This is a genomic window from Microbacterium sp. T32, from assembly GCF_001619615.1.
Classification (GTDB): Bacteria; Actinomycetota; Actinomycetes; order Actinomycetales; family Microbacteriaceae; genus Microbacterium.
In genome coordinates, this window is the sequence record NZ_LQQP01000003.1 from 1 (window position 1) to 42,521 (window position 42,521).

Below are 42,521 nucleotides of genomic sequence, written 5' to 3' on the forward strand. Positions count from 1 at the left end.
TCTGACGCGGCTCAGCCTAGTTCGGGGGTGGGGCGAAAGGCCCGGGGCGGGGGTGGGTGGGTGGTGGCCCCGCGCGGGTTACCCTCCGCGGCGTCGGGCCGACGAGTGGGATGGATGCCGCGATGTCGGCCTTCGCGGTCGAGAGATTGTCCATGCGGAAGTAGGCGCCAGCCATGGCGACGAGAAACAGCGCAACCCAGATGAGGCCCGCGATGGGCAGGTTCAGGGTGGCGGCGGCGCCGAGGGTGATGACGATCGGCGCGAGGAACTGAGCGACCGAGGCGCCGAGGTTGCCTCCGGCGGCGTTGAGGCCGAGCGCGTAGCCCTTCTGCGCGGCCGGGTAGAAGAACGTGATGTTCGCCATCGAGCTGGCGAAGTTGCCGCCGCCGAGGCCCGCGAGAGCGGCGACGAGGAGGAGGACGCCGAAGGGCGTCTGCGGGTTGCTGACGGCGATGGCCAGCCCGATCGTGGGGATGAGCAGGAGACCGGCCGACACGATCGTCCAGTTACGGCCGCCGAAGCGCGGAACCATGAACGTGTAGGGGATACGCAGGGTCCCCCCCGACGAGGCTCGGCATCGAGATGAGCCAGAAGATCTTACCCGTCGACAGCTGGAAGCCTGCCGCGGGCAGCGACACGACGACGACCGACCACAGCTGCCGGACGACGAACCCGAGGAACTCGGCGAAGATCGACCACCGCAGGTTGCGTGCGGCGATGGCCTTGCCCTCTGCGGCCCACTGGGCGGCGTTCTCGGGGTTCCAGTTGTCGATCCAGCGGCCGGGGCGGTGTTGTAGCTCTTGCGCTGGCGTTGCGGCCGCGGGCGGCGTTGCGGTTTCGGGGCGCGGGTCGGTGACGGTCACGGGGATCCTCCGGCCAGCGATGGGGGAGGTGCAGCGCCCCGCATTGACGAGGCGTGTCGTCAGCGTAGGAAGGAGGCGTTACCCCGGACCGCGTCGGGTGGGGCGGCGGGGTAACGATGTGCTCACCGCGGGAGGGGGCGGGGGAGAGGGGGAGTTTACGCGAGCGTTACACGGCCAAAATCGAAGAGCAACAGATCCACCTGGCGTGTGGAGATTGGGTCAAAAATTCTATTGACCGACCAAACAGCATCTGCCAGATTTAGCCCGATGGTCAGCCTCTACCGCAGCTACCGCCGCCGTATTCGCGACCTGAAGACCTGGAAGTGGGGGCCAGTCCATGATGTCCGAGCCTGTCGCAAGTGCCGACGATGCCGAGGCGCATCTCAAGAAGCTGGTTGCCGAGGCGGCGGCCCTTTACGCGGAGGCTGAGCTGACTTCTGAGTGGGTGACAGAGGAGCGTCCGGTTACGGAGATGCTCGCCGAAATAATCGGGTCTCTTCGTGAGCAGTACACGGTGATGAAGATCATCGGTCTGGGTGGAGCCGGACTCATTGCTCTTGTCCAAGATGATCGACTTAGTAGCGCACTTGACACGGACGTCCTCGCTGTTCTCAAAATGCCCCGTCCCGTCGCCAATCAGGTTGAACGACTCAACAAGATTCTGTTCGGCGAAACAAAGAAGCTCATTCCGTTGAAGCACCCTCACCTCATCAGGGTCTTGACTGCGGACATCACGCAAGCCGGAACTCGATTTTTCGTGATGGAGCGTCTTGATGATCCAGCCGACGCGGACAAATACCTCAAAGAAAACGCAAGTATGAACGCTGCTCTTCGAATAATTCGAGGAGCAGTCTCGGGTCTTCGACATCTACACGAGCGCGGTATCGCGCATTTGGATGTTAAGCCGCCCAACATATTCGTGTCGAAAGACGAGACTGTTGTTCTGGCGGATCTCGGGTTCGCGAAGAGCGTGACCAAACCGGGTGTCACTACGGAGGTGGGTGGAACGGCAGGCTATCAGCATCCCGACTACATTCGACTCATCCTCGACGTCGCCAGAGAATCAGAGGTCGATAACAGCGACAACAACCGGATGCTGCGAACAAGCGCTGTCGCGAATTCTGACCTTAAGCTGGCGTGGGACCTGTACTCGCTTGGCATAACTGTGTTGGTCTTGTTGAAGACCGTTGAGTTGGCGGCCCCCCGAGAGACAGCAACGTATCCTTTCAGGTACCTGAAGCTCATGGCCTACAGAATGCTCGGTGCTGAGCATCACTATGCGGAAAGCGGTTCCGTCGAGCTGGATCGGAGAATATTCGGCGGTCGAGGAAAGCCTCTAGTCGCGCAGTCATACCTCGGGTTGGGCGCCGCGGCATATTCGAAGCTCGCGTACGAGACTGTGGAGCAAATCGATCACGATCTAGATAAACTTGATGGGGTCGCCGATTTGCTTCAAATCGTGCCTGAACTTGCGGAGCATCAAGAGAGTGTTATACAGGCCTCGTCTCTTGGTTTCGTCCCTTTCACTTCACGCATCCAGCGGCTCGTCGCCACTCGCACGGTCTCGCGACTGCGGAACGTTGATCAATTAGGCCTTGTTCGACTGATCTATCCTACGGCGTCGCACTCGCGACTTGAGCATTCGCTCGGAGTCTTGGGTGCCTCTCTGCGCTTTGCGCGCGCTCTTTACTCGGACCCGCTTAGCCCACTATTCCGGCAGATCATGTCAGCGCACGATATTGAGCTGATAATGCTGAGTGCGCTGCTACATGACGTGGGTCACTATCCATTGGCTCATGACCTGGAAGAAGTGGATTCGACCGTCTTCGCACATGAGCGCCGCACCCTCAGCATTCTGGAAGCGCCGTCCGGGGGCAGAGAACCCGGCGATGTTCTGAAGCTACTTCAGTCTGACGATTGGAGCGTGGACGTAGCTTCGTTGCGGAGAGTGCTTGGGCGCGAGAATGCTCGCGATCTGTCTCTGCAAGAGCAGATCGCACGATCGATCATTAGTGGTCCAATCGACGCGGATAAACTCGACTACCTTATTCGCGATTCCGAGAACCTCAGGCTGCCCTACGGTCAGGGTATAGATGTGCCGAAACTGTTGCATTCCCTGACGATTGCCGTCACGAGCGCAACAAACACGCCGATCGCCCGGCTTGGAATACATGACAAGGGTCGGATACCCGCTGAGAGTGTCCTCTTCGCGCGATACAGCATGTTTGGCTCCGTATACTGGCATCGCGCGCATCGCACGATCAAGGCAATGCTGGGTCGTCTTGCCCTGGAGGTTCTGAGTGAATTGCCAAAGTCGCCGTCTGTAGAGGCGCTGAACAAGTTTCGGGCAGACCTCTACGGGTTCTTGGACGCTCAGGCCCAGAAAGCGGCGGTTCTGCCTCTGGAGGAATGGCTTTCTTCGGGTTCGGTAGAGTCTGCGCCTCTCCTCGACTGGCCTACGCAGGAGTTGGTCTGGTGGCTTGCCCGGCGGCTAGAAGATCGTCAAGAGTACGCAGATCTTGCCCGCATGATAGTCGCTCGCCAGTTGTACCAACGGGCATTAGTGGTGACGAGAGCCCGTCAGGGCGGGGGCGCCGATAGCGGGAACCCTGGCAACTGGGACGACGTTGATGCCGTGTTTGGAAAGACGGGTCGTAACTGGACGCGGCGGTACCGCCTCACCACCGATCTACAGAGGCGAGTCAATATTTTGATTCAGGCGTGGGACGGACAGGCGGTCGTGCCCCTGACCACATTCGAGCCGGGCGGTTTGGTCTCGAAATTCGATTTGATGACGGCTGTGAATGCGCCGCTGATTTTGGTCGATTTTCCCCCAACGAAGGTTGGCTCGGACGAGACTCTTAGTTACCTACGTGAGGCCGAATGGTCAGCGGAGGCCCGCGGCGAGTTGAGCGTGGACAACATCGAGCCTTCGTCTGTGTGGCGCGCCCTCCAGAACTCCTACCCGACCAGTCTGGGCAAGCTCCGCGTTTATGTGCATCCGGAGTACGCGGCGCTGATTCAGGCGGCTGTTCCACGAGACACGTTAGAGGGGCTGCTCTGGGATGTCCTTCGTGACGCTGCGAACGCGTGATGTTGCGTATCGTCCGCCGCCCCTTCCCACGGGGTGCTGGACCCGGACTTGGGCTGATCTGCGTAGCCGAGAAACCGCAAGGAGAGTGAGGTCGGGGGTCGGGCGCTGACAGACTCCCGCGGGAATGGTCGACGCTGCTCTCAGGCGAGTCAATCGTCTGGGGAGCTGGCCAGCTCGCCTCGAAAAGGCGTCGCTGAGACATGCCGGTCGGTCTGGGTTGCTCAGGGCGAGCGTCCGACGATTCGTTGCCCGCCCAGATCACACAACCCGCCGCAGCCGCGGTCCCGAAGACCCTCCCGCTCCATGCTGCCCAGGAACGTCTCCACCGGTCGCGCCCACTACGAGTCACTGTCGTAGACATCGCAGTGAAGGGCGGGCAGATGGTCGGCGTCCGCGGGCGCGCGGTCGACATCGTGAACCACGGCCGCCTCGGCCCGAAGGGCACTTCGACAGCTGGGAGGGGATGGACAACCCCGACCGGCTCATCCGCCCGCTCATTCGTGAGAACGGCGAGGTCGTCGAAATCAACTAGCGTATCGCGATGTCGCATCGTCGAGCCCAGAAGGCAGCTCCTGTCCGAGAAAGGCCCGTATCCCCTCAACCTTCCCCCAGTCGCGGCATCACGATAGCTCGATCGTGATGTCAACTAGCGAGAGTCTTCGCCGCGTCCACCAAGAGGTCACCGCGGGCAATCAGGAATGCTTCGTAGTCGTCATCGAATACCGACAGCGGGCACAATGCCGATGCGAGGATCTTGTCCAGACTCTTCGCGGGCATCTTGCTCTTGTAGCCGCTGGGCGCCGTACCTCCGAGAGTCTTGTTGTCCGACGCTGAAATGATCGCAAAGTTGGCAAGACGGTTGACGTCAGCTATGTCTCGCCCCTGCCCTTTCAAGAACTTTTGCGGGTTGATGTGATGGAACTCCTTTCGGTTGTAGTGGCGGAGAACGTCCCCCAGCGCGACAGGAGACCCAGAAACGAAGCTCAATGGGTCGTATTGCGCAAGCATCAGAATGAATGTCTTGGTAGCGACGGAGCCGGCAGTGAATCGCGATTCGGTGAAAAGCTCGCGGTCGACGGACCAGGGGATATTGGCGATCCCCGGCGTGCCACTCTTCCGCAGAGCGAGCACCTCGGCGACATCTCGACTGAGATTCCGAAGGACACCCGCACTGAAGCGCCTAGAGAAGCATGCGCGCCAGAACCAACGAACAAGCTCATCTCTTTGGTCGTTAGTCACTTTCACGCTCTTTGCATTCGGAGCCGCGAAGTAGACGGCTAGCGGCACGATCAACGTGGGGTAGGGCAGGTTGTCCAGCTTCTCCACTTTGAGATTTGACCGCAGAAAGTCAACCGCTCCCTTGATCCCGTTCGTGATCTCGTCGAACCGGTCGCGAACCTCCGCACCGTTGAGCCCGAGCAAACCGGAAGAGGTTGCGTCGCCACCGATGACAGCGGAGCAGCAACGCAAAAGAAGGTTCGAGTCCTCGCCGACCGCCGCGAAGCCGAACGGCTTGAGGTCCTCCGCGAGATCAGCAAACTTGTCTTGAAGGTCGAATTCCTCACTCCAGGTCCATGCTGACAGCAATTGGAAGATGTCGAGTTCGACCCCCATGCGGTTGACTCTCTCGAAAACGATGGCAACCTTTGCTCGATCGTCGGTCTCGATCATCTGTACCGGGATGTCAGCCTCCTTGAACACGGCCTGGACTCGGTCAATCTCTTCGAGTTGCGGCGCCGACAGCCCTTCTGTCGCCGCCCGAAAGCCGCTGACGTCGAAGAATGAGCCAATTGGAAAGTGGCGCGCCGGGTCGACCTGATCGTCCGGCAAGACGAGGAACTGCGACTCTTGGACGTCCTTCTCGGCTTGAAAGTCGTAATAGACTTTGGTCCATGCATCATCCTCGTGGAGTTCGGTCTCAATTTCAGTTTGAAAGACTCCAAAAATCGACGTAAGCCTTTGCTGTCCGTCGAGGACGTAGTCAACGGGGAAGTCTGCCTCGCGATCCGGAATCTTGAACGGCCCCAACTGGCGTTCGATTTTCAACTGTTCCTTCGTTCGCCACAGGATCAGCGCACCGAATGGATAGCCCTTGTGAATCGAATCCATGAGGTATGCGACCCGGTCGGCGTCCCACACAAAGCCCCGCTGGAACGCAGGGATACGAAGCTGTCCATTCTGGACCTGCTCCAGCACCTTTCGAATCGACAAGTCAGCCATGACTTCAGAGTAGGGCAACATGCGCGGATGGAGAGGTTCGCCCGCGGTGACGTGTCGAGGCGCCGTACCCCGTCTCAGCACGCACCGATCTGCGCCCCTTTCTCGCAAAGTGTCGTTTGCGTTGATCACGCCGGTGTAGCTGCGCCTCGTCGGACCGACGCTCGACATCGCGGTGGTCGAGCGGGCGGCGCGCCATCCGCCGCCGAACGGCTGAGCCGCATCCGCGTCCTTGTGACCGCGCGCCTCGCATAGCTGCGCGGCCGTCGACGAGACGTATGCGGCCGCGCCAAGAGGAGAACTCCGGCGGTCGTCGGGTCGTCGTAGCAGCAATCTCGACCATGATGAAGCGCATCACGCAGCGCGTGGCCACCTCGGCGCTGTGCATCATCTCGCTGCTCGCGCAGATCGCGGCGGCCATGGTGCCGGGCACTTGCGCTTCGCATGTCCCTGCATGGCGGGAATGTCCGACCGCGTAGGCAGCGGGTTGTCGCGTAGGGGTCATCCGGTCGGGCAAAGCTGCTTGTGCAACGCGTGCTCTCGCGCTCAGAAAAGCGAACTGCCAGGCATCGTGCACAGCGCGAGGATCACTCGACCCGCCGAAACCGCGGCCCCACATACCCGTCCCGCTCGACATCCCCCAGGAACATCTCGACCGGACGCACCCAGTACGAGTAGTCGTCGTACAGCTTGCGATACGAGACGAAGACCTCCTCAGTCTCCGAGTGCCGTGCGATGCCGAACACCTCGTACCGCTGGCCCTTGAAGTGCTTGTAGATGCCGGGCTCGATCTCCATGCAGGCGTCTCCCATTCGTGGCGGTGAACCACGAAGAGTCTGTCAGCCGGGCGAACCTTGGCACTGCTCCGACCCCCTGTCGAGGCTCTCGGTGATCGCGATCCTCCGCCGTACGTTCTCGCGCGGACCGCAGGGAGGGAACCATCATGGTCGATCGCATCGAGCACATCTGGGGCACCCGCACACCGTTCGCGCGAGGGGAGCGGTGGCCCGTCCGCATCGACACCAAACTCGCCGACGGCCTCACCGAGCTCGACGTCGACCGCTGGGTGCAGTCCGCGTGCGTCCTGTGCAGCAACGGATGCGCCACTGACATCGCGGTCAAAGACGGGCACATGGTGGGCGTCCGCGGCCGCGCGGTCGACATCGTCAACCACGGGCGCCTCGGCCCGAAGGGGCTGTTCGGCAGTTGGCAGGGAATGGCGAACCCCGACCGGCTCACACGCCCGCTGATCCGCGAGAACGGCGAGCTGGTCGAAACCGATTGGGACACCGCGATGTCGCGCATCGTCGCGCGAAGCCAGCAGCTCCTCGAAGAGAAAGGTCCGCTCACCCACGGCTTCTACAGCTCGGGCCAGCTGTTCCTCGAGGAGTACTACGCCCTCGGCATCATCGGCAAAGCCGGCCTCGGAACCCCGCACATGGACGGCAACACCCGGCTGTGTACGGCGACGGCCGCGGCATCCATGAAGGAAAGCTTCGGGTCGGACGGACAGCCGGGCAGCTACGCCGACATCGACGAGTGCGACGCCATCTTTCTCTTCGGTCACAACATGGCCGAGACGCAGACCGTGCTGTGGACGCGGGTGCTCGACCGGCTCGCCGGAGCCAATCCGCCGCGCGTGGTGTGCGTCGATCCGCGTCTGACCGAGGTCGCGCGCCGCGCCGATGTCCACCTCGCGGTGCGCCCGGGAACGAACCTCGCGCTGATGAACGGGCTCATCCGCGAGCTGCTCGTCAACGGCTGGATCGACCACGACTACATCGCCGCGCACACGATCGGCTTCGACGAGCTGAAGTCCACGGTCGAGCCGTGGACGCCCGAGGCCGTCGCCGAGACGTGCGGAGTGGATGCCGCCGACGTCCGCGCCGCCGCCCGGATCTTCGCCGAGTCGCCCCGCGTCCTCTCGACGGTGCTGCAGGGGTTCTATCAAGCGTCGGATGCCACGGCATCCGCGTGCCAGGTCAACAACCTGCACCTGCTCACCGGACGGATCGGGCGGCCGGGGTGCGGCATCCTGCAGATGAACGGCCAGCCCACGGCGCAGAACGCGCGCGAAGCCGGCGCGGACGGCGACCTCCCGGGCTTCCGCAATTGGGAGAACCCCGAGCACGTCCGCCAGCTCGCCGAGCAGTGGGGCGTGCACGTCGACAAGATTCCGCACTGGTCGCCGCCCACGCACGCGATGCAGATCTTCCGCTACGTCGAGCAGGGGAGCATCGAGTTCCTGTGGGTGCAGGCGACGAACCCCGCGGTGTCGATGCCGCAGTCCGAGCGGATCCGCGGGATCCTCGCGAAGCCCGAGCTCTTCCTCGTCGTGCAGGACCTCTATCTCACCGAAACCGCGATGCTCGCCGACGTCGTGCTGCCGGCCGCGGGCTGGGGCGAGAAGCAGGGCACGTTCACGAACGTCAACCGCACCGTGCACCTGTCGGAGAAGGCCGTCGAGCCGCCGGGCGAGGCGCGCAGCGACCTCGACATCTTCCTCGACTACGCCCGGCGCATGGACTTCCGCCGCGACGACGGCTCGCCGCTCCTCGACTGGACCGGCCCCGAGGACGGCTTCCGCGCCTGGCAGGACTGCACCCGCGGCCGACTCTGCGACTACACCGGCCTGAGCTACGACAAGATGCGCGGGGGAAGTGGCATCCCGTGGCCCTGTAATGACGAGCACCCCGACGGGACCGTCCGCCTGTACGGCGACGGCATCTTCCCCACCGACGTCGACCGCGCCGAGACCTTCGGCCACGACCTGCTCACCGGCGCGACGATCGGCCCCACGAACTACAAAGCCATGGGCGTCGAGGGCCGCGCGATCCTCAAGGCCGCCGCATACAACCCTCCGCACGAGACGCCGAGCGAGGAGTACCCCCTGCAGTACTCCACCGGCCGCACCGTCTACCAGTTCCACACCCGCACCAAGACCGGCCGCACGCGGCAGCTGCAGAAGGCGGCTCGGTCGGCGTGGGTGGAGGTTTCGAGAATGGATGCCGAGGCGCGTGGCATCCACGAAGGCGACCTCGTGCGGGTGTGGTCGGCGCGCGGCGAGATCGTCGTTCCGGCGCGGATCGGCCAGGTGCGCGAGGGCTGCGTCTTCGCCCCGTTCCACTACGGGTACTGGGAGGACGGGCGCACCGGACCCGACGGACACCCCACCGCGGCCAACGAGCTGACGATGACCGAGTGGGATCCGGTGTCGAAGCAGCCCATCTTCAAGGTGGCCGCGGTGCAGATCGAGAAGATTGCGGATGCCACCGCCCCCGCGCCCGCGCCGACCACCACGGCATCCCGTCCGGTCGATCCCTCGCGCGTTCCGGCCACGGTCGGTGGACCGGACGGTGAGGCGGAGGAATCCCTGCGACCGGTCGACCCGCCGCGCATCGCCACCCGGGAGGAAGCATGAACCTCGCGTCGTACATCGGCCTGCTGCACGCGGGGGAGGACGTGCTCGCCCGGTCGTTCCGCCAACTCGCCGAGGGGCACGGCGACGAGCCCGACGTCTACCACCTCTGTCACACGCTCGCGAAGCAGTGCGATGAGCACGGGCGGAGGCTGGGTCCGGTCGTCGAGCGGTACGGGGAGACTCCGGATGCCGAGCCCGAACGCTTCCACGCCGAGGCGATGAGCGAGAGCCGGGGTGGGCCGCTCGGACTGCTGCGCGACCTGCAGGACCTCCACGCGCTCGTCGGGTTCGTCGACACGACGTGGACCGTGGTGAAGCAGGCCGCGCTCGCGCTGCGCGACGAGGAGCTGCTCGCGATCATCGACGACTGCGAACCGCAGACGAAGCTGCAGCAGGACTGGCTCTCGACGCGGCTGAAGCAGGCGGCGCCGCAAGCGCTGCTGGTGGCGTCGTGAGGCTCGGCGCGCGGGTACGGCAGGGGCGTGCGGGCGCGGCGGCGTACGCCGGCGGCCTGTCGCTCGTCGTGCTCGCGCTCACCGGCGCGGTCGGTCTGGCGCTGCATCAACCGTGGCTGTTCCCCAGCCTCGGCCCGACGGTGATGCTGTTCTTCGAGTCGCCCGAGCAGCCCGCGTCGCGGCCGCGCAACGCGCTGGTCGGGCACGCTGTGGGGCTGGTGGTCGGCGTGGCGTGCTTCTACGCGCTCGGATTGAGCGGTCAGCCGCCCGCGCCGGTCGGGGGACTCACCCCCGGGTACCTCGTGGCGGGGGCGCTGTCGGTGGCCGTGACGACGGTCGTGCTGACGCTGCTGAAGGCCCCGCATCCTCCGGCCGGTGCGACGACGCTGATCGTGAGTCTCGGCATCCTGACGCAGCCGGTTCAACTCGTCGCGATGGCCGGGGCGATCGTGCTGGTGACGCTCGCCGGGTGGGCGCTGAACGCGGGATTGCTCGGGGGTGAGGCGCGGCGGCTCTGACGGGGTGGGAAGGATGGCGGAACGATTCGTGCCCAGATAGAGCTATCTGCCTACGTTTTGTTTCTTGAGCGCCTCAGCTCTCGTGCACGACCGCGGTCAGCTCCGGCAGCAGGTCCCGCGCGAGGAAGCCGATGCCGACCTGCTCGGTGAGTCGGTCGCCGGCGCGGGCGTGCGTCCATCCGCCCCAGACCGCGGCGCGCTCGGGCTCCATGCCGAGCGCCGCGAAGCCGGTGATCGCGCCCGACAGCACGTCGCCGCTGCCGGCGGTCCCGAGGCCCGAGCTGCCGGGTTCCGCCTGCCAGACACGGCCGTCCGGGTGCGCCACGGTGCCGAAGCAGTGCACCACGGCCTCGTAGCTTTCGGCGATCTCCCGGATGTCGGCAGCGCGGTCCTCGGTGAGGTCGCGGTCGAGCAGCAGCGCGGCCTCCTCCTCGTTGGCGTTGAGGATCAGCTCCGCGGGCAGGATGCCCCGATCGACCGACCCCAGGATGCCGAGCGCGAAGGCATCCAGCACGAGCCGGTCGATGTCGGCGGCGGCGACGGCTTGGAGGGCCGCGCGGGTGGCATCCGGATCGTCGAATCCGGGACCCAGGAGCACGGCATCCGCGGATTCCAGGGTGGCGCGCAGAGCGTCGTCGACGGCCGCGGAGACGGTGGGGAGGGAGTGGATGCCGGCCTCGGGCATCGCGGGCCCCAGGTGCGGCGCGATCTCGGCGGGGACGGCGAGGGCGGTCCGCCCGGCGCCCACGCGCAGCGTCGCCTCGGCGGAGAGCAGCACGGCGCCGGGGGAGCGCGGCGATCCGCCGACGACGACCACCTGCCCGCGGGACTTCTTCGACCCGGCCGGGTCGGGGCGACCCCACTCGCGCAGCAGCGCCAGCGTGACCTCTTCAGGCGTGGTGAGCATCGTCACCTCCCGAGTGCACGGTGATGTTGGCGCCCTCGGCCGCGAGGTGGTCGACGGACGAGAACGTCACGAGCTTCCAGCCGTCGTCGGTGCGCACGAGCTCGGTGACCGAGGCGTTGCGGACCGTGTGGCTGGCGCTGAACGCGAGCAGTTCGGCCTCGGTCATCCGCAGCAGCACGTACAGCACGAGCATGATGACGGCGTCGTGCGCGACGACCAGCACGGTGGCGGGCGATGCGTCGAGCCGCTCTCCGAGGAACGACCGGAGCCGCAGCGTGACATCGGCCCACGATTCCCCGCCCGGTGGGCGGTGGGAGAACTTGCCCAGGTGGCGTCGGCGGGCCGCCTCTTCCGGATGCAGTTCCCGCACTCCGCGGGTGGTGAGGAGATCCAGGATGCCGAGTTCCCGGTCGCGCAGCCTCCCGTCGATGAGCGTGGGAACCGACGCCGGTCGATCACCGAGCGCGAGCGCGAGCGTCTGCCGCGCCCGCCAGTAGGGCGACACCCAGTATTCGTCGACAGGGACGTCGAGGGAGTCGACCCACGCCCGCAGCGCCGTCGCCTGCTCCACGCCGACGGGGGAGAGCTCCACGTCGCTGTCGCGAGTGTCGAGCGCGATCACCGGGGACCCCTCGTGTTCGGCTTTCGACGCCGCCACGTTCCCCTCGCTCTCGCCGTGCCGGATGAGCCAGAGTCGTTCCACTGCCATGGCGGCACGGTAGGTCGGCGAGCGCGATGTGCGCGCGGGCGCTGACAGCCGACCGGCGATCAGCGACGCGCGTTCAGGGGATGTCGGCCTCGGGGGCCGGCATCCGGTCCGCTGATCCGAGCAGCGGGCGCAACGTCTGGACGAGGGATGCCGTCGCGGCGTCGTCGTCGCCGAACCACCGCTCGCTGCCGGTGACGAGCGGCCATGCCTCCGCGAGAAGACGTTCGCCGCTGCCGGTGAGCGTGAAGCGTGAGACGCGCCCGCGACCCGGGAGCGTGTGCCGCTGCAGCAGGTTCCTCCCCGCCAGGCCGTCGATGAGCGTCGTCATGCTCTGCGGCCGCACTCCGACCGCGCGAGCGAGATCGGCTTGACTCATGCCGTCGGACGCGGCGAGCTGCGCGAGCACCCCGAACTCGACGGGGGTGAGGTCGACGGGCGCGAGCTCCGCGGTGAGTCGGCGAGCCAGTTCCCGTGCCGCCCGGATGACGGCCCACGCCGGAATGTCCTCGATGTCGCGCCGGGAAGGAAGGGGGGCACGCATGGCCCGATCGTACTCTGAGCGTCGTAGTATCAGATAACTGATACTGACGAGATGATGGTGAGGATGCGATGAGCAACGTGGTGGCGGTCACGGGCGTGACCGGTGATGTCGGCGGCAAGACCCTCGAGCTCCTGCACGCGGCGGGCGTTCCCGTTCGCGCTCTCGTGCGCAAGCCCGAGCAGGCCGCTGACCTGCGAGCGCGTGGCATCGATGCGCGCATCGCCGACCTCGGGGACGTCGCGGCCGTCACCCGCGCGCTGGACGGCGTCGACCAGCTCTTCCTCGTCACGGCTGCCACCGAGCAGCAGCTGGCGCACGGAACGAACGGCGTCGCTGCCGCGCGCGCGGCGGGGGTCCGCGCCATCGTGCATCTGTCGGGAGCGGATGCCGCCGAACACTCGCCCCTGCCCTGGGGGCGGGCGATCTGGCGTATCAACGCCCTCGTCCGCTCCAGCGGCCTGTCCTGGACGCTGCTGCACGCGTCGGGCTTCCTGACGAACCTCATGCCCTCCGCTCCGGCGATCCGTCGTGGCATCCTCCCGCAGACGATCGGTCGCGGGCGCATCCCGTGGATCGACACGACGGACATCGCCCGGGTCGCCGCCCGGGTGCTCGAGCGGGGTATCCACGACGGTGCGGAACACGTCCTCACCGGACCGGAACTGCTCGACGGCCGCGGACTCGCGCGGGCTCTCTCGATCGGGGTGGGCCGACGCGTTCGGTATCTCCACCTGCCGAGTCGCCTGTTCTCCGGCGTGCTCCGGCTCACGGGGATGCCGGCCTGGCAGGCGGAGGGACTGCGGCAACAGTTCGGACGCGTCGCGCGGCGCGAACTCGACGGCATTGCGGTGCAGACCAGCGACGTCGAGCGTCTGACCGGTCTCCCCGCCCGCCCGGTCTCCGAGTGGGCGCGCGCGCATCGCGCGGAACTGCTGCAGGCCTGAGGCGGGTCCCGCGACCTGCCATCATCGACGCATGGCTGACGACCTCGCCCCGACCGACCTCGCCCCCCTCCGCCGCGCGATCGAGCTCTCGATCAGGGCGCGGGAGCACGGCAATCACCCGTTCGGCGCGGTGCTCGTCACCGCCGACGGCCGCGTGCTCGAGGCCGAGAACACGGTGCTCACCGACCGCGACGTGACGGCGCACGCGGAGACGAACCTCGTCCGCCTCGCCTGGAGAGAACTGGATGCCACCGAGCTGGCGGCATCCACTCTCTATACGTCGTGCGAACCCTGCGCGATGTGCGCGGGGGCGATGTTCTGGGCGGGCATCGGGCGCATGGTCTACGCCCTCTCGGGACGCGGACTCATCGCGCTCGCCGCGTCGGAGGACGGCGGCCGCGAGCTCGACCTGCCCTCGCGCGAGGTGTTCGCGCACGGGGAGCCGGTCGTCGCGGTGTCGGGCCCGCACCTGGAGGACGAGGCCGCCGAGCCGCACCGGGGGTTCTGGGGATGATCGTCCGGGTGTCCGAGGCGCACGTCCGTGAGGGCATGGAGGACGAGTTCCTCACGGCGCTGCGCGAGCTCGTCGCGACGTTCCCCGGCCGATATCGCGGGCTGCTCCGCCATGACGTGCTCGTCGACCTGGCCGACCCGGGCCGGGTGCAGTACGTCAGCGAATGGGAGGACGAGTCCGCGCTCGTGGCTTACGCGGGCGACGACTGGCGGACGCAGCCGGTGACGTTCCCCGACGAGGAGCGGTTCTTGCGGAGGCCGCTGATGCTGCGGCACCTGGCCAGGGACACGCCGCCGCCTGTACGGCAAGAGTCGTGAGTCACCCGGCGCTGAGGTAGCGGTGCACCAGCGTCACGGCCATCGCCCCCTCTCCGACGGCCGAGGCCACGCGCTTGATCGAGTTCGAGCGGACGTCACCGGCGGCGAAGATCCCCGGGACGGACGTCTCCAAGAAGAAGGGGTCTCGCGCGAGCGGCCATGCGGCCCGCTGCTCCGGGGTGAGGTCCGGTCCGGTCGCGACGAAGCCGCGGGCGTCGAGCTCGACATCCGTCTGCGCCGCCCACCGCGTGTTGGGATCCCCGCCGATGCAGACGAATAGGTGCCGGGCGGGGAGCGTCCGGAGAGCTCCGTGCTCGTCGAGGGTGATCTGGCGCAGCCGTGTGTCGCCGTCCAGACCCACGACGCGGGCGTCGGTCAGTACGCGGATGCGCGGATGGGTGAGCACCCGGGTCGACAGGTAGCTCGACATCGTCGAGGAGAGCGAGGGCCCGCGCACGATCAGGGTCACGCACCGCGCGTACGCGGCGAGGTTCATCGCGGCTTGCCCGGCGGAGTTCGCCCCTCCCACGACGTAGACGTCCTGATCGGCGCAGGCCGGCGCCTCGCTGGTGCCGGCCCCGTAGTAGACGCCCGCCCGGAAGTACTCGGCTTCGCGCGCCAGACCCAGACGGCGCCACTGGATGCCGGTGGCGCAGACGGCAGCGTCGGCATCCAGCCGCGATCCATCGGCGAGGACGGCGCGCACATCGTGATCGCGGAACGTCCGGTCGACACCCTCTCGCATGAGAACGAACTCGGCCCCGAACCGCACGGCCTGCTGCCGCGCATGGTCGGCCAGCTCTGCCCCCGAGATACCGTTCGGGAAACCGAGGTAGTTCTCGATGAGGCTGCTGGATCCGGCTTGACCGCCGACGGCGTCACGCTCGATGACGGCGACGTCCAGGCCCTCTGAGGCGGCGTATACCGCCGCCGAGAGACCGGCGGGGCCGGCGCCGAAGATCAGGACGTCGTATCGGCGACGTCGGGGCGGCAGCACCCAACCGAGGTGCATCGCCACCTCGGCCGGGGACGGGTCCTCCAGCACCACCGCCCCGTCGATGAGCAGGACGGGGAGTCGCCGGTTCGTCAGATCGACGCCGTGGACCTCTCCCGCGAACGGGGGAGTCGCCGTGTCCGACGTGAACGGGATGGCGCTGCGGGTCAGGTAATCGCGGAGAGTGAAGCCGTCGCGGCTGTCGGCGACGTCGATCAGGTGGAGTCGGGGCGCGATTCTGTCGCTCATGACGCTGCCGTTCTCTGGCGGGGCGGGCGGGGTGTGCGTGAATCTAACGGTCGATCGCACGCGACCCCTCCGACCGGCGTCGAATCGTCGAGCGACGGCCGTCGCCCTGGACCGGCGAAAGGCCGGAGACCCCAGCCGTTCTCGACCCACTCCGCGCCCGTGCAAAGCTCGCCCTCGCCTCGGCGCGCAGCTCGGCGCTGGTTGATGTCGATCGTGCGGTTCTCGAGGCCGAGCGTCTTGGCGAGTTCGCGCACCTTCACGTCGTACGCGAGCACGAACGAGGGCACCCCGAGCAGGCGCGCACGGGCATTCTGAACGTATTGAACGTTTTGGACGAATTGGATGATAATGGATGCCATGACGCGCACGCCGATCTCGTCTCGCCAGGCACAGGTGGTGGAGCCTCCTCACGATCTCGAAGAGATGCTGAAGCTGGCGAACTTCCTCGAACAGAACTCCGCACCCGCGATGCTCCTGGGGCCGGACGGGGAGCAGATTGCGCTGCCGCTTCCCGCCTACGAGGCGTTGCGGCGAGTGGTCTCGGCCATGCAACGAGGAGAGTCCGTCAGTCTCGAGCCCATCGATCGGCAGCTGACGACACAGCAGGCGGCAACTCTGCTGGGCATCAGCCGAAACACTTTGGTGCGGCTGCTCGATGAGCACGAATTGCCTTTCGAACGACTGGGGGAGTCGCGTCATCGGCGTCTTCGGCTCCATGACGTCCTCGCGTACCGTGACCGAAAGCGCGACGAACGGCGTAGTCGTTTGGACGAGATGACCCGACAGGCGAACGACGATGGTCTCTACGACGTGGACGCATCGACGTATTCCGATGCCCTGGCGCGTGCTCGCAAGGCCTGAGCGTGAGCCTGTTCGCGGCCTTTCTCGACGCCTGCGTCCTCGTTCCAATAGCCCCGTGTGACACCCTGCTGCGTTTCGCGGACTCGGGCGCCTTCCGGCCGTTGTGGTCCGACGCCGTGGAGCAGGAGGCGATTGCCGCTCTTTGCGAGATACATCCCGACATCGACCCGAGCCGCTTTCACAGTCGCTTTCGCAACATGAACGAGGCATTCGAAGACGCCAGTGTTTCGGGATGGGAGCCGCTGGTCGAGGGCTTGGAGCTCCCGGACCCGAACGACCGCCACGTCCTGGCGGCAGCGCTACGGGGCCGCGCCGATGTCATCGTCACGGAGAACGTGAGGGATTTTCCTCCGGCATTGCTCGAGCCATTCGGAATTGAAGCCGTACGTCTCGATGAGTTTCTAATGACTCAGTTTCATCTGAATCGAGCGGCGGCGGCCCGGATAATCGGCGAGCAGATGTCTGCAATGGGGAGGCCCCCTGTGACGATCTATCAGCTCCTGAACCGGTTGGCTGCAAGCGGCGCGCCGCGCTTCGCGCAAGCAGTCTCGCGTGAGGTGGCGACTTCGCGCGAGTGAGGCCAACGGACTCGCACGCGACCGCTTTTCCGTTCGGCCCGCTCCTTTCGTGAGCCCGACGGCAGTCGAACTTAGCGGTCGAGGACGGCGGCGACCGCCTCGATCTCGACGAGCTGGTTCTCGTAACCGAGGACGGTCACGCCGAGCAAGGTGCTCGGAGCGTCGTGCTCCCCGAAGGCATCTCGAACCACTCGCCACGCCGCCACGAGATCTTCGCGTTGCGACGACGCGACGAGCACCCGGGTGCTGAGGACATCCGTCAGCTCCGCCCCGGCCTCCGCGAGCGCGATCGCAAGGTTCTCCACGCACTTCGCCGCTTGCGTCGCGATGTCGCCCACGCCCACCACGAATCCATCGAGACCGAGCGGGCACGACCCCGCGAGGAACACGAGTCGCGCGTCGGCGGGCGCCGTGGCGGCGTAAGCGTACTCGGCCCGATCGGTGAGTGACGTGGAGCGGATGAGGGTCACGGCTCGGGGAATCGACGCGGTCACGCGCCCTCCACCCAACCCCGGGCCCGGGCGAAGCTCGCGCGGGCCTCGGCGCGCAGCTCGGCGCTCCGGGCGTCGACCGCCGCCCCCACGGCATCCCGTCGCTCGATCAGATCGACGAGACCGTCGGCCAGCGCTGGGGCCTCGAAGGGTCGGTTGATGTCGATCGTGCGGTCCTCGAGCCCGAGCGTCTTCGCGAGTTCGCGCACCTTCACGTCGTAGGCGAGCACGAACGAGGGCACGCCCAGGATGGATGCCATCACGATCGCGTGCAATCGCTCGCTGACCAGCACGTCGCTGTCGCGGATGAGGCGGGCGGCATCCACGTGCGTCCGGGGTTCATGGCGCACGAAGGGGACGGATGCCAAGCGCCCGGCGAGGGCGTCGAGCACCTCCACGTCGTCGTGGTCCTTGAAGCCGATCTGCATCGGGAGCGAATGCACTTCGATCGGATGCCGGGAGTGGACGGACTCGAGGGCGGCGGCGAGCCGATCGAGGAACGGCTCCCACGCGTCCGGGTTCTCGATGTCGAAGTTGAGGTTGAGGGCCACCCGGAGCGGCCCGCCCGGCCGGGGAGCGGGGGAGTCGTCAGTCGGCCGGAGCAGGAACTCCTCGTCGGTGGAGAACACGGCATCCGGGACGAGGGTCGCGTCGATCCCGATCTGGCGGCAGGTGTCGAACGACTTCTGGTCCCGCACGGTGATCAGGTCGACCTGCGACAGGATCCGGCGCGCCAGCCACAGCCCGGTCCGCGTGCGAAGGGGACCGACGCCGATGTTGAGCATCGCGACGGGCTTACGGGCGATGCGCCGCGCGAACGTCACGACCCCAAGGATCATCGCGAGCGTCGAGTACGGGTTCCGCCCCGTGGACGCGTACAGCTCCTTGATGATCGAGCCGCCGCCGAACACGAGGAGGTCGGCACCCCGCAGTGCCCGCAGCAGCCGCAGGCGGTCCGCACCGGTGTCGATCACCTCGACATCGAACCGCGGGCGCAGCTGGGTGCGCGTGAAGTCCGGGTCGTAGCTGTTGACGAGGTAGCGGTGTTCGGCGCCGAGCTGCGTCAGGAACGTCTCCAGAAGCAACTCGTCGCCGATGTTGTACTGCCCGTGGGTGCCGAGGAAGACGATGCGGCGGGACGGTGCGGTCATGATCTTGGCTCCTGGGGTGGCGGGTCGGTCGGGTCGTCGTCGGGGTCGTCTTCGTCGCGATCCTCGTCCTCGTCGTCGTCGTGATGCAAGCGCGCGCGCCAGCGCACGAGGACGAGGCTTCCCGCGATGAGGAGGAGCGTCAGCGCCACGCCGACCCAGCTCGACCCGACGACACCTCCGGCGGGCGGTTCGAGGTCGGTGACATCGGCCGCAGCGAGGTTCAGCAGCTCGTCCTGCGTGAGGTTCGCGTGCTCGGGGTTTGCGGCCGGATCGACGTAGCCGTCCTTGCCGCCGGCGCTCTCGGTGCGCTCCGAGCACTCCAGGGCGTTCGGGTCGGTGATCTTCTCGACGTTCGCGGGGAGGGCGAGCGACTGGTACGTCTCCTCGGGGACGAGCATGACCCCCTCGAAGAGCATCGGATTCGTGTCGGTCTTGTCGATCGCGAACGTGTGCTTTCCCGCCGCGGCATCCACGACCCCGAGGTCTTGAAAACTGAACCCCGAGTTGACCGGCACGAGCGCGTCGGGGATCTGCTGTTCGAGATCGGCGACGGACATCCCGGAGGTGTCGGCAGCCACACGGCCGGGCTTGTAGACGTCGTCGACGGGGAAGAGCTTGACGTTCTCCGGCGGTGACCTCAGCTCGAACGATTGGTCGTACGACAGCGACGGCGAGGTGATGTGCAGCGTGTTCGCGGTGTTCGCTGTGCGCATGAGCACGCGGTACTTGCCGGGTTCCTTCACCGTCACGGGCACGCTGATCTCGGTCGCGCGGGGGAGCCCGATGAACGAGCCCCGGAGCGTCCCGAAAACCCCCGGCGTGATCATCCCGGTGCGATTCCACTTCGTATTCGAGAAGAGCAGGAACGACCGGAACATCGGAGACAGGTAGTAGTTGGATGCCACGACATCGGGGTTGAAGGCGAACATCCGCGTGTCCGGACCGGCGATGGCATCCGGATGGTCGAGCAACCACAGGTCGAGAGCCGACGTGGACTCGTCGTCGGTGAGCAGATGGATCGGCGCTCCCGGCGGGAGAGCCGTGGGGTCGTAGTACGGCGTGTACTCGAACGTGTAGCAGCGGCTGAGGTTGCGTCGATTGAAGACGAGGTTGAGGTACGTCTGCCAGCTCGAGTCCACCAAGATCGTCTCGCGGTCCGCTCGCGGCTGGTCGGTGATCTCGTACAGCGCGTAGCTGTCGTTCTGGAACCGGAGCTCGACGTCGCCCTGGAGCCGCGCGAGGCCAGGCTCGACGTAGCTCTCCACGTTCGGCAGGTACTCCGCGCCGACGCCGTTGTTCGAGTGGATCTTGCGATTCACGACGATGTACTTGATCTGGATGTCGCGGGCGACGTCGATCCACCAGTCCTGCTGGTAGTAGAGCCCCCGCAGGATCAGGAAGAAGTCGAACTTGTTCTTCACGTCCCCGGTGAGGCCGTAGTAGTAGCTCGGTTTGTCGAGGTAGTAGATGAAGAACTTGTCGATGAATTTGTGGTCGACGCCGTTGGCATCCTGAACGAGCTTCGCGGTCTCGGTCGGCGGGAGGACCACGGTCTTGCCCTCGGGCAGGGAGTTGAGCTCCTGCTTCAACTCCTTCAGGTCGTGGAGCGGGAACGGCGAGAGGAAGCCGGCCATGTTGCCGGATCCGAAAACCGTCCGGTAGGGGTTGTTCGACCAGAAGGGGGTGAAGAACACCGCCCCGATGCACGCGGTCGCGAGGAGCGCGATGAGCACTTCGCTGCGGGCGCGCGTCCGCGCGGGATCCTTCGGCCGCGACGACGGGGGAGCCGTGGGCTTGCGCGGTCCCCGGCGCCGGCGGGGCGAGAGCCACCGCCCGCTCACGACGTCGATGAACAGCGCCAGCGTGAGCGACATGACCAGCGGCGCGAGCATGAACAGGATCAGCTGGAACCGGTGCGGGAAACGGAGGATCTGGACGACGGTTCCGGCGGCCGTCACCACGAGGTTGCCGATTGCGGAGTGGCTCTCGTTCGCCGTGATCGCGATGGCCGCGAGCGTGCGGTGGAAGGTGGGGAACCACAGCGGCTCGCCGTAACCGATCGTCGCCCAGAGGGCGAAGACGATCGCGACGATGAGCACGCCGAGCAACTGCCGGTGCGGGCGGGAGCGGAAGAGCCTCCGGCGCACCCAGGGGACCGCGAGCGGCACGAACAGCAGCAGCGTGTACACGGCGTCGGGATAGCGGGGCACCTTCGCGAGGTAGTCGCCGAAGAGGATCTTGTCGGTGATCCCGGCGAGGTCCCACGAGAGTTCGTGCAGCCACGAGACCGAGGCATCCTGAATGAAGTAGAAGTCGCCCGGCACGGTGTCGGACAGATTCGACACGCCCGCGAGCGCCACGTACTTCACGAACAGCGCGTAGGGGATCAGGGTGATCAGGCCGTAGATGACGACGGCCCAGACGATGCGCCCGGTCGTCGTGAGCGACCACCGGCCGAACCAGGCGCGCAGGCGTCTCCACCGTCCCCCGTGGAGGACCAGGGTACGAACACGGCCGGGCAGCCGGTGCAGCCGGCGGGGGCCGCCCGTGCGGATCCACTTGCCGATCTCGCCCACGAGGAGCGTCACGATGGTGATCGCGAAGAACAGGCTGAACAGCACCAGGTAGTGGATGGCCGGGTTGAACAGCGTCGCGAGCGCCGCGATCACCATCCACCGCCTCCATTTCCGGCCGGCGAACAGCAGCGCGTACAGCATCCACAGCGACGAGATCGTCATGAGGACGAGGCCGAGCACCAGAGTGTAGAAGTGCGTGATCTTGGCGTAGACCATGATCAGGTAGATCAGCGAGACCGGGAAGAACGTCGCGAGGTAGATGGCCTGCGACGACAGCGAGGTGAAGACCTTGTCCATGAACCGTGCGACGGTCAGGTACGCAGACCAGAACAGGGCCGGGATGACGATGAGGATCGCGAACGGCAGGACCGCGTAGTACCGCAGCCACGTGGTGAGGAACGCGTAGCGGACCCGGAACTCGTACCCGTTCACGAGCTCGTTGAACTGCCCGGCGGCCTGGTCGAGCAACTGGCTGTGCCAGTTGAAGAACGGGACGAGCTCGTCGCCCGCGATGACCGCGTCGCCGCGGAGCACCGAGGGGATGGCGAACAGCACGTCGCGGAAGATCACGAGGGAGCCGACGAAGTACACCGCCCCGACGACGAGGGCGATGGTCCGCGTCGACAGGCTCCGCGCGCGTTCGGGGCGCGGGTGCTCCGCGCGCGCGTCGGGGAGCGGGTGATCCGTTTCGGGGGGAGAAACGGATGCCGCATGCTCAGCGCGCCGAAAGGGCACGAAGCTCCCTCTCGGCGTCGTCGACCACCAGCGCCGCGGCGTCCCGGACCGCGGCAAGGCGCCGCGGATCGATCGCCTGCTCGTCGGAGCCCCTCTCGATCCGGGCGCACGCCTCGGCGAGCGTCGTCGCGCCCAGCGCGAGGCTCGACCCGCGCAGGCGGTGGGCGAGCGCCCGCGCCTCGTCGGCCGCGCCGCGATGCACCGCGTCGGCGATCGCCGCGATGTCGTCGGTGTTGCGCAGGACGAACGTGCGCAGGACGTCGGCTTTGACCTCCGGACCCAGGTCATTGAGCAGCGTGAAGCGGTGCGGGGCCGCGGCGGCCGGTTCGACATCCTGGGCGGGGGTGTTCAACTCCGCCGTCTCGAACGCGAAGCGGAGGTCCTTCATCGTGAAGGGTTTGGTGACGTAGCCGTTCATGCCCGCCCGGAGACAGTCGTCGCGGTCCTGTTCGGTCGCTCCCGCCGTGAGCGCGATGATGTACGGCTGCGTGATCGAGTCACCGGCGGCGCGGATCGCCCGGGTGGCCTCCAACCCGTCCATCACGGGCATGTGGATGTCCATGAGGACGATGTCGTAGGCCTCCCGCGCCACCGCGTCGACGGCATCCGCGCCCGTGCCGACGACGGCCGAGCGGTGCCCGAGTCGGCTCAGGATCTGCGTCGACAGCAGCTGCAGGGTCGGGTTGTCCTCCGCGACCAGCACGTTCAGCGAGCCGGTACCCGGAAGACCGACGGATGCCGTGACGACCGGCGCGGAGTCGTTCCGGGGCGGGCGAGACTCGACGGGAGTGCGAGGCGCGGAGGGGTCGCGGCCGATCCGGACCACGGCACGCGGGGAAATCGCCGGTGGTGCCGTGGCCGCCAGGGCGATCTCGAACGAGAACGTGCTGCCCTGCCCGATCTCGCTCTCGACTCGCATGCGGCCGCCCATCATGCGCACGAGCGCGTCGCAGATCGACAGCCCCAACCCCGTTCCGCCGTGCGTGCGGGTCGTGGACTCGTCCGCTTGGGTGAAGGGCTCGAAGATGCGCTGCAGAGCCTCGGGTGGGATGCCGATCCCGGTATCGGTCACCGCGAAGTGCACGGCATCCGGCCCGGTGCCGCGCGTGACATGGACCCGGACCTCGCCCGCGGCGGTGAACTTCACGGCGTTGCCGAGCAGGTTGACGAGCACCTGCCGCAGCCGCGTCGCGTCGCCCATCACGTACGTCGGCACGGCCGGATCGTACTCGGCGCTGACGGTGAGGCCTTTGCTCTCGGCGGCGAACGACAGCACGGTCACCGTGGAGGTCACGAGGCGTCGGAGGTCGAACGGCGCCTTGACCAGATCGATCGCGCCGGCCTCGATCTTCGAGAAGTCGAGGATGTCGGTGACGACGTCCAAGAGCAGGGAGCCGCTCGCGGCCGCGCGGTCCGCGTAGTCGCGCTGCACCGGGTCGAGGTCGGTGCTCGCGAGGAGTTCGTTCATGCCGAGGATCGCGTTCAGGGGCGTCCGCATCTCGTGACTCATCGTCGCGAGGAACGTGCTCTTCGCCGACGTCGCGGCCAGCGCGGCATCCCGGGCGCGTTCGAGACTCACGCTGAGTTCTCGCTCGCGGCGCCCGCAGACGCTCGGCCTCGACGACGGAGGCCAAGAGCCGCACGATCCCCGCGGCGAGGGTGGCGAACGCCAGGAACTCGATGACGCCGCCGCCGGTGTCCAACTCGTTGAACACCAGGATGATCAGGGCGCCGGTCGTGAAGATCGCCGGCACGTAGACGACGATGCGCAACGGGCCGCTTCGGCTGGGGCGACTGGCCGGGACGCACCACGCGGTGAACGCGAGCAGCAGCGCCGCAGCTGGCCAGAGCGCGTCGACGGGCGAGATCTCGCGCAGAAGTCCGACACCCACGGTGGGTCCGACGATGAGTGCCGCGACGAACAGCAGCACGGCCGCGGCGAGGGTGAGCCACCACGCCGCCGAGGGACGGCGGTTCAACGCCGACAGGAGGGCGACGAGCATGCTGACGTAGAGCAAAGAGGGAACGAGGTAGGCCAGGCCGAGAAGGGTCGCCTGCTCGGCCACGCCCGCCTGGGCCGTGAGGAAGAACGCGACGCAGAGCAGGCCCAGCGTGCTGATCACGGCATCGAGCCAGGTCGAGAGCGGGAGTCTGGTGAATCGATCGCGGACGAGAGTGCCGAGGGACCCGATCAGGGCGAGGAACATCAGCAGGTTCAGCGCCGGCATCAGCCACCGCAGCGCGTCGCCGGAGAGCCCGCCGATCGAAGCGATGGCGTCCGCGAGGAGGAGGATGCCGAGAGCGACCGCGAGGAGGCTCCAGGCCGCCTTCTCCCTCGGCAGGCGGACGACGCGGATGACCACGAGGGTGAGCGCGGTCGCCTCGAGGACGAGGCGCGCGACGATCAACCAGCCGAGAGCCGGTCCCCGGGCCGGGATCGCCCACAGCGTGACCGCGTAGACCACGGTGACCGCGAGCGCGAGACCGAACGTCGCCCACAGCGCGGAACTCTGACCCGGCTCCACGCCGAGGAGGTTTCGTCGCGCCATCGTGGCATCCCGCCTGCCGCGCCGAACTCCGCCACGGGCGCGTTGGGTCCACGTTGCAGGAGCGCTCTCAAGATGTCAACAAGATCGCCTCAAGAGGTGAGAAATCGTGTGACAACGGTGTGCACGGTGCGAGTACTGTCGTCCTCACACGGCGGGGGGAGCCACGGTGCAGGAACACGGAGCAGGGCAGCTCATCGGCGCCCCGCGTCTGCGCATCGGCGTCGTCACGGCGTTCCCGCCCGGCCGGAACAGCCTCAACGAATACGGCTATCACCTGGTCCGTCACCTCAGCCGACTCGAGGAGGTCAGCGGCGTCGTCGTCTATACGGACGAGACGGATGCCGGAGAGCCCGCGCCTCTCGACCGCGTGGCGTTCGAACCGAGCTGGACGTTCAACGACGTGCGGACGGTTCTGCGCGTCGCCCGGGCCGTCGCCCGCACCCGACCGGACGCCGTGATCCTCAACCTGCAGTTCGCGACGTTCGGTGACAAGCGGGTGCCCGGCGCGCTCGGGCTGCTCCTCCCCGCGCTGCTGCGGGCCCGGGGCGTGCCGACGCTGGTGATCCTCCACAACCTGGCCGACAACGTCGACATGCAGGACGCGGGCTTCGCCGGGTCGGCCTTCACCGCGCGGCTCATGACCCTCGCGGGCCGGATCCTCACCCGTGCGCTGCTGCGTGCCGACATCGTCGCGCTCACGATCCCGCGATACGTCGAGTTCCTGCGCGACAGCTACGGCGCGACGAACGCGCTGCTCGCCCCGCACGGCAGCTTCGAGGAGATCGCCAAGCCCTCCTTCGGCGTTCCGCCGGGGCGCCGGACCATCATGGCGTTCGGCAAATGGGGCACGTACAAGACGGTCGATCTGCTCGTCGAGGCCTACCGCATCCTGCTCGCCCGCGGATACGACGACCTTCGGCTCGTGCTCGCCGGCACCGACAGCCCCAACTCGCCGGGATACATGGCCGAGGCCGCTGAGCGGTACGCCGAAGTCCCGCACCTCGAGATGCCGGGCTACATCGCCGAGGAGGAGGTCGCGCCCCTCTTCCTCTCGGCATCCGTCGTCGCCTTCCCCTATACGTCCACGACGGGAAGCTCGGGCGTGCTGCACCAGGCGGGGGAGTACGGGCGCGCCGCCGTCCTGCCGCGCATCGGCGACCTCGTCGACGTCATCGAGGAGGAGGGGTTCCAGGGCGTGTACTTCGAGCCCGGCGACGCGGGAAGCCTCGCCGACGCGCTCGCCCTGGTCCTCGACGACCCCGAGCGCCGAGAGGAGCTCGGTCGCCGCAACTTCGCCGCCGCGAGCGGCGTGCCGATGTCGGAGGTCGTCCAGTGGCACATCGCCCACATCGACCGGTTGCGGACGCGGAGGCGGACGTGACCGAGGAACGGCGCGCGCCGGCGGCGGGGGCCGGCCGACTCGTCGCCGGCGGGTCGATGCTCGCGGGCGCGATGCTCGTGGCCAACGCCGGCAACTACGCCCTCAACCTCTTCCTCGGCCGGGTCCTGACTCCGGCGGAGTTCTCCGATGCCAACCTCATGGTGACGCTGCTGTTCACCCTGACCTCCGTCGCCCTGTGCCTCCAGATGGTCGCCGCCCGCTTCGTGGCGCGCGCGGACGCGTCCGGATTCCCCGGCGACTCCGACGCCCTCGTGCGCCGGCTGCGGCGCCTGGCGCTGTGGTCGGGGGTGGTCGCGGGGGTGGCGCTCGCCGCCGGCTCCCCGCTGTGGTCGGAGCTGTTCCGCACGGCGTCGCCGTGGCCGTTCGTCGTGCTCGCCGTCGGCGTGCCGTTCTGGCTCGTGCAGGCCGTCGGCCGCGGCACGCTGCAGGCGCGGCTCGCTTTCCCCGCCCTGGCGCTGTCGTTCCTCATCGAGATGGTCACGCGCGTGGGGCTCGGGATCGCCCTGGTGTGGGCCGGGTTCGGCGTCATCGGCGCGACGGTCGCTCTGAGCGTGTCGTTCATCGTGACGTGCGCGGTCGTGAGCGCCGTGGCGCGCGCGAGCAACGGCCCGGTGAGCGGTGCCATCGACCCGCGCGAGGTGCGGGCCTACGCGGGAATGGTGTCGATCCTGCTGGTCGGGCAGATCATCGCGAACAACAGCGACATCCTCGTGTCGAAGGCGGTCTTCGCGCCGGCCGACGCCGGTGTCTACGCGGCGGTGGCCCTCGTCGGTCGTGCCGTGTTCTTCCTCGCCTGGTCGGTCGCGACGGTGGTCTTCCCCGTCGCCGTCCGTCGCCACGCCGCGGGTCAGGATGCCTCGAACGTGCTGCGGAACGGCATCGTCATCGTCACGGCCATCGGTCTCGTCTGCGCGGTCGGCGGCTTCTTCTGGGGCGGCCCCGTGCTCGGCGTGGTCCTGGGACCGGCGTACGCGGAACTGTCGGTGCCGATCGCGGCCTACGCGCTGACCACGACGCTCTTCGCGATCGGCAACCTCGTGGCCAGCTATCACCTGTCCCGGTCGCGGACCCGGCCCTCGTGGATCCTCCTCGGCGCGTCGGTGCTGCAGCTGATCCTCCTCCTCGTGTGGCACGGGGACATGGCATCCCTCATCGCCGCCCAGGGAGTCGCGATGAGCGTGCTGCTGATCGTGCTGGCCGGGAACGCGCTGGTGTCGGCAGCGAGCGGGCGGCGGATCGCCGCGGAAGGGGGAAGCGCGTGAGCGAACCGACATCGGCCTACCGGGCCTACAAGACCTGGGTCCTGGAGCCGTTGACCGAGGACCCCGCGGTGAGCGTCGTGATCCCCGCCTACAACGAGGAGTGGCGGATCCTCCCGACGATCGGCGCGATCGCGACCCACATGAGCGCGCGCGGCGAGCCGTGGGAACTCATCGTCTCGGACGACGGATCGACGGATGCCACGGCCAGCCTCGTACGCGACCTCCGCTTCGCGAACCTGCGCCTGCTGACGGCCCCGCGGAATGCGGGGAAGGGGGACGCCGTCCGCCGGGGCATGCTGGCCGCGCGCGGACGCCTCGTGCTGTTCGCCGACGCCGACCAGTCCACGCCGATCGAGCAGTTCGACCGCCTGGCCGCGCGGGTCGCCGACGGGTTCGACGTCGTCGTCGGCTCTCGCGCCGTCGCGGGGGCGGCGGTGAGCAACAAGAGCCTCGCGCGCCGGGTGCTGAGCGGCGGTCTCCACATCCTGGTGTCGCGGGTGTTCGGCATCGACGTCGCCGACACCCAGTGCGGGTTCAAGCTGTTCACGGCGCCCGCGGCCGAGCGCCTCTTCTCGACCCAGGTCGTCGACGGTTTCTCGTTCGACCTCGAGGTCCTCTACCTCGCGCACAAGCTCGGCTACCGTGTGACCGAAGAGCCGGTCGACTGGTACGACGCCCCCGGATCGACGGTGGATGCCATGAAGGTGACGCTGCAGTTCCTCCGGGACCTCGTCCGCATCCGGTATCTGGACCTGCGCGGGGCCTACCGCGCCGAGCGACACCGCCCGATGCCGCTCACCCCTTCGGACGTCGGAAGGACCCCGCGATGATCGTCAGGACCGAGATCGAACCCTCGCGCCGCACCGTGCACCTGGCGGGGCGCTTCGACGCCCACGAGGCTCCGGGATTCCGGGCCGCGGTGCACCCGCTCGTCACCGCCGAGCACCCCGTCGTGCTGATGGACCTGTCGCAGGTGGCGTTCTTGGACTCCACGGCGCTCGCCGAGCTCGTGCGACTTCAGAAGCAGGCCCGGGCGTTCGGGGGCGAGGTCGTGCTCGTCGACCCCGCCGACGCCGTGCGCGTCATCCTGGAGATCACCGACCTCGCCGAGCTGTTCACGATCCGCTCCTCCGGCGACGATCCGTCATGAAGACCGACGAGACGGGCGCCCGCGCGGGTGTCGGCGCGCCGGACTCGCTCGCGAGCGCGCTGGACGTGCTCGCGTCTGCGGCCGCCGCGAACTCGGGGGCGGAGGAGAGCGATCGCGTCGCCCTCGCGGAGCGGGTCGTCCGCGAGGCCGTCGCCGAACTGCAGGCGACGCAGCTCGCCCTCACCGAGGCGCTGATCGCGAGCCAGGACCGGCAGCTCGCGGTCGAAGCCCTCGCCCGCATCAACCTGCGCGGCACGGCGAGCGACGACACCCTCGCGCTGCTGCTCGACCGCGCGCTCTCGATCACCGACTCCCGGCAGGTCGTCCTGTTCGAGCGGGGCGAGGTCGCGCTGGTCCGGGGCGACCACGCCGACCTGGACGTCCACGTCCGCCTGGTCGAGGACGTCCTCCGGTCCGCCGCGGACGACGCCGTCCGTGCCGTCGCGGCCGACACCGCGGTCGTCGCCGTGCTCGACCCCGAGGGGGAGGACGACCAGCACATCGCCTTCTTCCGGTCGAGCGACCGCCCGTTCTCGACGAGCGACGTGCCGCTCATCGAGGCGATCGTGTCGGCGATCGGCATCATGCTCGCGTTCCGCGAACTGCACCGGCACGAGTTCGAGCGGGCGGTCGTGGAGCGCGAGCACCAGTTGGCATCCGTCCTCGCCCAGTCCGTCATCTCGACCGAACCGCCGCCGTCGACCGGGGTCGATGTCGCCGCCCGCACGGTGCCGGCGGCGCTTACGGGCGGGGACTTCTACGTCTTCGGGCGCTCGACCGGTTCGCTGTGGTTCGCGGTGGGAGATGTCGCAGGCAAGGGCCTCCCCGCCGCGATGCTCATGACCCGCGCCGTCGCCGCGTGCCGCATCGCCTTCCTCACGCGCCCCGACGACTCCGTCGTCGACGTGTTCCAGCGCATCGAGGACGAACTCTTCGACCATCTCGACGACGTGGGCGTCTTCATCACCCTGGCGGTCGGCGTGCTGCAGGAGGACACGGGAGAGGTGTCACTCGTGAACGCCGGGCATTCCCCCGTCCTCCGGATCGGTGCGGATGCCGAGACGGTGAAGGCCTCCGTCCCTCCGCTCGGCATCGTCCGTGGGCGCGTGCCGCGGGTCTGGTCCACCGTGCTCGGTCCGGACGACGTGCTCGTCATCGGGTCCGACGGACTGGTCGAGCAGACCGACCCGGACGGCGAGCAGTTCGGCTACGCACGCTTTGCGGACCTGTGCGCGTCGGCGGACCGGGGTGATTCGGCGGGTTTCGTTTCCACCGTGTTCGACGCCGTGCAGGACTTCGCCCGGGGGGCGGCGCCGTCCGACGACGCGACGCTCATGGTCGTGCGGCGGGAGAGGACGTCGGCATGACCGAGATCGTCCGCTCGCGTCTGGAGCTCGAGCCCACGGCCCTCGCGACCCGGCGCATCGGCGACTGGCTCGCGGCCTCCCTCGCGCACCTCGACACCGCCACGGCGTCCGCGCTCGCCGCGCGCGCCGAGCTCGCCGTCCACGAGGCGTGCATGAACGTCATCGAGCACGGCGCCTTGCCCGCCGGGTCGACGATCGACCTCGCGCTCGAGGCGACGCCGGGCGAGCTCGTCGTCCGGCTCGTCGACCGGGGTGCGCCGTTCGACCCGTCGGGGGTCGCCGCGCTTCCCGCCGATCCGGAACGCGAGCGCGGCTACGGGCTGACCATCATCCGCTCGCTCACGACCGCCGTGACGTACCGGCGGGTGGGCGATGAGAACGAACTGGAATTGCGCATGGAGATCGGGGGCGACGATGCACAGCGCTGACTCGACGGGCGGCAGCGCCCTGAGGATCGATGTGGTCTACGTGGATGCCGTATACGCGCTGGTGGCGCTCGCCGGCCGACTGGATGCCGTGGAGGCTCCGCGTGCGCGGCAGGTGTTCGACGGGCCGCAGGTGTCGGCGGCCGCCCGCCTCACGATCGACCTGACCGACGTCGAGTTCGTCGACAGCGCCGGGCTGGCCGTGCTCGCCCGGGCGCGCCGGGATCGCGGACTGACGGGCGGATCGGTGACGCTCATCCGGCCGCGCTCCGACGACGCGATGCGCGTGTTCCGCTTGACGCAGTTCGACCAGATCTTCGTCATGCGGGACTCCGCCGAGGAGGAGGATCAGTGAGCGACGCCCTCGTCGTGGACGACGACCCCGTCACCCGCCTCGTCCTCACGCACATGCTCCGGGCGCAGGGCTGGACGACGGATGCCGCGACCGACGTCCCCGAAGCCGCCGTGCTCCTCCGCGAACGCGCGTACGCGCTCGTCATCTCGGACTTCCAGCTCCCCTCGGGGACCGGCACCGAACTGCTCGACGTCCTCGGGGAGTCGGCATCCACGAGGTTCGTCCTGCTCACGGGGATCATCGAGTACTCCGCCGTCCCGGTCGAGGCCTCGCAGCGGCTCTCGGCGCGGCTGACCAAGCCCGTCAGCTCCGAAGCGCTGCGGGAGGTCCTCGGCCGCATCTTCGCCGAAGGGCCCGCGTGAGCCGTCGCGCCCGCCCTGCGCCCGCGCGCATCGGGTGGGCGGTGATCGCCGCGTGCGCGGCGGTGACGAGTGCGCGGGTGTGGCCGCTGCGGCTGCTCCCTCTCGCGATCGGGGCGCGGGCCGTTGAGCGTCGTGTGCTGGTGGCGGCGTACCTGGTGGTCGCGCTCGCGCTGGCGACTCGGCGCCGCGGGCTTGCGGCGCTCGCGGCCGTCTTCGCCGTCGTGCACCTGGTCTCGCGGGTGCGCAGCCGCGGGTCGCGGTCGCCGCGGCCGATCCGCGAGGACTCGCTGCGGGTGCGGCTCGTCACGGCGAACGTCCTGTGCACCAACCCCGACGTCGCCCGCCTCGCGGACGACCTCGTCGCGGAGGATGCCGACATCGTGATGGTGCAGGAGGTCACGCCCGAAGTGCTCGCGGTGCTGCGGACGTCGCGCCTGTGGTCGGCGTACCGCCATCATCGGGTCGCGGAGCGCCCCGGCTATCACGGTGCGGCGACGTTCTCGCGGTTCCCGGTCGTCGCGCACGAGGTGCTCGACGTCGCGGGGTCGCCGATGCTCCGCACCGACCTCGCGACCCCGCACGGTCCGCTCCTCGCGGTCAACGTGCACACCGTGGCGCCGCTCACCCTCGGGCAGGCACGACGGTGGCAGCGGCAGATGGACGGGCTCGCCGCGCTCGCTCGGTGCGCCGACGGCGCGATCGTGATGGCCGGGGACTTCAACGCCACCGGCGACCACCGCCCCTTCCGCCGCATGCTGCGGGGACGCCTGCGGGATGCCTTCGACGCGGTCGGTCGCGGATCGGGGGCGACGTGGCCGATCGGGCACCGTCTCCTCCCGCCCCTGCTGCGGCTCGACCACGTCGTGGTGAGCGACGACGTCGAGGTGGGAGCGCTCTCCACCGCGACCAGCGTCGGCAGCGATCACGCCCGGCTCGTCGCCGAGCTCGGCATCCGGAATCGCCTCCGTTCGAAGGGGCAACCGTCCGGGCCGTTCAGCGCCGTCTAGTAGGGTTGTCGCTGGGCAAGATCTCTTGATATCGAGAGATCTGAGCCTCCTCCCACCACCGATCGCCCAGCGAAGGATCATCCGTGGATCTCTACGAGTACCAGGCCCGAGACCTGTTCGAAAAGTACGAGGTGCCGGTGCTCGCCGGCATCATCGCCGACACCCCTGAGGAGGCGAAGGCAGCCGCAGAGAAGCTCGGCGGTGTCGTCGTCGTCAAGGCTCAGGTCAAGACCGGAGGCCGCGGCAAAGCCGGCGGTGTGAAGGTCGCGAAGAACCCCGACGAGGCCTTCGAGGCGGCGCAGGCCATCCTCGGCCTCGACATCAAGGGCCACGTCGTCAAGCGCGTCATGGTCGCCGCGGGTGCCCGCATCGCCAAGGAGTTCTACTTCTCGGTGCTGCTCGACCGCGCCAACCGCTCCTACCTGTCGCTGTCCAGCGTCGAGGGCGGCATGGAGATCGAAGAGCTCGCCGTCGAGCGTCCCGAGGCTCTCGCCCGCGTCGAGGTCGACCCGCTCGAGGGCATCTCGCCCGAGAAGGCGCTCGAGATCGCCAAGGCCGCGAAGTTCGACGACGAGCTGGCCCCCAAGGTCGCCGACGTGTTCGTCAAGCTCTACAACGTCTACAAGGGCGAGGACGCCACGCTCGTCGAGGTGAACCCCCTCATCCAGTCCGAGGACGGCGACATCATCGCCCTCGACGGCAAGGTCTCGCTCGACGAGAACGCCGGCTTCCGTCACCCCGAGCACGAAGAGCTCGAAGACAAGGATGCCGCCGACCCCCTCGAGGCCAAGGCCAAGCAGCACGACCTCAACTACGTCAAGCTCGACGGCCAGGTCGGCATCATCGGCAACGGCGCGGGTCTGGTCATGTCGACCCTCGACGTCGTCGCGTACGCCGGTGAGAACCACGGCGGCGTGAAGCCCGCCAACTTCCTCGACATCGGCGGCGGCGCCTCGGCCACGGTCATGGCCGCCGGCCTCGACGTCATCCTCGGTGACGAGCAGGTCAAGAGCGTGTTCGTCAACGTCTTCGGTGGCATCACCTCGTGCGTCGCCGTCGCGGAGGGCATCGTGAAGGCGCTCGAGATCCTCGGCGACGCCGCCACCAAGCCGCTCGTGGTCCGTCTCGACGGCAACCAGGTCGAAGAGGGTCGCGCGATCCTCGCCGCCGCCAACCACCCGCTCGTGACCCTCGCCGCCGGTATGGACGAGGGCGCCGACAAGGCCGCCGAACTGGCCAACGCGTAAGGGACAGAACAGATGTCGATCTACCTCAACAAGGACTCCAAGGTCATCGTCCAGGGCATCACCGGCGGCGAGGGCACCAAGCACACCGCCCTCATGCTCAAGGCCGGGACGCAGGTCGTCGGTGGCGTCAACGCCCGCAAGGCCGGCACGACCGTCACCCACAAGGACGCCGCCGGCAACGACGTCGAGCTCCCCGTCTTCGCCTCGGTCGAAGAGGCCATCCGCGAGACCGGCGCTGACGTGTCGATCGCGTTCGTGCCCCCCGCCTTCACGAAGGACGCGATGGTCGAGGCCATCGACGCCGAGATCCCGCTGCTCGTCGTGATCACCGAGGGCGTGCCCGTCGGCGACACCGCCGAGGCGTGGGCGTACGCGAAGTCGAAGGGCGAGAAGACCCGCATCATCGGCCCGAACTGCCCCGGCATCATCACGCCCGGTGAGGCGCTCGTCGGCATCACGCCCGCGAACATCACCGGCAAGGGCCCGATCGGCCTCGTGTCGAAGTCCGGCACCCTGACGTACCAGATGATGTTCGAGCTGCGCGACCTCGGCTTCTCGACCGCCATCGGCATCGGCGGCGACCCGATCATCGGCACCACGCACATCGATGCGCTCGCCGCGTTCGAGGCCGACCCCGAGACCAAGGCGATCGTCATGATCGGCGAGATCGGCGGCGACGCGGAAGAGTGCGCGGCCGCGTTCATCCAGGCCAACGTCACGAAGCCGGTTGTCGGCTACGTCGCGGGCTTCACCGCCCCCGAGGGCAAGACCATGGGCCACGCCGGTGCCATCGTCTCCGGCTCCGCCGGTACCGCCCAGGCGAAGAAGGAGGCCCTCGAGGCCGCCGGCGTGAAGGTCGGCAAGACGCCGTCCGAGACCGCCGCCCTGATGCGCGAGATCATCGAAGCGCTCTGACGCTTTCGCTTTCGGGCCCGGATGCCATGGCATCCGGGCCCTTTTGCGTCGGTTGCGGGCGGCGCGGGGCCGAGGTGGATGCCGGGCCGTGGGTTGCGGGCGGGGTGGGCTCGGGGTGGATGCCCGGCGCGGCGCCTCGCTCCTCGGTTCGGTGTCCAAGACACGCGGACGGCATCGCGCTGCGTCCGCGTGTCTTGGACACTGGATCCGGGGTGCGGCTGGGCGGGTCGTGGGCGGTCGGCGCGCTCGGGATGGGGCCCGGATGCCGTGGCATCCAGGCCCCTCCGTGCGCACGGGGTCAGCCGAGCAGCGACTCGACGGGGCCGCGCGCGAAGAAGACGACGAAGCCGGCGGCGACGATCCAGAGCAGCGGGCTCACGCGGCGGGCGCGGCCGGACATTGCCTGGATGACGACCCAGCTGACGAAGCCGGCGCCGATGCCGTTGGCGATCGAGTAGGTCAGCGGCATGACCGTCACCGTGAGGAACACAGGGATCAGCACGGACAGGTCGCCGAGGTCGAGGTGTCGGATCTGCCCCATCATCAGGGCACCGACGATCACCAGCGCGGCGGCGGCGATCTCACTGGGCACGATGCTCGTCAGCGGCGTGAAGAACATCGCGAGGAGGAACAGGCCTCCGGTGACGACGTTCGCGAGGCCCGTGCGGGCGCCCTCGCCGATGCCGGAGCCCGACTCGATGAACACCGTGTTGGACGACGCGGAGGTCGTGCCACCGGCGACCGCGCCGATGCCCTCGATGATCAGGGCCGAGCGCAGGCGCGGGAACGTGCCGTCCGGGGCGGCGAGGCCCGCCTCGCGGGAGAGGCCAGTCATGGTGCCCATAGCGTCGAAGAAGTTCGTGAAGACCAGCGTGAACACGAGCATGAGCGCCGCGAGCACGCCGATGCGCCCGAACGAGCCGAACAGGTCGACCTGGCCGACGAGAGACAGGTCGGGGAGACCGACCCACTGCGTCGGGAGGGTCGGGACGCTGAGGCTCCAGCCGCCGGGGTTGTCGGTCGAACGCGCGCCGAGCTTGGCGATCGCCTCGACGATCACCGCGATCACGGTGCCGGTGAGCAGGCCGATCAGCAGCGCTGCCTTGACCTTCCGCACCATCAGCACGGCGGTGATGAGGAGGGTGAGGACGAACAGGGCGGTGGGGATGGTGGCGATCGAGCCCTGCACGCCGAGGCCGACCGGCGGTGACGACAGGCCCGTCGAGGTCACCAGGCCGCTGTCGACGAAGCCGATGAACGCGATGAACAGGCCGATGCCGACCGTGATCGCGGTCTTCAGCGCGAGCGGCACCGCCTCGAAGATCATGCGGCGCAGGCCCGTGACGGCGAGCAGCACGATGATGAGGCCGTTGATGACGACGAGGCCCATGGCCTCGGGCCACGTGACGCCGCCGACGATGCCGACGGCGAGGAACGAGTTGATGCCCAGGCCCGCGGCGAACGCGAACGGCAGGCGGGTGACGAGGCCGAACAGCATCGTCATCACACCGGCGGTGAGTGCGGTGACCGCCGCGACCTGCGGGAAGCCGAGGGCGTTGCCGGCCACGTCGGGCGTGCCCGACAGGATGATCGGGTTCAGGATGACGATGTAGGCCATCGTCACGAACGTGACGACGCCACCGCGCACCTCGGCGCCGACGGAGGATCCGCGAGCGGTGATCTCGAAGAAGCGGTCGAGCGCGTTCTTCGGGGCGGGGGCAGCAGCGGTCTCGGGAGCGGAGGTGCTCATGGGGCTCCAGGAATGGGGGAGGGGACGGGGCCGGAGGCGGAGGAACGGGCATATCGTGGGGTCATGCCGCTCTCAGGACAGTATCTGCCCAGCACCAGCGAATGGGCCCGTTCGCAGGCCGAGACCTTCGAAGCCACGGGGGGTCGGGAAGGCGCGGAACTGCGGGGCGTTCCCATCATCGTCCTCACCACGGTCGGCGCCAAAACCGGCGGTCTGCGCAAGACGGCCCTCATGCGCGTCGAGCACGACGGTCGGTACTTGGTCGTGGCATCCAAGGGTGGCGCTCCCGAGCACCCCGCATGGTTCTACAACATCGTGAAGAACCCGCGGGTCGAGCTGCAGGACGGCGACGTCAAGCGCGAATACGACGCGCACCAGGCCGAGGGCACCGAGCGCGACGAGTGGTGGGCCCGCGCCGTCGCGGTCTGGCCCGACTACGCCGAGTACCAGAAGAAGACCGAGCGCCGCATCGAGATCTTCGTCCTGGAGCCGGTGGCGTAACTGCTCGCGTGAGGGGTCAGTTTCTGTCGCCACCAAGCGTCCGAAGCGACAGAAATTGACCCCTCACGCGGCGACGGGGCGGGGATGGGGCACCCCCGCCGCGCCTGAGCGGGCGGAGAGGGTTGCGCGGGTAGGGTCGCAGACGCTCATGCATCGTCTCCTCGTCGCCCTTCTCGCCGCCCTCGACGCGCTCCTGGCCGCCGCGGTCGGCATCGCCGTCGTGCTCGCCCCGCTCACCCTCATGTGGGTGGTCGCCCTCGGGAACGCCGATTGGTCCGCGCTCTGGCCGTCCGCCGCGGCCGTGTGGCATCTCGGCCACCTCGTCCCGATCACCGTGACGCTGCCGGACGCCTACCTCGCGGCCACGGGCGTCGACCCGTCGCTCGCAACGTTCACGCTGTCGCTCGCTCCGCTCGCATTCGCCGGATTCACCGGGTTGTTCGCCGCCCGCTCCGGCATCCGCGCCGCCGAGGCCGGCGCCGCGCTCACCGGATGGCTGTCCGGTTCGCTCGTCTTCGCCGCGATCGCGGCCGCGGTCGCCTTCACGGCCGAGGCTCCGCTGGTGTCGTTCCAGACGTGGCAGGCGATCCTCTTCCCGGCGCTGATCTTCGCGGTCCCGTCGCTGATCGGCGCCTTCGTGGGCGCCTGGGGCGTCGGCGACGAGGGGCTCGTCGACCGCCTCCGCGCCGCGCGGGATCGGATGCCGGCGGCCTGGGCGCCCGTCCCCTCCCTCGTGCTGCGCGGCGTCGCGCTCACGACCCTCGGCCTCCTCGCCGTGGGCGGTCTCGTCGTGGTCGCGGGCCTCCTCGCGCGCGGGACGCAGATCATCACGCTCTTCCAAGCCAGCAACGTCGACGCGATCGGCGCCACGGTCCTCGCCCTCGGGCAGCTCGTCTACCTCCCGACGCTCGTGCTGTGGGCCGTGGCGTTCGCGGCGGGCCCCGGCTTCGCGCTCGGCACCGACGCCGCGGTCACGCCCGCCGCCACGCAGGTCGGTGCGGTTCCCGGCATCCCGATCCTGGGCATCATCCCCGACACGTCCTCGTCGTGGCTCCTGCTGCTCGCCCTGCTGCCCGTCGCCGTTGGCGCGCTGACCGGGTGGATCCTCCGATCCTGGATGCCAGACCCTGCCGGACACGAGCCGGTGGCGCCGCGGCTCACCCTGGCCGTCGCGGTCGCCGCCCTCACGGGCGGGGTCGGGGCGTTGATCGCGGTGTTCGCGAGCGGTGCGATCGGCCCCGGCCGGCTCACCGAGACCGGGCCACAACCCGGCCCCCTCGCCCTCGCGCTCGGACTCGAGGTCCTCGTGGGCCTCGCGATCCTGCTGCTCTCTCCACGCGTGCCCGGTGGACGTCGCCCGGTGCGGGACGAGGCTCCCCGTCCGGCGCGCGCGGAATCTCCCCGCGAGCGGGAGACGGTTCCGGCGTTCCGCGACCGTCCGGCCGAGGTGCTGTTCGCGCCGGCTCCTGTCGCCGAACCCCCGCGCGCGGATGCAGCGCCCGTCGGCCTCGACACCGACGCCGACGTCCAGGCGCGGATCCGCGACGCCTGGGCGCGCATCGAGGGAGCGGACGGCTCCGACCCGACCGATGGCCGCGGCGCGCGCCCCGTAGACTGACCCCCGTGCTCACGGTCGCCGTCCTCATCTCCGGCACCGGCTCCAACCTCCGCGCCCTGCTCGAGGCGGCTGCCGCCCCCGACTTCCCGGCGCGCGTGATCGCGGTCGGTGCCGATCGCGAAGCCGACGGCTTCGCCCACGCCGAGCACTTCGGCATCCCGACCTTCCTCGTGCCCTTCGACGCGTTCGAGACGCGCGAGGAGTGGGGCGCGGAACTCGGCGCGCAGCTGCGCGTCTGGCAGCCCGACCTCGTCGTCCTGAGCGGGCTGATGCGCCTGCTGCCGGCCGAGCTCGTCGCCGAATGGGAGCCGCGCATCATCAATACGCACCCCGCGTACCTGCCCGAGTTCCCGGGCGCGCACGGGGTCCGCGACGCCCTGCGCGCCGGCGTCGAGCAGACCGGCGCGAGCGTCATCGTCGTCGACTCCGGCGTCGACACGGGGCCGATCCTCGCGCAGGAGCGCATCCCCGTCCTCCCCGGCGACGACGAAGAAGCGCTGCACGAGCGCATCAAGCCCGTCGAGCGACGTCTGCTCATCGACGTCGTTCGCCGCATCGCCGAGGGCGACCTCGACCTGGATGCCACGGCATCCCGCCACCCCTGAACCCCCGCGGGCGGTCGCCCGCGTTCCGCACCCCACGAGACACAGGAGCCGCAGCCATGGCCGGACCCCGCCACGACCCCGCCGACTACCGTCCCCGTGACGTCGTCCCCATCCGCCGCGCACTGGTGTCGGTGAGCGACAAGACCGGCCTGCTGGAGTTCGCCCAGGCGCTCGCCGCGGCCGGCGTCGAGATCGTGTCGACCGGCGGATCCGCGACGCTGCTGCGCGACGCCGGGCTCGCCGTCACCGACGTCTCGGCCATCACCGGCTTCCCCGAGTCGCTCGACGGACGCGTGAAGACGCTGCACCCGAACGTGCACGCGGGCCTCCTCGCCGACCTGCGCCTCGCCAGCCACGAGACGCAGCTCGACGAGCTCGGCATCCTGCCCTTCGAACTCGTGGTCGTGAACCTCTACCCGTTCGTCGAGACCGTGGCATCCGGAGCGGAGGGCGATGACGTCGTGGAGCAGATCGACATCGGCGGCCCCGCCATGGTGCGCGCGTCCGCGAAGAACCACGCGAACGTCGCGATCGTCGTCTCGCCCGAGTCCTACCCCGCGATCGTCGAGTCGCTGCAGCGCGACGGCGGCACGTCGCTCGTGCAGCGCCGCGAGCTCGCCGCGCGCGCCTTCTCGCACACCGCCGCCTACGACACCGCGGTGTCGACGTGGTTCGCCGAGGGCACGCTCGGCGACGACATCGACCTTCCCGCGCACCTCACGATCCAGGCGGAGCGCCTGTCGACCCTGCGATACGGCGAGAACTCGCACCAGCGCGCCGCGATCTACACGCGCGTCGGCGGGCACGGCATCGCGCAGGCGACGCAGCTGCAGGGCAAGGAGATGTCGTACAACAACTACGTCGACGCCGACGCCGCGCTGCGCGCCGCGTTCGACATGGTGAAGCCCGCCGTCGCGATCATCAAGCACGCGAACCCGTGCGGCATCGCGGTCGCCGCCCCGAACGCGCTCGACCCGATCGCCTCGGCGCACCTGCGCGCGCACGAGTGCGACCCGGTCTCGGCGTTCGGCGGCGTCATCGCCGCCAACCGCACCGTGACGCTGAAGATGGCGGAGAACCTCCGCGACATCTTCACCGAAGTCATCATCGCGCCCGACTTCGAGCCCGAGGCCCTCGAGGTCTTCAAGCTCAAGAAGAACCTGCGCGTGCTGCAGCTCCCCGCCGACTGGCGCCAGGAGCCCATGGACGTGCGCCTCGTGTCCGGCGGACTCCTGCTGCAGGATGCCGACCGCTTCCCCGCCGACATCGAGTCGGTCGCGAAGGACTGGGAGCTCGTCTCGGGCGAGCGCCCCGCCGACGAGGACATGACGAACCTCATCTTCGCCTGGAAGGCGTGCCGCGCCGTGAAGTCCAACGCCATCGTGCTCGCCAAGGGCTCGGCGACGGTCGGCATCGGCATGGGCCAGGTCAACCGCGTCGACTCGTGCCGCCTCGCGGTCGAGCGCGCGGGTGATCGCGCCGCCGGGTCGATCGCGGCATCCGACGCCTTCTTCCCCTTCGCCGACGGCCCGCAGGTGCTGATCGACGCCGGGATCTCGGCGATCATCCAGCCCGGCGGTTCGGTGCGGGATGCCGAGGTCATCGACGCCGCGCGTGCCGCCGGCGTCACGATGTTCTTCACCGGCGAGCGTCACTTCTTCCACTGACGCGCGGTCGTCCCGCCGCCCCCGCGACTTCGGTTGCGGGGGCGGTGGCGTTCGTGCGGACGGTGGGTGCTGCCATAAACGCTCGCCGTCGGCAGAAACGCCCTGTCCGCGCGTTTCTGCGGCTGGGCAGCGTTTATGCGGCTCATCTCGTGCACCGCGCACCGCTGGGCGCCGACGCGGCGGCGCCGTCCGCCGTCGCCGCGCTGGGCACCGACGACCCGGCGGTCGAGCGGCGCGTCAGGCGCTCAGGTCGAGGAGCTTCGCGATCGTGTTCGCGTTGCGGGCCGTGCCCGTGACGCCGAGGCGTTTCTCGAACCAGCCGGCCTGCAGTTTCGATCCGCCGATCCCGTCGGGATACCGCACGAACACCTCGCGACCGTCGAGCACGGCCTCTTCCGGGATGCCATCGGGCACCTCCAACGCGACGGTGGGCGCGGCGTCGAGGAACACCGTCTGCACCCACCGCCCCTCGGCGGCGTCGGCGAACGGGTTGCGGGCGTGGGTATCGGCGAGCTCGGCGTGCGAGCGCACGATGACCGGAAGGTCGTGGCCGAACGCGGCGCGCACGGCATCCCGGATCGTCCCTGCGATCTCGTCGGGGGAGCGGCCGCCGTCGTCGAGCACGACGTTCCCGGCCACCTGCAGCGTCACGACCTCACCGAGACCCGCGGATGCCAACACCTCTCGCAGCAGGGGCATCTTCAGGGCCGTGGGGCCACCGACGCCGCGGATGAGCGCGATCGTCTTCGGCATCCGGTTCTCCCTTTCCCGTGCGTGAGTCGCCAGGAATTGTCGCCGCGACGTGCACGGAAGCGACGAATCTCGGCGACTCACGCGAATCGCGAGGCTCAGGCGGAGTCGCGGCCGAGCGTCTCGAGGAGGCGCAGCCAGACCTCGCTGACCGTGGGGTACGACGGCACCGCGTGCCACAGCCGCTTCACCGGCACCTCCCCGACGATCGCGATCGTCGCGGAGTGCAGCAGCTCGGCGATCTCGGGGCCGACGAATGTCGCTCCGACGAGAACCCCGCGGTCGAGGTCGACGATCGCGCGGGCCTGGCCGACGTACGCGTCGGACTGCTCGCTGGACCCCGCGACGTGCGCCAGGTCGTAGTCGAGCACTTGGACGTTGAGGCCGCGCTCCTCGGCCTTCTTCGCGGTGAGGCCGACGGATGCGACCTCGGGGTCGGTGAACGTGACCTGGGGAACGGCGTCGTGGTCGGCGGTCGCGACGTGGGCTCCCCACGGGCTGTCGTCGACCTCGCCGCCTCGCGCGCGTGCGGCGATCACGTCGCCCGCCGCCCGGGCCTGGTACTTGCCCTGGTGCGTGAGGAGTGCGCGGTGGTTCACGTCGCCGACGGCGTACAGCCAGTCGAAACCGCGCACGAGGAGCGTGTCGTCGACGTCGAGCCATGAACCCTCCTCGAGGCCGACGGTCTCGAGACCGAGGTCGGTGGTCCGCGGAACACGGCCGGTCGCCACGAGCACCTCGTCGGCGGTCACCGTGGTGCCGTCGGACAGTTCGAGCACGCGGCGCCCGTCGTCGTCGCGGCGGGCGGCCGTGGCATCCACTCCCGTCTTCACCGTGACGCCGCGCGAGCGGAGGGAATCCGCGACCAGTTCGCCGGCGAACGGCTCGGTGCCGCCCAGCAACCCCGAACGCGCGATGATCGTGACCTCGGCGCCGAGGCTCGCGAACGCGGTCGCCATCTCGGCGCCGACGACGCCGCCGCCGAGGATCGCGAGCGAGCCCGGGATGGTCTGCACCGCGGTCGCCTCGCGGCTCGTCCACGGCTCGATGTCGGTCAGGCCCGGGATGTCGGGGAGCAGCGCCGCCGACCCCGTGCACACCGCGACCGCGTGGCGGGCGACCAGGTCGGTCGTCGTGCCGTCGTCGGCGGTGACCTGCACCGTCTTCTCGCCGGTGAGGCGACCGTGGCCTCGGACGAGCTCGATGCCCGCGCCCTCGAGCCACGACACCTGACCGGCGTCGTTCCAGTTGCTGGTCATGGAGTCGCGGCGACGGAGGACCGCGGCGATGTCGAGGTCGCCGGTCACGGCCTGCTTCGCGCCGTCGACGTCGCGGGCCGCGCGGAGGGCGGCGCCGCTGCGCAGCAGCGCCTTCGACGGCATGCACGCCCAGTACGAGCACTCGCCGCCGACCAGCTCGGATTCGACGATCACGGCGGTGAGACCCGCCTGCAC

At 68.7% G+C, this 42,521-nt stretch carries 40 protein-coding genes and 1 pseudogene; 26 read left to right on the top strand and 15 right to left on the bottom strand.

Translation table 11 applies throughout. The features are described from left to right. Positions 1-109 precede the first annotated feature (109 nt). Positions 110-863 (bottom strand): annotated as a pseudogene (locus AVW09_RS01890) (MFS transporter); the annotation flags it as partial. 337 nt (positions 864-1,200) lie between these two features. Between AVW09_RS01890 and AVW09_RS17120 the strand changes: the two are divergent. After that, entirely contained in the window at positions 1,201-3,957 is a 2,757-nt protein-coding gene (locus tag AVW09_RS17120) for a protein kinase domain-containing protein (protein ID WP_082822763.1), read from the top strand. 642 nt (positions 3,958-4,599) lie between these two features. Here AVW09_RS17120 and AVW09_RS01900 read toward each other — a convergent pair. Next, a complete protein-coding gene (locus AVW09_RS01900) occupies positions 4,600-6,177 on the bottom strand; it encodes a GmrSD restriction endonuclease domain-containing protein (RefSeq protein WP_063256441.1) in 1,578 nt (525 codons plus the stop codon). 338 nt (positions 6,178-6,515) lie between these two features. Here AVW09_RS01900 and AVW09_RS01905 point away from each other — a divergent pair, with 338 nt between their 5' ends. Further along, positions 6,516-6,653: a hypothetical protein gene (locus AVW09_RS01905; RefSeq protein WP_156495926.1), complete on the top strand. Its 138-nt coding sequence runs from the start codon at positions 6,516-6,518 to the stop codon at positions 6,651-6,653. A gap of 108 nt (positions 6,654-6,761) precedes the next feature. On the opposite strand, the gene AVW09_RS01910 is transcribed toward AVW09_RS01905, so the two are convergent. Continuing rightward, positions 6,762-6,971: a DUF1653 domain-containing protein gene (locus AVW09_RS01910; RefSeq protein ID WP_063256409.1), complete on the bottom strand. Its 210-nt coding sequence runs from the start codon at positions 6,969-6,971 to the stop codon at positions 6,762-6,764. 146 nt (positions 6,972-7,117) lie between these two features. Between AVW09_RS01910 and AVW09_RS01915 the strand changes: the two genes are divergently transcribed. The 3 genes from AVW09_RS01915 to AVW09_RS01925 are packed head-to-tail and all read left to right on the top strand — an operon-like array spanning position 7,118 to position 10,568. Then, on the top strand, positions 7,118-9,595 hold the full coding sequence (locus tag AVW09_RS01915) for a molybdopterin oxidoreductase family protein (RefSeq protein ID WP_063256410.1): 2,478 nt from the start codon (positions 7,118-7,120) through the stop codon (positions 9,593-9,595). Beyond that, entirely contained in the window at positions 9,592-10,050 is a 459-nt protein-coding gene (locus AVW09_RS01920; protein WP_063256411.1) for a hypothetical protein, read from the top strand. The genes AVW09_RS01915 and AVW09_RS01920 overlap by 4 nt, the downstream gene beginning before the upstream one ends. Continuing rightward, positions 10,047-10,568: an HPP family protein gene (locus AVW09_RS01925; protein WP_197462534.1), complete on the top strand. Its 522-nt coding sequence runs from the start codon at positions 10,047-10,049 to the stop codon at positions 10,566-10,568. The genes AVW09_RS01920 and AVW09_RS01925 overlap by 4 nt, the downstream gene beginning before the upstream one ends. 73 nt (positions 10,569-10,641) lie before the next feature. Here the strand turns inward: AVW09_RS01925 and AVW09_RS01930 are convergent, their stop codons facing one another. The 3 genes from AVW09_RS01930 to AVW09_RS01940 all read right to left on the bottom strand — a co-directional run bounded on the left by AVW09_RS01930 (position 10,642) and on the right by AVW09_RS01940 (position 12,725). Then, a complete protein-coding gene (locus AVW09_RS01930) occupies positions 10,642-11,475 on the bottom strand; it encodes an ADP-dependent NAD(P)H-hydrate dehydratase (RefSeq protein WP_063256412.1) in 834 nt (277 codons plus the stop codon). Next, entirely contained in the window at positions 11,459-12,184 is a 726-nt protein-coding gene (locus AVW09_RS01935) for a histidine phosphatase family protein (protein ID WP_063256413.1), read from the bottom strand. The genes AVW09_RS01930 and AVW09_RS01935 overlap by 17 nt, the downstream gene beginning before the upstream one ends. A gap of 73 nt (positions 12,185-12,257) precedes the next feature. Next, entirely contained in the window at positions 12,258-12,725 is a 468-nt protein-coding gene (locus AVW09_RS01940) for a MarR family winged helix-turn-helix transcriptional regulator (RefSeq protein WP_063256414.1), read from the bottom strand. Between the two features lie 68 nt (positions 12,726-12,793). Here AVW09_RS01940 and AVW09_RS01945 point away from each other — a divergent pair, with 68 nt between their 5' ends. From AVW09_RS01945 to AVW09_RS01955, 3 genes are read left to right on the top strand one after another with little or no spacing between them, the layout of a single operon-like run. Then, positions 12,794-13,669: an NmrA family NAD(P)-binding protein gene (locus tag AVW09_RS01945; protein WP_063256415.1), complete on the top strand. Its 876-nt coding sequence runs from the start codon at positions 12,794-12,796 to the stop codon at positions 13,667-13,669. Between the two features lie 31 nt (positions 13,670-13,700). Beyond that, positions 13,701-14,183 (top strand): nucleoside deaminase, encoded by a 483-nt coding sequence (locus tag AVW09_RS01950; RefSeq protein WP_063256416.1) that lies wholly within the window; start codon positions 13,701-13,703, stop codon positions 14,181-14,183. Beyond that, the gene (locus AVW09_RS01955; RefSeq protein ID WP_063256417.1) at positions 14,180-14,500 is read left to right on the top strand and encodes a putative quinol monooxygenase; all 321 of its coding nucleotides are present in this window, start codon (positions 14,180-14,182) and stop codon (positions 14,498-14,500) included. The genes AVW09_RS01950 and AVW09_RS01955 overlap by 4 nt, the downstream gene beginning before the upstream one ends. A 1-nt stretch (position 14,501) precedes the next feature. On the opposite strand, the gene AVW09_RS01960 is transcribed toward AVW09_RS01955, so the two are convergent. Both AVW09_RS01960 and AVW09_RS17500 read right to left on the bottom strand, forming a co-directional pair. Further along, entirely contained in the window at positions 14,502-15,743 is a 1,242-nt protein-coding gene (locus AVW09_RS01960; protein ID WP_063256418.1) for an NAD(P)/FAD-dependent oxidoreductase, read from the bottom strand. Next, complete coding sequence (locus tag AVW09_RS17500; RefSeq protein WP_156495927.1) at positions 15,740-16,111, bottom strand: hypothetical protein; 372 nt, start codon at positions 16,109-16,111, stop codon at positions 15,740-15,742. Before AVW09_RS17500 ends, AVW09_RS01960 begins: the two co-directional genes overlap by 4 nt. On the opposite strand from AVW09_RS17500, the gene AVW09_RS01965 reads away from it, so the two are divergent. Further along, the gene (locus AVW09_RS01965; RefSeq protein ID WP_156495928.1) at positions 16,101-16,604 is read left to right on the top strand and encodes a helix-turn-helix domain-containing protein; all 504 of its coding nucleotides are present in this window, start codon (positions 16,101-16,103) and stop codon (positions 16,602-16,604) included. The genes AVW09_RS17500 and AVW09_RS01965 overlap by 11 nt on opposite strands. 2 nt (positions 16,605-16,606) lie before the next feature. After that, the gene (locus tag AVW09_RS01970; RefSeq protein ID WP_063256420.1) at positions 16,607-17,182 is read left to right on the top strand and encodes a PIN domain-containing protein; all 576 of its coding nucleotides are present in this window, start codon (positions 16,607-16,609) and stop codon (positions 17,180-17,182) included. Between the two features lie 71 nt (positions 17,183-17,253). Here the strand turns inward: AVW09_RS01970 and AVW09_RS01975 are convergent, their stop codons facing one another. From AVW09_RS01975 to AVW09_RS01990, 4 genes are read right to left on the bottom strand one after another with little or no spacing between them, the layout of a single operon-like run. Further along, positions 17,254-17,664, bottom strand: coding sequence for a RidA family protein (locus tag AVW09_RS01975; protein ID WP_063256443.1), 411 nt, complete (start codon positions 17,662-17,664; stop codon positions 17,254-17,256). Positions 17,665-17,672: 8 nt separating this feature from the next. After that, complete coding sequence (locus AVW09_RS17845; protein ID WP_063256421.1) at positions 17,673-18,824, bottom strand: polysaccharide pyruvyl transferase family protein; 1,152 nt, start codon at positions 18,822-18,824, stop codon at positions 17,673-17,675. Further along, positions 18,821-22,135, bottom strand: a complete 3,315-nt coding sequence (locus AVW09_RS17850; RefSeq protein ID WP_063256422.1) for a hypothetical protein — start codon at positions 22,133-22,135, stop codon at positions 18,821-18,823. The genes AVW09_RS17845 and AVW09_RS17850 overlap by 4 nt, the downstream gene beginning before the upstream one ends. Beyond that, positions 22,116-23,714, bottom strand: coding sequence for an ATP-binding protein (locus AVW09_RS01990; protein ID WP_063256423.1), 1,599 nt, complete (start codon positions 23,712-23,714; stop codon positions 22,116-22,118). The genes AVW09_RS17850 and AVW09_RS01990 overlap by 20 nt, the downstream gene beginning before the upstream one ends. Before the next feature lie 533 nt (positions 23,715-24,247). Between AVW09_RS01990 and AVW09_RS01995 the strand changes: the two genes are divergently transcribed. From AVW09_RS01995 to sucD, 12 genes are all read left to right on the top strand, one after another. Beyond that, the gene (locus AVW09_RS01995) at positions 24,248-24,595 is read left to right on the top strand and encodes a hypothetical protein (protein WP_156495929.1); all 348 of its coding nucleotides are present in this window, start codon (positions 24,248-24,250) and stop codon (positions 24,593-24,595) included. A gap of 255 nt (positions 24,596-24,850) precedes the next feature. Continuing rightward, a complete protein-coding gene (locus AVW09_RS02000) occupies positions 24,851-26,065 on the top strand; it encodes a glycosyltransferase (protein ID WP_197462536.1) in 1,215 nt (404 codons plus the stop codon). After that, entirely contained in the window at positions 26,062-27,348 is a 1,287-nt protein-coding gene (locus AVW09_RS02005; RefSeq protein ID WP_063256425.1) for an oligosaccharide flippase family protein, read from the top strand. The genes AVW09_RS02000 and AVW09_RS02005 overlap by 4 nt, the downstream gene beginning before the upstream one ends. Beyond that, complete coding sequence (locus tag AVW09_RS02010) at positions 27,345-28,178, top strand: dolichyl-phosphate beta-glucosyltransferase (RefSeq protein ID WP_197462537.1); 834 nt, start codon at positions 27,345-27,347, stop codon at positions 28,176-28,178. The genes AVW09_RS02005 and AVW09_RS02010 overlap by 4 nt, the downstream gene beginning before the upstream one ends. Next, positions 28,175-28,498, top strand: a complete 324-nt coding sequence (locus tag AVW09_RS02015) for an STAS domain-containing protein (protein WP_063256426.1) — start codon at positions 28,175-28,177, stop codon at positions 28,496-28,498. The genes AVW09_RS02010 and AVW09_RS02015 overlap by 4 nt, the downstream gene beginning before the upstream one ends. Continuing rightward, entirely contained in the window at positions 28,495-29,865 is a 1,371-nt protein-coding gene (locus AVW09_RS02020) for a PP2C family protein-serine/threonine phosphatase (RefSeq protein ID WP_063256427.1), read from the top strand. Before AVW09_RS02015 ends, AVW09_RS02020 begins: the two co-directional genes overlap by 4 nt. Further along, on the top strand, positions 29,862-30,293 hold the full coding sequence (locus AVW09_RS02025) for an ATP-binding protein (protein WP_063256428.1): 432 nt from the start codon (positions 29,862-29,864) through the stop codon (positions 30,291-30,293). Before AVW09_RS02020 ends, AVW09_RS02025 begins: the two co-directional genes overlap by 4 nt. Further along, on the top strand, positions 30,280-30,645 hold the full coding sequence (locus AVW09_RS02030; RefSeq protein WP_063256429.1) for an STAS domain-containing protein: 366 nt from the start codon (positions 30,280-30,282) through the stop codon (positions 30,643-30,645). Before AVW09_RS02025 ends, AVW09_RS02030 begins: the two co-directional genes overlap by 14 nt. Then, entirely contained in the window at positions 30,642-31,007 is a 366-nt protein-coding gene (locus AVW09_RS02035; RefSeq protein ID WP_063256430.1) for a response regulator, read from the top strand. Before AVW09_RS02030 ends, AVW09_RS02035 begins: the two co-directional genes overlap by 4 nt. Beyond that, positions 31,004-32,014 (top strand): endonuclease/exonuclease/phosphatase family protein, encoded by a 1,011-nt coding sequence (locus AVW09_RS02040; RefSeq protein WP_063256431.1) that lies wholly within the window; start codon positions 31,004-31,006, stop codon positions 32,012-32,014. The genes AVW09_RS02035 and AVW09_RS02040 overlap by 4 nt, the downstream gene beginning before the upstream one ends. An 83-nt stretch (positions 32,015-32,097) precedes the next feature. Continuing rightward, positions 32,098-33,261, top strand: a complete 1,164-nt coding sequence (gene sucC / locus AVW09_RS02045; RefSeq protein WP_063256432.1) for an ADP-forming succinate--CoA ligase subunit beta — start codon at positions 32,098-32,100, stop codon at positions 33,259-33,261. Positions 33,262-33,273: 12 nt separating this feature from the next. After that, positions 33,274-34,176 carry a succinate--CoA ligase subunit alpha gene (sucD, locus tag AVW09_RS02050; protein ID WP_063256433.1) on the top strand — a complete coding sequence of 301 codons (903 nt, stop codon included), beginning with the start codon at positions 33,274-33,276 and terminating at the stop codon, positions 34,174-34,176. A 298-nt stretch (positions 34,177-34,474) separates the two neighbouring features. Here sucD and AVW09_RS02055 read toward each other — a convergent pair whose 3' ends face one another. Further along, the gene (locus AVW09_RS02055; RefSeq protein WP_063256434.1) at positions 34,475-35,926 is read right to left on the bottom strand and encodes an NCS2 family permease; all 1,452 of its coding nucleotides are present in this window, start codon (positions 35,924-35,926) and stop codon (positions 34,475-34,477) included. 63 nt (positions 35,927-35,989) lie between these two features. Here AVW09_RS02055 and AVW09_RS02060 point away from each other — a divergent pair, with 63 nt between their 5' ends. The 4 genes from AVW09_RS02060 to purH all read left to right on the top strand — a co-directional run bounded on the left by AVW09_RS02060 (position 35,990) and on the right by purH (position 40,317). Next, a complete protein-coding gene (locus tag AVW09_RS02060) occupies positions 35,990-36,427 on the top strand; it encodes a nitroreductase family deazaflavin-dependent oxidoreductase (protein ID WP_063256435.1) in 438 nt (145 codons plus the stop codon). A gap of 148 nt (positions 36,428-36,575) precedes the next feature. Then, a complete protein-coding gene (locus AVW09_RS02065) occupies positions 36,576-38,045 on the top strand; it encodes a cell division protein PerM (RefSeq protein ID WP_063256436.1) in 1,470 nt (489 codons plus the stop codon). A 5-nt stretch (positions 38,046-38,050) separates the two neighbouring features. Continuing rightward, positions 38,051-38,650, top strand: a complete 600-nt coding sequence (gene purN, locus AVW09_RS02070) for a phosphoribosylglycinamide formyltransferase (protein ID WP_063256437.1) — start codon at positions 38,051-38,053, stop codon at positions 38,648-38,650. Positions 38,651-38,706: 56 nt separating this feature from the next. Continuing rightward, the gene (gene purH, locus AVW09_RS02075) at positions 38,707-40,317 is read left to right on the top strand and encodes a bifunctional phosphoribosylaminoimidazolecarboxamide formyltransferase/IMP cyclohydrolase (protein ID WP_063256438.1); all 1,611 of its coding nucleotides are present in this window, start codon (positions 38,707-38,709) and stop codon (positions 40,315-40,317) included. A gap of 237 nt (positions 40,318-40,554) precedes the next feature. Here purH and AVW09_RS02080 read toward each other — a convergent pair whose 3' ends face one another. Beyond that, a complete protein-coding gene (locus AVW09_RS02080) occupies positions 40,555-41,070 on the bottom strand; it encodes a DUF1697 domain-containing protein (protein ID WP_063256439.1) in 516 nt (171 codons plus the stop codon). A 95-nt stretch (positions 41,071-41,165) separates the two neighbouring features. Beyond that, on the bottom strand, positions 41,166-42,521 hold a 1,356-nt coding region (locus tag AVW09_RS02085; RefSeq protein ID WP_063256440.1), incomplete at its 5' end, for a dihydrolipoyl dehydrogenase family protein.

What these genes read in the sequence shown, in the direction of transcription:
- AVW09_RS17120 (WP_082822763.1), top strand. Translation starts at nt 1,201, where the DNA reads ATGATGTCCGAGCCTGTCGCAAGTGCCGACGATGCCGAGGCGCATCTC.
- AVW09_RS01900 (WP_063256441.1), bottom strand. Translation starts at nt 6,177, where the DNA reads ATGGCTGACTTGTCGATTCGAAAGGTGCTGGAGCAGGTCCAGAATGGA.
- AVW09_RS01905 (WP_156495926.1), top strand. Translation starts at nt 6,516, where the DNA reads ATGATGAAGCGCATCACGCAGCGCGTGGCCACCTCGGCGCTGTGCATC.
- AVW09_RS01910 (WP_063256409.1), bottom strand. Translation starts at nt 6,971, where the DNA reads ATGGAGATCGAGCCCGGCATCTACAAGCACTTCAAGGGCCAGCGGTAC.
- AVW09_RS01915 (WP_063256410.1), top strand. Translation starts at nt 7,118, where the DNA reads ATGGTCGATCGCATCGAGCACATCTGGGGCACCCGCACACCGTTCGCG.
- AVW09_RS01920 (WP_063256411.1), top strand. Translation starts at nt 9,592, where the DNA reads ATGAACCTCGCGTCGTACATCGGCCTGCTGCACGCGGGGGAGGACGTG.
- AVW09_RS01930 (WP_063256412.1), bottom strand. Translation starts at nt 11,475, where the DNA reads ATGCTCACCACGCCTGAAGAGGTCACGCTGGCGCTGCTGCGCGAGTGG.
- AVW09_RS01935 (WP_063256413.1), bottom strand. Translation starts at nt 12,184, where the DNA reads ATGGCAGTGGAACGACTCTGGCTCATCCGGCACGGCGAGAGCGAGGGG.
- AVW09_RS01940 (WP_063256414.1), bottom strand. Translation starts at nt 12,725, where the DNA reads ATGCGTGCCCCCCTTCCTTCCCGGCGCGACATCGAGGACATTCCGGCG.
- AVW09_RS01945 (WP_063256415.1), top strand. Translation starts at nt 12,794, where the DNA reads ATGAGCAACGTGGTGGCGGTCACGGGCGTGACCGGTGATGTCGGCGGC.
- AVW09_RS01950 (WP_063256416.1), top strand. Translation starts at nt 13,701, where the DNA reads ATGGCTGACGACCTCGCCCCGACCGACCTCGCCCCCCTCCGCCGCGCG.
- AVW09_RS01955 (WP_063256417.1), top strand. Translation starts at nt 14,180, where the DNA reads ATGATCGTCCGGGTGTCCGAGGCGCACGTCCGTGAGGGCATGGAGGAC.
- AVW09_RS01960 (WP_063256418.1), bottom strand. Translation starts at nt 15,743, where the DNA reads ATGAGCGACAGAATCGCGCCCCGACTCCACCTGATCGACGTCGCCGAC.
- AVW09_RS01965 (WP_156495928.1), top strand. Translation starts at nt 16,101, where the DNA reads ATGACGCGCACGCCGATCTCGTCTCGCCAGGCACAGGTGGTGGAGCCT.
- AVW09_RS17845 (WP_063256421.1), bottom strand. Translation starts at nt 18,824, where the DNA reads ATGACCGCACCGTCCCGCCGCATCGTCTTCCTCGGCACCCACGGGCAG.
- AVW09_RS02015 (WP_063256426.1), top strand. Translation starts at nt 28,175, where the DNA reads ATGATCGTCAGGACCGAGATCGAACCCTCGCGCCGCACCGTGCACCTG.
- AVW09_RS02020 (WP_063256427.1), top strand. Translation starts at nt 28,495, where the DNA reads ATGAAGACCGACGAGACGGGCGCCCGCGCGGGTGTCGGCGCGCCGGAC.
- AVW09_RS02025 (WP_063256428.1), top strand. Translation starts at nt 29,862, where the DNA reads ATGACCGAGATCGTCCGCTCGCGTCTGGAGCTCGAGCCCACGGCCCTC.
- AVW09_RS02030 (WP_063256429.1), top strand. Translation starts at nt 30,280, where the DNA reads ATGCACAGCGCTGACTCGACGGGCGGCAGCGCCCTGAGGATCGATGTG.
- sucD (WP_063256433.1), top strand. Translation starts at nt 33,274, where the DNA reads ATGTCGATCTACCTCAACAAGGACTCCAAGGTCATCGTCCAGGGCATC.
- AVW09_RS02055 (WP_063256434.1), bottom strand. Translation starts at nt 35,926, where the DNA reads ATGAGCACCTCCGCTCCCGAGACCGCTGCTGCCCCCGCCCCGAAGAAC.
- AVW09_RS02060 (WP_063256435.1), top strand. Translation starts at nt 35,990, where the DNA reads ATGCCGCTCTCAGGACAGTATCTGCCCAGCACCAGCGAATGGGCCCGT.
- AVW09_RS02065 (WP_063256436.1), top strand. Translation starts at nt 36,576, where the DNA reads ATGCATCGTCTCCTCGTCGCCCTTCTCGCCGCCCTCGACGCGCTCCTG.
- purH (WP_063256438.1), top strand. Translation starts at nt 38,707, where the DNA reads ATGGCCGGACCCCGCCACGACCCCGCCGACTACCGTCCCCGTGACGTC.
- AVW09_RS02080 (WP_063256439.1), bottom strand. Translation starts at nt 41,070, where the DNA reads ATGCCGAAGACGATCGCGCTCATCCGCGGCGTCGGTGGCCCCACGGCC.